General features: G+C 68.6%; 53 protein-coding genes and 1 pseudogene (2 of these 54 cut by a window edge). 37 read left to right on the top strand and 17 right to left on the bottom strand.

Annotated features, from left to right (window positions below; all coding sequences use genetic code 11):
- The 7 genes from IEY36_RS15125 to IEY36_RS15095 all read left to right on the top strand — a co-directional run.
- Positions 1-26, top strand: the end of a protein-coding gene (locus tag IEY36_RS15125) for an ABC transporter ATP-binding protein (RefSeq protein WP_188968055.1). The gene continues 742 nt to the left of window position 1, outside the view; only the last 26 of its 768 coding nucleotides appear in the window; its start codon lies off the left edge, out of view; the stop codon is at positions 24-26.
- The gene (locus IEY36_RS15120; RefSeq protein ID WP_188968053.1) at positions 19-720 is read left to right on the top strand and encodes an ABC transporter ATP-binding protein; all 702 of its coding nucleotides are present in this window, start codon (positions 19-21) and stop codon (positions 718-720) included. The genes IEY36_RS15125 and IEY36_RS15120 overlap by 8 nt, the downstream gene beginning before the upstream one ends.
- Before the next feature lie 9 nt (positions 721-729).
- Positions 730-2,430 (top strand): hydantoinase B/oxoprolinase family protein, encoded by a 1,701-nt coding sequence (locus IEY36_RS15115; protein ID WP_188968051.1) that lies wholly within the window; start codon positions 730-732, stop codon positions 2,428-2,430.
- Positions 2,427-4,478, top strand: coding sequence for a hydantoinase/oxoprolinase family protein (locus tag IEY36_RS15110; RefSeq protein ID WP_188968049.1), 2,052 nt, complete (start codon positions 2,427-2,429; stop codon positions 4,476-4,478). Before IEY36_RS15115 ends, IEY36_RS15110 begins: the two co-directional genes overlap by 4 nt.
- Position 4,479: 1 nt before the next feature.
- On the top strand, positions 4,480-5,088 hold the full coding sequence (locus tag IEY36_RS15105; protein WP_188968047.1) for a cysteine hydrolase: 609 nt from the start codon (positions 4,480-4,482) through the stop codon (positions 5,086-5,088).
- Positions 5,089-5,168: 80 nt separating this feature from the next.
- Entirely contained in the window at positions 5,169-5,876 is a 708-nt protein-coding gene (locus IEY36_RS15100; RefSeq protein WP_188968044.1) for an RraA family protein, read from the top strand.
- Between the two features lie 5 nt (positions 5,877-5,881).
- Complete coding sequence (locus IEY36_RS15095; RefSeq protein WP_188968042.1) at positions 5,882-6,316, top strand: acyl-CoA thioesterase; 435 nt, start codon at positions 5,882-5,884, stop codon at positions 6,314-6,316.
- A 95-nt stretch (positions 6,317-6,411) separates the two neighbouring features.
- On the opposite strand, the gene IEY36_RS15090 is transcribed toward IEY36_RS15095, so the two are convergent.
- The 3 genes from IEY36_RS15090 to IEY36_RS15080 all read right to left on the bottom strand — a co-directional run bounded on the left by IEY36_RS15090 (position 6,412) and on the right by IEY36_RS15080 (position 10,037).
- Positions 6,412-6,897: a GlcG/HbpS family heme-binding protein gene (locus IEY36_RS15090; protein ID WP_188968041.1), complete on the bottom strand. Its 486-nt coding sequence runs from the start codon at positions 6,895-6,897 to the stop codon at positions 6,412-6,414.
- Between the two features lie 195 nt (positions 6,898-7,092).
- A complete protein-coding gene (locus tag IEY36_RS15085) occupies positions 7,093-8,712 on the bottom strand; it encodes an amidohydrolase (protein WP_188968039.1) in 1,620 nt (539 codons plus the stop codon).
- Entirely contained in the window at positions 8,709-10,037 is a 1,329-nt protein-coding gene (locus IEY36_RS15080) for an NAD(P)/FAD-dependent oxidoreductase (protein WP_188968037.1), read from the bottom strand. Before IEY36_RS15080 ends, IEY36_RS15085 begins: the two co-directional genes overlap by 4 nt.
- Before the next feature lie 200 nt (positions 10,038-10,237).
- Here IEY36_RS15080 and IEY36_RS15075 point away from each other — a divergent pair, with 200 nt between their 5' ends.
- The 7 genes from IEY36_RS15075 (at position 10,238) to IEY36_RS15045 (ending at position 16,723) form a co-directional block, all read left to right on the top strand.
- The gene (locus tag IEY36_RS15075) at positions 10,238-11,347 is read left to right on the top strand and encodes an extracellular solute-binding protein (protein ID WP_188968035.1); all 1,110 of its coding nucleotides are present in this window, start codon (positions 10,238-10,240) and stop codon (positions 11,345-11,347) included.
- A gap of 9 nt (positions 11,348-11,356) precedes the next feature.
- A complete protein-coding gene (locus IEY36_RS15070) occupies positions 11,357-12,295 on the top strand; it encodes a 2-hydroxyacid dehydrogenase (RefSeq protein ID WP_188968033.1) in 939 nt (312 codons plus the stop codon).
- Positions 12,295-13,065, top strand: coding sequence for a class II aldolase/adducin family protein (locus tag IEY36_RS15065; RefSeq protein WP_188968031.1), 771 nt, complete (start codon positions 12,295-12,297; stop codon positions 13,063-13,065). The genes IEY36_RS15070 and IEY36_RS15065 overlap by 1 nt, the downstream gene beginning before the upstream one ends.
- On the top strand, positions 13,062-14,165 hold the full coding sequence (locus IEY36_RS15060) for an ABC transporter ATP-binding protein (protein WP_188968029.1): 1,104 nt from the start codon (positions 13,062-13,064) through the stop codon (positions 14,163-14,165). Before IEY36_RS15065 ends, IEY36_RS15060 begins: the two co-directional genes overlap by 4 nt.
- Complete coding sequence (locus tag IEY36_RS15055) at positions 14,162-15,007, top strand: ABC transporter permease (RefSeq protein ID WP_188968027.1); 846 nt, start codon at positions 14,162-14,164, stop codon at positions 15,005-15,007. Before IEY36_RS15060 ends, IEY36_RS15055 begins: the two co-directional genes overlap by 4 nt.
- 4 nt (positions 15,008-15,011) lie before the next feature.
- A complete protein-coding gene (locus tag IEY36_RS15050) occupies positions 15,012-15,800 on the top strand; it encodes an ABC transporter permease (RefSeq protein WP_188968025.1) in 789 nt (262 codons plus the stop codon).
- Positions 15,801-15,874: 74 nt separating this feature from the next.
- Positions 15,875-16,723 carry an alpha/beta hydrolase gene (locus IEY36_RS15045; RefSeq protein ID WP_188968023.1) on the top strand — a complete coding sequence of 283 codons (849 nt, stop codon included), beginning with the start codon at positions 15,875-15,877 and terminating at the stop codon, positions 16,721-16,723.
- On the opposite strand, the gene cnbZ is transcribed toward IEY36_RS15045, so the two are convergent.
- Together cnbZ and IEY36_RS15035 are read right to left on the bottom strand one after the other, a co-directional pair.
- Complete coding sequence (gene cnbZ, locus IEY36_RS15040; protein ID WP_188968021.1) at positions 16,695-17,447, bottom strand: 2-amino-5-chloromuconate deaminase CnbZ; 753 nt, start codon at positions 17,445-17,447, stop codon at positions 16,695-16,697. The genes IEY36_RS15045 and cnbZ overlap by 29 nt on opposite strands.
- 23 nt (positions 17,448-17,470) lie before the next feature.
- On the bottom strand, positions 17,471-19,066 hold the full coding sequence (locus IEY36_RS15035; RefSeq protein ID WP_188968019.1) for an ABC transporter substrate-binding protein: 1,596 nt from the start codon (positions 19,064-19,066) through the stop codon (positions 17,471-17,473).
- Between the two features lie 121 nt (positions 19,067-19,187).
- On the opposite strand from IEY36_RS15035, the gene IEY36_RS15030 reads away from it, so the two are divergent.
- From IEY36_RS15030 to IEY36_RS14955, 16 genes and pseudogenes are all read left to right on the top strand, one after another.
- Positions 19,188-19,844: a DUF1028 domain-containing protein gene (locus IEY36_RS15030; protein ID WP_188968017.1), complete on the top strand. Its 657-nt coding sequence runs from the start codon at positions 19,188-19,190 to the stop codon at positions 19,842-19,844.
- Positions 19,844-20,971, top strand: a complete 1,128-nt coding sequence (locus IEY36_RS15025) for an aminotransferase class V-fold PLP-dependent enzyme (protein WP_188968015.1) — start codon at positions 19,844-19,846, stop codon at positions 20,969-20,971. Before IEY36_RS15030 ends, IEY36_RS15025 begins: the two co-directional genes overlap by 1 nt.
- Position 20,972: 1 nt before the next feature.
- Complete coding sequence (locus IEY36_RS15020) at positions 20,973-22,106, top strand: zinc-dependent alcohol dehydrogenase family protein (protein ID WP_188968013.1); 1,134 nt, start codon at positions 20,973-20,975, stop codon at positions 22,104-22,106.
- A gap of 353 nt (positions 22,107-22,459) precedes the next feature.
- On the top strand, positions 22,460-23,293 hold the full coding sequence (locus IEY36_RS15015; RefSeq protein ID WP_188968011.1) for an urease accessory protein UreD: 834 nt from the start codon (positions 22,460-22,462) through the stop codon (positions 23,291-23,293).
- Positions 23,294-23,362: 69 nt separating this feature from the next.
- Positions 23,363-23,662: pseudogene (locus tag IEY36_RS15010) on the top strand (urease subunit gamma); the annotation flags it as partial.
- A gap of 215 nt (positions 23,663-23,877) precedes the next feature.
- Positions 23,878-24,183 (top strand): urease subunit beta, encoded by a 306-nt coding sequence (locus IEY36_RS15005; RefSeq protein ID WP_188968009.1) that lies wholly within the window; start codon positions 23,878-23,880, stop codon positions 24,181-24,183.
- Positions 24,183-25,898 carry an urease subunit alpha gene (gene ureC, locus IEY36_RS15000; RefSeq protein WP_188968007.1) on the top strand — a complete coding sequence of 572 codons (1,716 nt, stop codon included), beginning with the start codon at positions 24,183-24,185 and terminating at the stop codon, positions 25,896-25,898. The genes IEY36_RS15005 and ureC overlap by 1 nt, the downstream gene beginning before the upstream one ends.
- An 8-nt stretch (positions 25,899-25,906) precedes the next feature.
- Positions 25,907-26,455: an urease accessory protein UreE gene (locus tag IEY36_RS14995; protein WP_188968005.1), complete on the top strand. Its 549-nt coding sequence runs from the start codon at positions 25,907-25,909 to the stop codon at positions 26,453-26,455.
- Entirely contained in the window at positions 26,346-27,125 is a 780-nt protein-coding gene (locus IEY36_RS14990; RefSeq protein ID WP_456307050.1) for an urease accessory protein UreF, read from the top strand. Before IEY36_RS14995 ends, IEY36_RS14990 begins: the two co-directional genes overlap by 110 nt.
- Positions 27,122-27,733: an urease accessory protein UreG gene (ureG, locus tag IEY36_RS14985; protein ID WP_188968003.1), complete on the top strand. Its 612-nt coding sequence runs from the start codon at positions 27,122-27,124 to the stop codon at positions 27,731-27,733. Before IEY36_RS14990 ends, ureG begins: the two co-directional genes overlap by 4 nt.
- Positions 27,730-28,656 (top strand): 3-hydroxyacyl-CoA dehydrogenase NAD-binding domain-containing protein, encoded by a 927-nt coding sequence (locus IEY36_RS14980; RefSeq protein ID WP_188968001.1) that lies wholly within the window; start codon positions 27,730-27,732, stop codon positions 28,654-28,656. The genes ureG and IEY36_RS14980 overlap by 4 nt, the downstream gene beginning before the upstream one ends.
- Positions 28,657-29,013: 357 nt before the next feature.
- Positions 29,014-30,807: an FAD-dependent oxidoreductase gene (locus IEY36_RS14975; protein ID WP_188967999.1), complete on the top strand. Its 1,794-nt coding sequence runs from the start codon at positions 29,014-29,016 to the stop codon at positions 30,805-30,807.
- The gene (locus tag IEY36_RS14970; RefSeq protein WP_188967997.1) at positions 30,792-32,633 is read left to right on the top strand and encodes a 2-oxoacid:acceptor oxidoreductase subunit alpha; all 1,842 of its coding nucleotides are present in this window, start codon (positions 30,792-30,794) and stop codon (positions 32,631-32,633) included. Before IEY36_RS14975 ends, IEY36_RS14970 begins: the two co-directional genes overlap by 16 nt.
- Positions 32,630-33,685, top strand: a complete 1,056-nt coding sequence (locus IEY36_RS14965) for a 2-oxoacid:ferredoxin oxidoreductase subunit beta (protein ID WP_188967995.1) — start codon at positions 32,630-32,632, stop codon at positions 33,683-33,685. Before IEY36_RS14970 ends, IEY36_RS14965 begins: the two co-directional genes overlap by 4 nt.
- Before the next feature lie 13 nt (positions 33,686-33,698).
- Positions 33,699-34,364, top strand: a complete 666-nt coding sequence (locus tag IEY36_RS14960) for a phosphoribosyltransferase (protein ID WP_229681331.1) — start codon at positions 33,699-33,701, stop codon at positions 34,362-34,364.
- Positions 34,361-35,605 carry a pyridoxal phosphate-dependent decarboxylase family protein gene (locus IEY36_RS14955; RefSeq protein WP_188967993.1) on the top strand — a complete coding sequence of 415 codons (1,245 nt, stop codon included), beginning with the start codon at positions 34,361-34,363 and terminating at the stop codon, positions 35,603-35,605. The genes IEY36_RS14960 and IEY36_RS14955 overlap by 4 nt, the downstream gene beginning before the upstream one ends.
- 3 nt (positions 35,606-35,608) lie before the next feature.
- Here the strand turns inward: IEY36_RS14955 and IEY36_RS14950 are convergent, their stop codons facing one another.
- The 9 genes from IEY36_RS14950 to fabI form a co-directional block, all read right to left on the bottom strand.
- Positions 35,609-36,631 (bottom strand): patatin-like phospholipase family protein, encoded by a 1,023-nt coding sequence (locus IEY36_RS14950; protein WP_188967991.1) that lies wholly within the window; start codon positions 36,629-36,631, stop codon positions 35,609-35,611.
- A gap of 7 nt (positions 36,632-36,638) precedes the next feature.
- On the bottom strand, positions 36,639-38,735 hold the full coding sequence (locus IEY36_RS14945; protein WP_188967989.1) for an adenylate/guanylate cyclase domain-containing protein: 2,097 nt from the start codon (positions 38,733-38,735) through the stop codon (positions 36,639-36,641).
- Positions 38,732-39,649 (bottom strand): hypothetical protein, encoded by a 918-nt coding sequence (locus IEY36_RS14940; protein ID WP_188967987.1) that lies wholly within the window; start codon positions 39,647-39,649, stop codon positions 38,732-38,734. The genes IEY36_RS14945 and IEY36_RS14940 overlap by 4 nt, the downstream gene beginning before the upstream one ends.
- 223 nt (positions 39,650-39,872) lie before the next feature.
- Positions 39,873-42,179 carry a DUF3141 domain-containing protein gene (locus tag IEY36_RS14935; protein ID WP_188967985.1) on the bottom strand — a complete coding sequence of 769 codons (2,307 nt, stop codon included), beginning with the start codon at positions 42,177-42,179 and terminating at the stop codon, positions 39,873-39,875.
- A 48-nt stretch (positions 42,180-42,227) separates the two neighbouring features.
- A complete protein-coding gene (locus IEY36_RS14930) occupies positions 42,228-43,421 on the bottom strand; it encodes an acetate/propionate family kinase (RefSeq protein WP_188967983.1) in 1,194 nt (397 codons plus the stop codon).
- Complete coding sequence (locus IEY36_RS14925) at positions 43,421-44,839, bottom strand: bifunctional enoyl-CoA hydratase/phosphate acetyltransferase (RefSeq protein WP_229681330.1); 1,419 nt, start codon at positions 44,837-44,839, stop codon at positions 43,421-43,423. Before IEY36_RS14925 ends, IEY36_RS14930 begins: the two co-directional genes overlap by 1 nt.
- Positions 44,836-45,486, bottom strand: coding sequence for a 3-oxoacid CoA-transferase subunit B (locus tag IEY36_RS14920; RefSeq protein WP_188967981.1), 651 nt, complete (start codon positions 45,484-45,486; stop codon positions 44,836-44,838). The genes IEY36_RS14925 and IEY36_RS14920 overlap by 4 nt, the downstream gene beginning before the upstream one ends.
- A 1-nt stretch (position 45,487) precedes the next feature.
- Entirely contained in the window at positions 45,488-46,141 is a 654-nt protein-coding gene (locus IEY36_RS14915) for a 3-oxoacid CoA-transferase subunit A (protein WP_188967979.1), read from the bottom strand.
- Between the two features lie 13 nt (positions 46,142-46,154).
- On the bottom strand, positions 46,155-46,982 hold the full coding sequence (gene fabI, locus IEY36_RS14910; protein WP_188967977.1) for an enoyl-ACP reductase FabI: 828 nt from the start codon (positions 46,980-46,982) through the stop codon (positions 46,155-46,157).
- Positions 46,983-47,157: 175 nt separating this feature from the next.
- On the opposite strand from fabI, the gene IEY36_RS14905 reads away from it, so the two are divergent.
- From IEY36_RS14905 to IEY36_RS14875, 7 genes are all read left to right on the top strand, one after another.
- Complete coding sequence (locus tag IEY36_RS14905) at positions 47,158-48,222, top strand: zinc-dependent alcohol dehydrogenase family protein (protein WP_188967975.1); 1,065 nt, start codon at positions 47,158-47,160, stop codon at positions 48,220-48,222.
- 193 nt (positions 48,223-48,415) lie between these two features.
- Entirely contained in the window at positions 48,416-49,096 is a 681-nt protein-coding gene (locus IEY36_RS14900; protein ID WP_188967973.1) for an NIPSNAP family protein, read from the top strand.
- Positions 49,097-49,211: 115 nt separating this feature from the next.
- The gene (locus tag IEY36_RS14895; RefSeq protein WP_188967971.1) at positions 49,212-50,804 is read left to right on the top strand and encodes an EAL domain-containing protein; all 1,593 of its coding nucleotides are present in this window, start codon (positions 49,212-49,214) and stop codon (positions 50,802-50,804) included.
- A gap of 51 nt (positions 50,805-50,855) precedes the next feature.
- Positions 50,856-51,959, top strand: coding sequence for a glycosyltransferase (locus IEY36_RS14890; RefSeq protein WP_188967969.1), 1,104 nt, complete (start codon positions 50,856-50,858; stop codon positions 51,957-51,959).
- Positions 51,959-53,413 (top strand): glycosyltransferase family 39 protein, encoded by a 1,455-nt coding sequence (locus tag IEY36_RS14885; RefSeq protein ID WP_188967967.1) that lies wholly within the window; start codon positions 51,959-51,961, stop codon positions 53,411-53,413. The genes IEY36_RS14890 and IEY36_RS14885 overlap by 1 nt, the downstream gene beginning before the upstream one ends.
- Before the next feature lie 59 nt (positions 53,414-53,472).
- The gene (gene msrP, locus IEY36_RS14880) at positions 53,473-54,408 is read left to right on the top strand and encodes a protein-methionine-sulfoxide reductase catalytic subunit MsrP (protein ID WP_188967965.1); all 936 of its coding nucleotides are present in this window, start codon (positions 53,473-53,475) and stop codon (positions 54,406-54,408) included.
- 1 nt (position 54,409) lies between these two features.
- Positions 54,410-54,679: a hypothetical protein gene (locus IEY36_RS14875; protein WP_188967963.1), complete on the top strand. Its 270-nt coding sequence runs from the start codon at positions 54,410-54,412 to the stop codon at positions 54,677-54,679.
- A 232-nt stretch (positions 54,680-54,911) separates the two neighbouring features.
- Here the strand turns inward: IEY36_RS14875 and IEY36_RS14870 are convergent, their stop codons facing one another.
- From IEY36_RS14870 to IEY36_RS14860, 3 genes are all read right to left on the bottom strand, one after another.
- Entirely contained in the window at positions 54,912-55,925 is a 1,014-nt protein-coding gene (locus IEY36_RS14870; protein WP_188967961.1) for a Bug family tripartite tricarboxylate transporter substrate binding protein, read from the bottom strand.
- Between the two features lie 100 nt (positions 55,926-56,025).
- A complete protein-coding gene (locus tag IEY36_RS14865; RefSeq protein ID WP_188967959.1) occupies positions 56,026-56,286 on the bottom strand; it encodes a hypothetical protein in 261 nt (86 codons plus the stop codon).
- An 81-nt stretch (positions 56,287-56,367) separates the two neighbouring features.
- Positions 56,368-56,583, bottom strand: the 3' end of a protein-coding gene (locus IEY36_RS14860; protein WP_188968419.1) for an NUDIX hydrolase. It continues 222 nt past the right edge of the window; 216 of the gene's 438 nt are visible here — the last part of the coding sequence; the start codon falls outside the window, past its right edge; its stop codon occupies positions 56,368-56,370.

Raw genomic sequence — 56,583 nt, 5'->3', positions numbered from 1 at the left:
GATTGCAGGGTGCGGCCGATGCTTGAGATACGCGGGCTCGAAGCAGGGTATGGGCTGACCACTGTGTTGCGCGGCGTGGATCTGAGCGTGCCGGCGGGTCGCATCGTCGCGGTGCTCGGCGCCAATGGGGCGGGCAAGACGACGCTCAATATGACGATCAGCGGGCTGGTGAAGGCGCGGGCGGGGAGCATCACCTTCGAGGGGCGGCGGATCGATGGGCTGTCGCCACCGGCGATCGCGGAGGCCGGGCTGGTGCACGTGCCGGAAGGGCGCAAGGTGTTTCCGAATCTCTCGGTGCGGGAGAATCTCGACCTTGGTGCATATCGCCGCGCGCGGGGCAACAAGGCGCGGAACATGGAGCGCGTCTTCGCGACCTTTCCGCGTCTGAAGGAGCGGGTGCGGCAGCGCGCCGGCACGCTGTCGGGCGGCGAGCAGCAGATGCTCGCCATCGGGCGCGGCATGATGGCGGAGCCGCGCTTGTTGATTCTTGATGAGCCGTCGCTGGGGCTTTCGCCGTTATTGGTGGAGGAGATGTTTGCGTTGATTCGACGGCTGCATGCCTGTGGGCTCGCCATTATGCTTGTGGAGCAGAATGTCGCGCAGAGCCTCGATCTTGCCGATGAGGCGCATGTGCTGGAAAACGGCGCCTTCGCGATGAGCGGCACGGCGGCGGCGGTGCGGGCGGACCCGCATCTGCAGCGCGCCTATCTCGGTCTGTAGGATACGTCGATGAGCCTCGATCCGGTCACGCTGGCGGTGCTGAAGGGGCGGCTCGAACAGATCGCCGACGAGATGGATGCGACGCTGTATCGCAGTGCCTTCAACCCGATCATCGCCGAGGCGCGCGACGCCTGCCACGGGCTCTATCACGCGACCAGTGGCGACACGCTGGTGCAGGGGACGAAGGGGCTGCCGATCTTCGTCGGCGCCATGGCCTTCGCGGTGCGGGCGGTGATCGCGAAAGTCGCGGCCGATGGCGCGCTGATCGCCGGCGATACCTTCCTGTTCAACGACCCGTATGATGGCGGCACCCATCTCAACGACTTTCGCTTGGTGCGGCCGGTGTTTCGCGACGGGCGGCTGTTCTGCTGGCTGGCCAGTGTGGGGCATTGGCTCGATATCGGCGGCAATGTACCGGGCAACTACAATCCGCGCGCGACGGAGAGCCACCAAGAGGGCGTGCGGTTTCCGCCTGTGAAGCTGATCCGCGCGGGGGTGATGCAGCAGGATATCCTCGATATCCTGGCGGCGAATTCGCGCGTGCCGCAGTCGAACTGGGGCGATCTGAACGGGCAGTTGAATGCGCTCGATCTTGGCGAGCGGCGGTTGACCGAGGTGTTGGACGAGTATGGCGACGCCTCGGTCGCCGAGGCCTTCGATCTGCTGATGGACCGTGCCGAAGCGCTGATGGGGGCGGAGATCGAGGCACTGCCGGATGGTTGCTACGCCTTCGAGGATTTCCTCGACAATGACGGCGTCGTTGACGAACCGCTGCGGATCGCGTTGGAGATGCGCATCGCGGGCGGGCGGATGGTGCTGGACATGTCGGGTTCCTCGCCGCCTTGCGCGGGGCCGGTGAACATCTCGGTCGCGACGACGGTGGCGGCCTGTTATGTCGCGTTGAAGCATGCGTTTCCCGATGTGCCGGCCAATGCCGGGGTGCTGCGTCCGGTGGAGGTCATTGCGCCGGCGACGACGCTGCTCGGCGCGCGCGCGCCCCGTCCGGTGGCGGGCTATACCGAGACGATCCTGCGGTTGATCGGCGTCATTTTTGGCGCGCTGGCCAATGCGCGGCCGGCGACGGCGATGGCGGCGCCCTTCGGGACGATCAATGCGCTATCGCTGTCGGGCTTGCGTGCGGATGGTATGCGGTGGGTGATGTTCTCCTTCTTTGGTGGCGGGCTCGGCGGGAATCCGGAAAGTGATGGGCTGCACCATGCGAACAACCCGATTTCCACCGCGACGATCCCACCAGTCGAGATCCTGGAAGCCGCCAGTCCGGTGATGTTCACGCAATGGGCGCTGCGCCCGGACAGCGGCGGGCCCGGACTGCATCGCGGCGGTGTTGGGGCGGTCTATGAGATTGAGGCGCTGGCGCCTGGCGCGACGGAGATCGCGCTGCTGGGTGAACGCGGCCGCTTCGCGCCCTTCGGTGTGGCGGGTGGTGGGTCGGGCGCGATGAACACGTTTCATTGGGATGGGCAAGACGGTCCGCAGACGCCACCAATGGCGAGCAAGGTGGTGGGTGTCTCGCTTCGCCAAGGTGCTAGGCTGCGTCTGGAAAGTCCGGGCGGTGGGGGTTGGGGCGACCCGCTGGCCCGGCCGGTCGAACACGTCGCGCGCGATATCCGCCTGGGCCATGTCAGCGCGGCGGCGGCTGTTCGGGATTACGGCGTGACGATTGCCGCGGATGGGACGGTGTCGCGATGAGCCGACCTATTGTCGGTGTCGATGTCGGTGGCACCTTCACCGATCTGTTCCTGTATGACGCGGCGACCGGCGCGCTGCGCACGGCGAAGGTGCCGTCAAATCGCGGTGACGAGGCGTCGGGGTTCCTTGCCGGGCTGCGCGCCTTGGGTGGGGCGGCGAGCATGGATGCGGTGGTGCATGGCACCACCGTCGGCACCAATGCGCTGCTGGAACGCAAGGGTGCGCGGCTTGGCGTGATCACCACGGCGGGCTTTCGCGACGTGCTGGAGATGCGTCGGCGCGACCGGCGACACACCTGGGGGCTGTGGGGGGACTTCACGCCGATTGCCGAGCGCGATCTTCGACTGGAGGTGCCGGAACGGACGCTGGCGGATGGCACGATCCGCATGCCGGTGGACCTCGACGCCGTGCGCGCTGCTGCACGGGCCTTGCTCGAGGCCGGTGCTGAGGCTTGCGCCATCACCTTCATCAACGCCCATGCCAATGGCGCGAACGAAGCCGCGGCGGCCGAGGCGGTGCGGGCGATCTGGCCCAATCCACATGTTTCGGTCTCGTCCGAAATCCTGCCCGAGATCCGCGAATTCGAACGCAGTTCGACCACCGCGCTAAACGCCTATCTGCAACCTGGTGTGGCTGGCTATCTTTCACGGCTGGAGGGCGCGCTTGCGGAGGATGGTTTCAACGGTCGCTTCCACATCGTGCAGTCGAATGGCGGCATCATGTCCACCGCGACGGCGCGGCGGATGCCGGTGCGCACGGCGCTGTCCGGGCCGGCGTCGGGGGTGATCGCGGCGGCGGCCATCGCGCGCGCGGCGGGGTTCGAGAATGCGGTGACCTGCGATCTTGGCGGAACCTCCTTCGATGTCTCGCTGGTGGCGGGTGGGCGGATGGAACTCGCGGCGCAAGCGACGATCGATTTCGGCCTGGTGATCCGCTCGCCGATGATTGAGATCACTACCATTGGCGCCGGTGGTGGATCCATTGCGCAGGTCGATCGCGGCGGCTTGCTGCAAGTGGGGCCGGAGAGCGCGGGCAGCCGGCCCGGGCCGGTCTGCTACGGGCAGGGCAATGAGCGGCCGACGCTGACGGATGCGAATGTCGTGCTCGGCCGCATCAATGCCGAACGGCCGATCGGCGGGGCGCTGGCGCGGTTGGATGTGGCCGCCGCGCGCCAGGCGATCGAACGCCATGTCGGTGACCCGCTCGGCCTCGATGCGATGGCGGCGGCGGAGGCGATCCTGCGCGTCGCCAATGCGAAGATGGCGGGCGCGATCCGTCTCGTCTCCATTGAACGCGGGCATGATCCGGGGCGCTTCGTAGCGTTGCCTTTCGGCGGTGGCGGGGCGCTGCATGTCGGGGCGCTGATCCGCGATGTCGGCCTCAAGGCGGCCCTGGTGCCGCGCTATCCGGGCGTGACATCCGCGTTGGGCTGCATCATCGCCGATGTGCGGCACGACCAGGTGCGCACCTTGAACCTGGCGCTCGATGCGCTGGATGCGACCGCGCTTGATGCGCGCATGGTCGCGGAGGCCGAGGCCGCACGGGCCGTCGTCGCCGCGGCTGGCTTGCCGGTGGATTCCGTTGAGACCGTCTTCGAACTCGACATGCATTACGGCGGGCAGACCCACACCGTCTCGGTGCCGCTGCCGGTGGTTTTGCGCGAGGGAACGACGCGCATCACTGCGGCCATCGTGCGCAGCGCCTTCGAGGCTGCCTACAGCCGCGCCTTCTCGCGCCTGCTGCCTGGTCTGCCCGTGCGTATCGTCACGCTGCGCACGGCAGCGATCGGGCGGCGGCCGGCCTTCGACCTGGCGATGCTGGCGCCGCCGGCCGCGACGACGCTTGCCGGCGCGATGCGCGGCACGCGGCCGGTGTGGTTCGGGGGCGCCTGGCATGACGCGGCAATTGTCGCGCGGCTCGAACTTCCGGTCGGGTCGGTGGTGCCCGGCCCGGCGATTCTCGAACAGCCCGATGCGACTGTCGTGGTGGAGCCCGGTCTCGCCGCGCGCACTGACCGCTTCGGCAATCTGATCATTGAGAGGGCGTGACATGGCGCATGGGCCCATCCCCATCAGCGAAACCGCGCTGCTGCTGTGTGATCTGCAGAACGACTTCATTCATCCCCGGGGCGCCTATGGCCGCGCGGGGCAGGCGGCGGCGGCGATCGCGGCGCTGCCGGCGCGCTTGAAGCCGCTGGCCGATGCGATGCGCGTGGGGGGCGGCTGGGTCGCCTCGACGCATTTCACCCTGGTGCCGGGGAAGGGTGGCGAGCCCTTCATCGCCGAGCATCTGCGCCAGCTGCGCCCGTTCCTGAAAAAGGGCGATTTCGCGCCGGGCGCCTGGGGGCATGCGCTGGTCGACGAGCTCGCGCCGTCGGACCTCGCGGTCGAGAAGCTGGGCTACGACGCCTTCTGGAACACCAGGCTGGAATGGGTGCTGCGCAAGGCCGGCGTGCGCCGGTTGCTGGTGGCAGGCATCGTCACCAATGGTGGCGTTGCCTCGACGGTGCGCGGCGCACATGTGCGTGAATTCGAGGTCACGCTGCTGGAGGATGGTTGCGCGGCGTTCTCCGATGAGGTGCATCGCGCCGCGGTCGAGGGCATGCGGCCGGTCGCCGAGGTGACGAGCGTCGCGCAGGCCCTGGCGCGGCTGGGCTGAATCGCTCGATCCGCGCCATCGCGACGGTTTGACCGCAGCCGCGCCCTGGTCGATCCTGCACGCCCGGAGGAGACCGAACCATGCCCCAATACCCTTTTACCGCCGCCGATCTCGAAGCGCTGCGCCAGTGGGATACGCCCACCATCTGCAATGCGCTGGAGGTGGTTGCCCCGCATCGCCGCGGGCATGGCTTCACCGTGCGGCCGATGACGGCGGTGGACCCAAAGCTGCCGCCGATCTGCGGCCTGGCGCGCACCGGCACGCAGCGCGCGGCCTTCCCGTCCGGCCGAAGCAAGGATGCCGACAAGGCGATGCGCATCGCCTGGTACGAATACGTCGCCGATGCGGCGTTGCCGACCGTGGTGTGCCTGCAGGACCTCGATGACACGCCCGGCGTCGGCGCCTTCTGGGGCGAGGTGAATTCCGCCGTGCATCAGGGGCTCGGCGCGCAGGGCGTCGTCACCAACGGTTCGGTGCGTGACCTCGACATGTTCGCGCCTGGCTTCCAGGGCATTGCCGGCGTGGTGAACCCGTCGCATGCCCATGTGCACATCGTCGCGGTGAATGTCGATGCGACGATCCACGGCATGCAGGTGCAGCACGACGACGTGGTGCATGCCGACCAGCATGGCGCCGTCGTCATCCCGCATGACGTGGTGACCAAGATCCCCGCCGCGGTCGACCTGCTCACGCGCAAGGAGAAGGTGATCCTCGACATGGTGAAGACGCCCGGCTTCAACGTGACGAAGCTGAAGGAAGCGCTGTCGAAGTCCGAGGACATCCACTGAATCCGATGCGCGCGCCGCTCTGCTCCGTGCTGCCCGGGTGGGTCGACCACTACGGGCACATGAACCTTGCCTATTACCTGGTGGCCTTTGACCTGGCGACGGACGCGTTGTGGCCGTCGCTGGGGCTGGGGCCGGAGTTCCGCGCGCGCGGGCTCGGCACCTTCGCGGCCGAGTCCTGGCAGTCCTATACGCGGGAGGTGACCGAAGGCGCGCCTCTCGCCTTCGACAGCGAGGTGCTGGGCTATGATGCCAAGCGCCTGCTGTGCCGCCACACCATGTTCCATGCGGCGGAAGGGTGGCAGGCGGCGGAGAATGAGGTGCTTTATCTGTGTGTCGACCTTGGGGCGCGGCGCGTCGGTGCTTGGCCTGACGAGGTGATCGCGCGCCTCGCTAAGCGCGCGACGGGTGCGGCGGCGAAGCGGCTGGCGTTGAAACGATAGGGCGGCGCCGGCGGTCGCGGCCTCATCGTCGCGATGCCGTGCCTTTTGCCTGCCGTCCTACGCGCTTCGCGCGCCGGGCCTGAAGGCGGCGTGGTTCAGCCGAGCCGCTCGCGGATCCGCGCGATGCCGGCCTCGGCGCATTGGTCGTCGAGATGACCGCCGGGCGAACCGCCGACGCCGATCGCGCCGACCACCTCGTCACCGACGCGGATCGGCATGCCGCCGCCGACGATCAGGAAGCCCTGGATATCCACCAGACGCGCCGCGCCGGGATTGGTGCGCACAGTCTCAAGGATTTGGCTGGTATTGGCGCGCATGCTGACCGCCGTATAGGCCTTGGCCTGCGCCGAGTAGACAGTGTGCGGCCCGGCGCCATCGGCGCGCAGCAATGCCTTGAGCACGCCCGACCGGTCCACCACCGCCGCCGAGACGCGGAAGCCACGCCCGGCACAGGCCTCGACCGCGGCGGCCGCCGCCTCGGCGGCGAGGCCCGCGCTGATGTTGCGCTCGGTCACCACACCCTGGGCGAGGCCAGGAACCGGTGCCAGGGCAAGGCTGGCGGAAAGGAACAGGCGGCGCATGGAGCACCCTTTCGGCGTGAATCGAAGCGTTCATGCTCGCATGGCGCGCCGCTTGCCGGAAAGGGGTGTCACACCGTCGAGCCTGTCCGATAACGGCGTCATTGGGCAGGCGAATGGCATGGCGCGCTCGGTTGGCGACGCAGTTGCGCGCGAAACCAGGACTCTGATGCACGTCGGCCGGGTGGCTGGCCGGTATCAGCCGCCGTACCGGATGACGCCACCGACCACCGTCGCGACCACACGCGTCTCGCGGACCAACGTTGGATCGCAGGCCAGGATATCCGTGTCCAGCACGGCAAGGTCGGCGAGTTTGCCGGGTTCGAGGCTGCCCTTATGGGCCTCCTCGCGCTGGGCCCAGGCGCCGAGCGTCGTGTAGGCCGCCAATGCCTGCTCCGGTGTCACGGCTTCCGAGGCATCGAGGTCCGCGCCGGTCTGGCTCCGCCTCGTGACCATGGCGCCCAGCGCGGTGAAGGGATTGACGCGGCAGACGGCGAAGTCGGAGTGGCCGGGGGCGGGGATGCCAGCCTCGATCAGGCTGCGATGGGGCCACATATGGCGCAACGCCGCCTGGCCGCGATTGGCGACATAGGCCTCGCCGAGTTCATCCATGAAGCCGGTCGCTGAGGAATCGACGAAGCCGCCACGCTTGAGGCGCGCGAGGATGGGCGGCGTGACGTAGCAGCAATGTTCCACCCGCATCCGGTGGTCGGGGACGGGATGGGCGGTGAGGGCCGCTTCCATCACGTCGAGCGCGAAGTCGATGCCGCGGTCGCCGACGCCTTCGACCATCACCTGAAGGCCGGCCTTGTGCGCGGCGGTGGCGCGTTCAGTCAGGTCGTCGCGGTCATACAGTAGCATGCCGGTATTGGGCACCGGCTCGCCCGGCACGGCCGCGCCGACATAAGGATCCCAATAGGCGGCGGTGCGGCCGGAGGTCGAGCAATCCGGGCACCATTCCACGCCGATCAGCCGCAGCCAGTCATCGCCAAAGCCGGAGCGGATGCCGGCGCCGATCAGATGCGGGATGAGCGGCTCGTCGCGGCCGGAGGCGATGATGCCCATGCGCATCCGCCAGCGTCCGTCGCGGCGCATCTGCTGGTAGGCGCGGATCGCCTTGGAGGGCGTGAGCGAATTGGCGACGGAGGTGATGCCGTGGGCGAGGCATTCGTCCTGCACCATCTCCATGCCCGCGGCGATGTCGGCCTCGCTGTCGGCACCATGCACGGCATTGAGGAAGACATGGGCGGCCGTCTCGCGCACCAGGCCGGTGAAGGCACCGCTCACGGGGTCTCGATCGAAGGCACCGAAGGGCGGATCTGCCGCATTCGCGGGCACGCCGCAGGCGGCGAAGGCGGCGCGGTTAGCCAAGCCGAGATGGCCATCGGTGCGCAGGATGAAGACCGGATGCCCGGCGCTGGCGGCGTCCAACTCGTCGAGCGTCGGGTAGCCGCCGGAGGCGCGCTCGTTTAGCCGGTAGAAGGCGCCCCAGCGGCCCGGTGGCAGGGCGGCGCAGACACGATGGATGGTGGCGAGCACCTGCTCGCGCGTCGTCACCCGGTCGGGCGAGAGCAGCGTCCAGGCGCGCAGCCGTACCGCATAAGCATCCGGGTGCGCATGGCTGTCGACAATGCCGGGGATGACGCGGCGGTCTTCGGCATTCAGCACGCGCGTGGCGGGGCCGATATGGGCGCGCATCGCATCACTGCTGCCGAGGGCGACGATGCGCCCGCCATGGGCGGCGAGCGCCTCGGCCTGAGTGCCCGCTGCGTCCATGGTGGCGATGCGGGCGTTGAGCAAGACGAAATCGGCGTTCATGCGGCGGCCCTGTCGATGTGGTCGCGCAGCCGATACCAACCGCCGATGAGTGGCAGGAACCAATTCGGATTGCCGTTGTAGAGGGGCGCGGTGGGGAAATTCAGCCCGTCCAGCGCGAAGCCTTCGTTGTCGGCGCTGGCGATCTTCAATGCCGCGCGGTGGCCGAGCCAAGTCGCCATGGCGACGCCCGATCCCTGGCAGCCGGCGGCGTAATGGATGCCGTCCTGCACGCCGATATGGGGCAGGAAGTCGAAGGTGAAGGCAACATTGCCGGTCCAGGCATGGGTCAGCCGGACATCCTTCAATTCCGGGAAGACGGCGCGCATGAAGCCGTGCAGCACGGGGGCGGCGGCCGCCGGTTCGGTCGGGCCGAAGCTGGCGCGCCCGCCCCACAGGACGCGGTTGCCATAAGGCGAGGGGCGGAAGTAGTTCAGCACGCGCTTGGTGTCGCTGATCATGCGGCGGCCGGGAAACAGGCGGTCCATCGTCTCTGCCGGCAGTTCCTCGGTGGCGATGATGTAGGAGCCGACGGGGATCATGCGCCGCGCGAGCCAGGGCATGGCGGAACGGCCCTCGCTGTCGCGTGAATAGCCGTTGGTGGCGACAAGCACGGCATCGGCGCGCAGCGCGCCGCGATCGGTAGTCAGGCGGAAGCCGGTGCCGTCCTGGCGGATGGCGTTGACGCGCACGCCATCGACCAGCCGCGCGCCGGCGCGTTCGGCGGCCTCGGCGAGGCCGCGGGCGTATTTGCCGGGATGCAGGCTCCCCGAGGCCTCGGCGATCATGCCGCCGTGGTAGTGGTCACTGCCGAGTGCTTCGTGCTGGCGCGCCTTCGGCACCATGTGGGTCGGCAGGCCGGTGATCTCGGCGATGAAGCCGGAGCGGGCGGCGAGGGCGTCGTAGTGCTTCGGCGTCCAGGCCGGCACGAAGCGGCCGCAGCGCAGGTAGTGGCAGTCGATGCCCTCGCGCGCGATGGTCTCCTCGATGAAGGGGAATGAGGCGGCGGCGGCCTGCGCGATCGCCTGCGCGCGCTCGGCGCCATAGGTCTTGTCGAGCGCCTTCGAGGCGACCTTCAGCCCGCCGGAGACCATGCCGCCATTGCGCGATGATGCGCCCCAGCCGATGCGTTCGGCATCCAGTACGGTGACGTCATGGCCGAGCCGCGCGAGCGTCAACGCAGCCGACAGCCCGGCATAGCCGCCGCCGACGATGGCCACGCCTGCCTGGTCGGGCAGGGTGTTGTCGCGGCTTGGGGGTTCGGCGGCTTCCCACCACCAGGGGGTGGTCTTGAAGTCGGGCGCGAGGAGGGGATCGACGGAGGTCATTGCCCGAACTGCCTGCTCATGGTGTGCTTGCTTCGGGAGATTTCACGCCGGCACGACGCCAACCGCAAGGGGGCGCCCAGCGTCCTGGAACGGACGTGCCTGGCTTGGCACGGGCCGTGCTTGATGTGGCATGCGTCGTGCTGAGCACCGATGGCGCAACGGCGCGCGCAACGATGCGCGCCCAGTGAGGAGAGACGGTGATGCAGAGCTTCCAGCAGGATTGTGTCGAACTGGCCTTCCGCAGGTTTCGCCGCGGGGAGGTCGACCGGCGCACGCTGCTCGCCGGTCTCGCTGCTTTGGGTGTGGGCAGTTTCGTCGGTGGCGAGGCGCAGGCGCAGGCGGCGCGCAAGCTGGTGATGGTGAATTGGGGCGGCCTCGCCAATCAGGGCTTCGGCAATTTCTACGGGGCACCCTTTGTCGCCGCCAATCCGGGCTGGACCGTGGAGCAGGACAGCACCGGGCCGTCGGCCGGGCGCATCCGGTCGATGGTGGAAAGCGGGCGCGTCACCTGGGACATGTGCGATTCCTCGGCGTCGTCCTCCTTCCTGCTCGGGCGGCAGAACCTGCTGACGAAGATCGATTACAGCATCGTCAAGAAGGAGGACACGCTGCCGGTCGGCTTCGCGCTGGAATATGGCGCGGCGCCGTATTCCTTCAGCTCCGTGCTCTGCTACGACAGCGCGAAGTTCCCCAATGGCGGGCCGACAAGCTGGAAGGATTTCTACGACCTGCAGAAGTTCCCCGGCACCAGGCTGATGCGCCGCGACGCGCTCGCCACGCTCGATGCGGCGCAGATGGCGCTCGGCAAGGACCCGGCACATCTCTATCCGCTCGATATTGACGCCACGGTGCGCAAGGCCGCATCGCTGCGCCGCAACGCCGTGTTCTGGAACAGCGGCAGCGAGAGCGAGCAGTTCCTGCGCACCGGCGAAGCGGTGATGGGCATGGTCTGGCACACCCGCGCGACGGTGCTGGAGCGCGAGACCAATGGGCGCATCAAGTTCCTCTGGCCGCAGGGGTTGCTGCAGGCGGGCATCATGGTGATCCCGCGCGGCAATCCGGGTGGTGAGGGCGCGCAGCGGCTGCTGGCTTCCATGCTGCACAATCCGGAACCGCAGGTCGGGCTGCTGCAATTGCTGGGCAACGGGCCGACCAACCCGCGCGCCGCGGCGATGGTGCCGGAGGAGTTGCGCCGCAAGAACCCGACCGACCCGGAGAATGAGCGGGTACAGGTGGTGATGGACGGCGAATGGTGGGGTGCGAACTACCAGCAGGCGAATGCCGACTACATCGACGCGATCACGGGCTGACGCTGGACCGTGCTTCTTGTCGTCAAGTCCGGGGGGGAGCAGGCGTTGCCGGAATGGCGCGCCGGCTTCGCCGATGTCGCGCCTGAACTCGATGTGCGCTGGTGGGACGAGCCAGGGCTCGACCCGGCCCTGATCGATTATGCCTTAGTGTGGGACCCGGAGCCGGGGCGCCTTGCCACCATGCCGAAGCTGCGGGCGATCTTCGGCTCGGGGGCGGGGGTTGATGCCATCCTGCGCGACCCGCATCTGCCGACGCATCTGCCGCTGGTGCGCTGCGTACCGCCCGAGGGAACGCAGCGCATGGGCGAATTCGTCTGTTGGGCGGTGCTGTCGCTCAACAAGGATGCGCGGCGCATGGCGATCGCCCAGGCCAATGCCGTCTGGGATGCCTTCGACCCGCCCTTCGCGGCGGCGGCCAGGACGGTCGGCATCATGGGGTTGGGTGCGATGGGGCTGCGCGCGGCAGAGATGCTTCGCGGGCTCGGCATTCCGGTGGTCGGTTGGTCGCGTACTCGCAAGATCGTCGATGGCATCACCTGTTTCGCCGGGCCGGCCGAATTGCCGGCGTTCCTCGTGCGGAGCGAGGTGTTGGTGTGCCTGCTGCCGGCGACGCCCGAGACAGTGGGGCTGATCGCCGCGCCGCTGCTGGCGCAATTGCCGCAAGGCGCGGGGTTGGTGCAGGTCGGCCGCGGCGCGCACCAGGTGCTGCCGGACATCATTGCGGCGCTGGATGTGGGGCAGCTTTCCGGCGCGATGCTCGATGTATTCGAGATGGAGCCGCTGCCGGCCGACAGCCCCGCCTGGCGGCATCCCCGCATCACCGTCACGCCCCATGCGGCGAGCCTGCCGAGCCGGCATGAACGGGCGCGCTACATCGCCGAGTGCATCGCCCGCCATCAGCGCGGTGAGTCGCTGCCCAACCTCTACGTTCCTGAGCGAGGCTACTGATGCCCCTCCCGCCGCCACCGGTGAAGCCGGCCCCCGATCGCATCCAGACCGAGCAGGAGGTGCGCGAGGACCTCGCCGCCGCCTATCGCCTGATCGCCCTGTTCGGTCTGACCGACCTGGTCTTCACGCATCTGTCCGCGCGCATTCCGGGTTCGGGGCACCGCTTCCTGGTGAACCCCTATGGCCTGTTGTTCGAGGAGATCACGGCGAGCAGTCTGGTCGCTGTCGATGCCGAAGGCGAGCCGTTGCAGGAGACATCCTGGCCGGTGAACCCGGCCGGTTTCGTCATCCATTCGGCGGTGCATCGGGCACGCGAGAGCGCGATGTGCGTGATGCACACCCATAGCCTGGCGGGCATGGCGGTGGCGGCGCAGTCGGGTGGGCTGCTGCCGCTGAATCAGATCAGCATGGAATTCGACGGCCGCGTCGCGCTGCATGACTACGAAGGCGTCGCTGCTGACGACAATCTCTCGGAACGCGACCGGCTGGTACAGGACCTCGGCGAACGGCCCTGCATGATCCTGCGTCATCATGGGTTGCTGACGGTCGGGCATACCGTCGCGGAGGCCTTCTACTGGATGTATTATTTGGAACAGGCATGCCGCATTCAGCTCGCCGCGCAATCCTCGGGCGCGCCGCTGGCGGTGCCGCCGGCGCAGGTGGTGCAACGGACGCGCGCGCAGTTCAGCACCGGCCCGACCAAGGGGTGGCTGCCCTGGCAGGCGCTGCGGCGGAAGCTCGACCGCGAACAGCCGGACTACACGTCGTGAGCGCGGCCACGGGGCATGCGCTTGGGTTGCGTGGACTGACGCGCCGATACGGCAGCTTCGTCGCCGTCGATGACGTGTCGCTAGAGGTGGGGCAGGGCGAGTTCCTGACGCTGCTCGGGCCGTCGGGCTCGGGCAAGACGACCATCCTGATGGCGGTCGCCGGCTTCGTCGCGCCGAGCGAGGGCGCGGTGCTGCTCGATGGACAGGACATCACGCCGCTGCCGCCGGAGAAGCGCAATTTCGGCATGGTCTTCCAGGGTTATGCGTTGTTCCCCCACATGACGGTGGCCGAGAACGTCGCCTTCCCGCTGCGCGTGCGCGGCATGTCGCGCGCCGAACGTGACGAGAAGGTGCGTGGCGCGCTCGACCTGGTGCAACTCGCCGCCTTCGCCGGACGCCTGCCGAAGCAACTGTCCGGTGGGCAGCAGCAGCGCGTGGCCCTGGCGCGCGCGCTGGTGTTCGACCCGAACCTGCTGCTGTTGGACGAACCACTCTCGGCGCTCGACAAGAAGCTGCGCGCCGAGTTGCAGGAAGAGCTGAAGGCGCTGCATCGGCGGATCGGGCGCACCTTCATCAACGTCACGCATGACCAGGAGGAAGCGCTCTCGCTGTCCGACCGCATCGCCATCCTCAACCATGGCAAGCTGGTGCAGGCGGGTGCGCCGGGGGCGTTGTACGACCGGCCGCGCACGCGTTTCGTCGCCGACTTCCTCGGCAAGTCGAACTTCCTTGAAGGCGTGGTGCGCCAGCCGCATCCGGGCGGGTTCATGCTGGAGGCCGGCGCGGCGCAGTTGGTTGTCGCGCTACCCGATGGCGAGCCGCCGCCGGCCGCCGGCGCGCGCAGCCTGCTGTCCCTGCGGCCCGAGAAGATCACCGTGCTCGCCGAGGGTGAGGCGGCGGAGAACATCGTCGAGGGGCGCATCGTCTCCTGGGCCTATCTGGGTGCGGGGTTCTCGCTGCGGATCGAGACCGCCGGCCTGGGTGAAATTCGCGCCAATCTGCCGACCTGGCGCTCGGCCTTCGCCCCGGCGGAAGGGCTGCCCGTGCGTCTCGGCTGGCGCGCCGAGGCTGCCGTGCCGGTGGCGGAGGACGTTGCATGAGCAGCGTCGGGCGCCCGGGAATCGGCTGGTGGCTGCTCATCCTGCCGGCCTTCGCCTTGCTGCTGGTGTTCTACATCGCGCCGATCGTGCAGGTGCTGACGATCAGCGTCACGGAACCCTCGCTCGGCTTCGGCAACTACCAGCGCATCCTGACATCGAGCGCGGTGCAGCGGGTGATCATGACGACGCTGCGCATCTGCCTCATCACCACGGTACTGGCCCTGCTGCTCGGCTATGCGATTGCCTATGCCATCACGCTGGCGAGTCCGCGCGCGCGGGGGTGGTGGGTCCTCGCGGTGTTGGTACCGCTGTGGATCTCGGTGCTGGTGCGGGCCTTCGCCTGGGTCACGCTGCTGCGTCGGCAGGGGCTGATCAACAACACCCTGATCGAAGCCGGGGTGATCACTGATCCTCTGCCGCTGGTGTGGAACGAATTCGGCATCGTCGTCGGCATGGTGCACTACATGGTGCCCTTCGCGGTGCTGCCGATGCTGTCCTCGATGCGTGAGATCGACCCGCGCCTGCTCGCCGCCGCGCGCGGGCTTGGTGCGAGCCGGGGCGAGGTGTTCCGCCACGTGTTCTTGCCGCTGTCGCTGCCGGGGGTGATCGCGGCCGCGGTACTGGTCTTCATCTTCACGCTCGGCTTCTACATCACGCCGGCGATCCTCGGTGGCGGCAAGACCCTGATGGTTGCGGAATGGATCAGCCTGCAGATCCTCGACCTGATCCGCTGGGGCCTCGGGACCATGATGGCGACGGTGCTGGTGTTGGCGATCCTGGTCACGCTCGCGGTGTTCTCCCGCGTCGTCGATCTGCGACGCATCTTCGGCGCGGGGGCCTGAGGCGATGGACGGTACCTATCGTCCCGGCCCCTTCGGCCGCAGCCTCGCCTGGGTAACGGCGCTGTACCTGGTGCTGCCGATCCTGATCGTCATCCCGGTGGCGCTGACGGATCAGCGCTATCTTTCGCTGCCGCAGGACGGCATCTCCTTCCGGCATTTCGAGACGGTGCTGACCTCGCCGGAATGGCTCGGCTCGATCTGGCAGTCCTTCACCATCGCGGTGGCGGCGACGGTGCTCTCGGTGTCGGCGGGGACGCTGTGCGCCATCGGTTGCTGGCGCATCTCGCGGCGCGCGACGGAACTCGTGCGCGTGTTGATGCTGCTGCCGCTGATCATTCCGTCCATCGTCTATGCCATTGGGCTGTACCGGTATTTCGGGCCGCTCGGGCTGTTGGACCGCTTTGCGGGGGTGGTCATCGCGCATGGCGTCACCGGCATTCCCTATGTGGTGATCACCGTCTCCACCGCGCTTGCCAGCTTCGACCCGCGGCTGGAGCAGGCGGCGCGAGGCATGGGGGCCTCGCTGTCGCAGACGCTGCGTTGGGTGATCCTGCCGCGCATCGCGCCGGGCATCTTCTCCGGTGCGATCTTCGCCTTCATCCATTCCTGGGATGAGCTGGTGATGGTGCTGTTCATCGCCTCGCGCGACGTCTTCACCCTGCCGCGCCGGATCTGGGACGGGATCAACGAGAATCTCGACCCTGCCATGGCGGCGGTTGCGGTGCTGCTGATCCTGTTTACCCTGGCGCTGCTGATGGCCGACCGTGCGCTACGCCGGCGCAGCGAAGGCTGATCCCGACTGACCGAGGAGCAACGCGCCATGACGAGCGCGACGTCCACCACAGCCCGCGCCCGGGAGGCGCGGGGATGAACCGCATGCCGGGCTGGCGGCCGCCGATGGCGGGCCATACGCCTTTCTTCGTGGCCGCCGCCGAGCCGCGCTTTCCCTATTGCCTCTACATTCCGAAGGCGCGTCCGCCGGGGCCGGCGCCGCTGCTCATCGGCATCCATGGCAGCGACCGGCGGCCCGAGCTGCTGCGTGACATCCTCGCACCGCTCTGCGACCGTACCGGCGCGGTACTGCTCGCACCGCTCTTTGCCATCGGCAGCACCGGGCCTGATGATGAACCCGGCTACAAGTTCGGCCTGTTCAACGGCGTGCGCTACGACCGCGCACTACTGGCCATGGTTGACGATGCGGCACGACGGCTGCCGCTGGCGATCGATCGCTTCGCGATGGCCGGCTTCTCGGGCGGGGCGCAGCTCGTTTTGCGCTTCATGATGCTGCAGCCGCAGCGGTTGCACGCGGTGTCGATCGGAGCACCGGGCTATGTCACGCTGCTCGACCCGTCGCTGCCTTGGTGGGCGGGAACCGCGGATTTCGAAACCATCTTCGGCCATCCGCTCGACACCGAGGCGATCCGCCGGATCGCCATCCATCTCGCCATTGGCGGCAGCGATACCGAGACCGAGGAGATCCGCGTGCCGGAAGGTCATCCGCTCTGGGTGCGCGGGGTCGAGAAGGCCGGCCCGACACGCATCTCGCGGATCGAGGCGCTGGATGCCAGCCTGCGCGCGGCCGGATGTTCCACGCAGCTCGACTATGTCCCGAACGTCGCGCATGCGACCAAGCGCATCCTGCCGGTCACCGCGGTGTTTCTTGAAAAGCAGCTCCTGGCCCGCGACGTCAGGCCGGCAGCACCTGCTCCGTCATGATCCCCCGGCAATCCATCTCGTAGTCCAGGCCCTCCACCGGCGGTCGGCAGTTCTGCCAGGTCAGGCCATGGCGGGATGCGCCGCGACTGACGATCTCCGCCGTCAGCGCCGGCGGCATGGGATAGACGGTGTAGGCCTGCACGCCGGTCGTATCGGCCCAGCCGAAGCCGAGCAGTTCCATGCGGCGCTCCATCTCGCCCAGCACATATTGGCCCTTGCGGAGCATGCCGTCGGGCGAGGTGTCGCCATAAGCGATGGTGTGGTCGCGATAATTGCCCTTGCCTTCAACCGATTCGCCGCTGCCAGCGACGATGAAGGACGGCGCCGCATGGGCGTCGGGCACAGTATAGGCGAAGGCGTGGAAACCGGGTACGGCGGGCGGGGTGAAGGCCGGGCAGACATTGCTGCGGGCAACAGGGTTGTGCCCGTCGCGCAACACGCCCCAGGCGTCGAGCACCGTCGCATAGGCGGTGTTGAAGGTGGCGAATCCCGCCTCGGTGAAGGGGGCGGGGGAACGCAGTTCGCAGGCGGCGAAGGCCGTGCGCGGCCGGCCGATGTCGTCGAGGAAGGTGGCGATGCGGCGCCAGCCTTCCGCCATCGGCAGCGGTTCAGTGAAGCGGACGCGCTCGAGGCGGAAGCCGGGCAGGGCGGCGACGCCGCCGGAATACTGCATCACCGCGGGGATGAAGCGGTATCCGGCCTCGGTATTGTCGATCGTCGCCATGGTGTCGCCCTTTCCGCTGCGGTTCAGCGCTTCGTCACGCCCCAGAAGACCGGGATGATGGTCGGGCGCAGGCCCTCGACATTGGTGCGATGCGCGGCGAGCACGCGGAACTGCCCAGCATTGATGTAGGGCAGCACGGCATAGGCGCGCGCATGAACCTGGTCGAGCAGTTCACGACGCTTGGCGGGGTCGGATTCCTCCCACCAGGTGGCGCGCAGACGCTCGAGCTCGGCATCGCAGGGCCAGCCGGCAGGCCCGCCGTCGCAGGCCGCGCCAAAATAGACATTCACCAGCGGGTTCTGCGCATCGAGCACGTTGGCGACTGTGACGAACAGGCTCCAGCCGCCCTGCTCGACGCCCTCGCGCCGGTTGCGCCGCTGCGACAGCGTCGCCCAATCCATCGCGACGACGTCCATGTTGAGGCCGGCGCGGCGCATGTTCTCGGCCATGGTCAGCGTGACGGCGTTGTTGATCGGGCTGTCGGTCGCGTTGAGGAAGACCACGCGCTCGCCATTGTAGCCCGCTTCGCGTAGCAGAGCGCGGGCGCGGTCGAGGTTTACCTCGCGCAGCCCCTGCGCGCCGGCAGCAGTTTCCAGCGGCGTGCCGCAGAGGAAATAGGCCGGGCAATACGGCACCTGCTCCGAGGGCGGCACGCCGACGGCCTGCAGGTTCTCCTGCTGGTTCACCAGGTACAGCAGCGCCTGGCGCGCCGCGGGATTGTTGAAGGGCGGCTGGGTGTGGTTCGGCCGCAGCCAGACCATCGAGCCGATCGGGTTCAGCGCGAAGGTCGCGATGTTGCGGTTGCGCGCCAGCGTCGGCAGCACGTCGGGCGTCGGCTGTTCGAGGAAGTCGATCTCGCCCGATTGCAGCGCAGCGGCGGCGGTCGCGGGGTCGCTGATGCCCAGCCATTCGACGCGTTCGACCTGCACGACCTTGCCGCCGGCCAGCCCATCGGCGGGTTCGGGGCGCGGGCGATAAGCCGGGTTGCGGACATAGACGGCGCGCTCGCCGGGCAGGAATTCCTGCGGGCGGAAGATGAAGGGGCCCGACCCCGTTGCATCGGTGAAGGCGACATTGGCGGGGGTGGAGGCGATACGCTCGGGCATCATGAACAGCGCGCTCGCCGTGGGGCGGGCGAGGACCTCGGTCACCAGGCCGAAGGGGCGGGACAGGCGCAGGGTGAAGGTCTTATCGTCGACCACCTCGAGCGCGGCGGTGGCGGCGAGCAGGGCGCGGCCGGCGGTGTCGCGCTGGCCCCAGCGGCGGATCGAAGCGACGGCATCGGCAGCGCGGACCGGTTGGCCGTCATGGAAGGCGAGGCCGTCGCGCAGGGTGAAGGTGAAGGTCCTGCCATCGGCCGAAACGGTGTGGCGATCGACCATCTGCGGTTGCGGCTCGCCACGGCTGTCGAGGCCGAACAACTGGTCATAGACCATGAAGCCGTGGTTGCGCGCGAAGGCCGCGGTGGTCACCACCGGGTCGACGCTGGCCAGGGAATTGACCAGCACGACGCGCAGTGTGCCGGTAGGTGTAGTCTGCGCCGGCGCGGGCGTCGGCTTGCCGAGCAGCATCGCGGCCATCGCGGCGCCGGCGAGCATGGTGATCCTGCGTTTGGCCATTATTGCCTCCCTGAACGGCATTCGGCGGCATCATGCCATCGGGCGGCGGCTTGTCCATTGCGTGCCTGGACGCAGCGGCGGCTTCGGCCTTGAATGATGCGAATTGGGTGAGGGGACGGGCATGACCTTTTCGCTGCTGGGACGTTGCGCGTGGACGAGGCAGTTCGGCGCGGCGGTGACGACATCCTCGATCGCGGTCGGGACGCGGGTGCCGTTCCTCGCGGCCGGGATCGGCGGCGTGCTGACGCAGCATCGGACCGACCCGCGCCTCGGGCCGCGTGGGCTCGACCTGCTGCGCTCCGGCTGCACGGCGGCGGAGACCGTGGCGGCGCTGGTCGCCTCGACGCCCGACCATCGCTGGCGGCAGATCGCAGTGATGGATGCGCAGGGGCGCACCGCGCATTTCGATGGCGAGCGGGTGAAGCCCTCGCGCAGCGTGTCGCATGGCCAGGATGTCGTGGCGCTGGGCAATATCCTCGCGAATGAGCGCGTTGCGGTGGCGATGGCGGAAGCCTTCCTCGCTGCGGCCGACCAGCCTCTTGCCGAACGGCTCGTGCGCGCGCTCGAAGCCGGGGAGGCGGCCGGCGGCGAGCATGGTGAAGTCACCTCCGCGAGCCTGACTGTCGTCGATCGCGAATGCTTCCCCTATGTCGATCTGCGCATCGACAAGGCAGTGGGGCCGATCCCGGCGCTGCGAGCACTGTGGGAGGAATACGCGCCGCTTGCCGACGGCTTCGTGCAACGCGCCATCGCGCCAGAGGATGCGCCGATCATCTGATGAAACCGCTCTTCGATCCGGCCGATTTCCGCATCCCGCCCGGCGTCGTGCATGTCTGCGCGGCTGGCGAGACGCCGTTTCTGCGCCGCCACGATTCCGCCTTCGCGGCCTATGCCGAGGACAAGTCGCACGGGTCGCCGGGGCGCACGCAGCAGGAGGCGCGGGCGGCCTCGGCACGCGATCGCGCGGCGCGGCTGTTCGGCGTGGCGGCGGGCGACATCGGCTTCGTCTCCTCGGTCGCCGAGGGCGTCTCGATGGTGGTCGAGAGCATCGACTGGCAGCCAGGCGATGAGGTGCTGGTCGACCCCGACGAATACCCTTCGGTCGCCGCACCGCTCGCCCAGCGCGGCGTGGCGCTGCGCTTCGCGCCAATGCTGGAACCGTCAGCCGTTGAAGCGGCGCTGACACCGCGCACGCGCATGATCGCGGTGAGTGCCGTCTCCTTCCTGACGGCCGCGCGGTATGATCTGGCGGCGCTGCGCGCGGTGGCGGATCGTGCCGATGCGCTGCTGGTGGTGGATTTTACGCAAGGTGCCGGCTGGATGCCGATGAACGCCGGCGTGGCCGATTTCGGCTTTGCAGCCACCTACAAATGGCTGCTGGGGACGACAGGGACGGCGATCGGCTTCTGGAATCGAGCGCGGCAGCCGGATTGGGCGCCGGGCACCGCCGGATGGCATTCGATCGCCTCGATGGGTCGGCCGGACTGGTCCCGACCGCCGGCGCTGCTGCCGGACGCGGCGCGCTTTACGCGCGGCAATCCGTCGCATCTCGGGCTGTACGTGCTGGATGGAGCGCTGGATTATCTGGAGCAATTCGGCGCGACGCGGATCGAACGCCATGTGCAGGGGCTGACGGTCGCGATGCTGGCGCGGCTCGCGGAGATGGGCATCCCGTCCACTACGCCGGCCGACCCGCGGCGGCATGGGGCGAGCGTTTGCGTGGAGAGCCCGCGGGCGAACGAGATCGTCGCCGGCATGGAGCAGCGCGGCGTGCTGGCCTGGAATGGGCGCGGGCGCGTTCGCGTCTCCTTCCATGGCTACAACGGCACCGAGGACATGCTGCGCGCGAGCGATGCGCTGATCGCCGAATGGCGACGCGCCACGACTTCCCAGGAGGAACTATAAGATGCGTATCAAGGCCGCCATCCTGTTCGAGCAGGGGCTTCCGCGACCCTATGCCACGTCGCGCCCGCTGGTGATCGAGGAGGTGGAGCTGGATCCGCCGGGCCCCGGCGAAATGCTGATCGAGGTAGCCGCGGCGGGGCTGTGCCATTCCGACCTTTCCACCATCGAGAACCAGCGCCCGCGCCCGCTGCCGATCGTGATCGGGCATGAGGGCGCGGGGATCGTACGCGAAGTCGGGCCAGGCATTACCGACCTGAAGGAGGGCGACCATGTCGTCACCGTCTTCGCGCCATCCTGCGGGAATTGCCGGTACTGCGTGCGCGGGCGGCCGAACATCTGCCCGACCGGGAACGCGTTCCGCGCGGCGGGGCAGTTGCCGACCGGGGTGCGCCGACTGAAGCGGCTCGACGGCACGCCGATCAACCACAATTCGGGGCTGTCGCTTTATGCGCAATATGCCGTGGTGGCGCGGCGTTCGGCGGTGAAGATCGGCAAGGACATTCCGCTCGACGATGCGGCGATCTTCGGTTGCGCGGTGATGACCGGGGCCGGGGCCGTGCTGAATACGGCGGGGTTGCAGGCAGGCGAGCAGGTCGCCGTGGTCGGGCTCGGCGGCGTCGGCATGAATGCGCTGTTCGGCGCGGTTGCGGCGGGCGCGGAGCGCATCATCGCCATCGACACCAATCCGCAGAAGCTGGAACTGGCGAAGCAATGGGGCGCGACCGACGTCTTCCTCGCCGGCAATGAGGATTGCGCGGCGCAGGTGCGCGAGGCGACCGATGGTGGCGTCGATACCGTCATCGAGACGGCGGGGTCGATCCCGGCGATGCAATTGGCCATTGCCATCACGGCGCGCGGCGGGTCAACGATCAGTGCCGGGCTGCCGAACATCAATGCGCAGGTGTCGTATTTCCATGCCTCGATGGTCAGCGAGGAGCGGTCGATCCGTGGCTCCTACATGGGGTCCTGCGTGCCAGAACGCGACCTGCCGCGGCTGCTTGGCCTGTATCGGCGCGGCAAGCTGCCGGTCGACAAGCTGAAGACCAGTCACATCACCTTCGACCAGATCAACGAGGGCTTCGATCTGCTCTCGGATGGCGCGGTGTTGCGGCAGATGTTGCGGCCGAACGCCTGATTGGCTGGTCGCCTTTGGCGACCAGCGAGCCTTTGTTTGGGCCCTCAGACGGCGGGCGCCGGTCATCCGACCGGCTTGCCTTCGCGCCGAGCGCTGGCGTTCTGGCGACAGCGGGTGGTCTGGGCGCGGTCGCGCTGTGCGCTCCGGGATCGAGGCAAGCACCCCGGGCTGAGGTATTGTTGGGACCCTCAGGCGGTGGGCGCCGGTCATCCGACCGGCTTGCCTTCGCGCCGAGTACTGGCGTTCTGGCGATAGCGGGTGGTCTAAGCGCGGTCGCGCTGTGCGCTCCGGGATCGAGGCCTGCGTCCGGGAGGGCGGCTTGCAACAGCGCGGCAGCGTGGCAGGGTGGCTCGATGCCTCGTCCTGCCGATGCCAGTGTAGCCCATCAACGATCGCGGGGCGGTGCCGCGCTGCGCTATGCCGTGGCGCGCGGCGCGACGCGGCTTGTTGACCTGCACCAGTCGGCGCCGATGCGCATCCTGTTTCCCGACCCCGGGCCGGGCGAGCCGCCGCTTGCCGCTCTGGTGAACACGGCGGGCGGATTGGCGGGGGGGGACTCGGTGTCTGTCGAGGTCACGCTCGACCCCGGGGCGCATGCCGTGGTGAGCACGCCGGCGGCGGAGAAGATCTATCGCAGCCTGGGGCCGGAGACGGTGATCGAGGCGCGGCTGACCGTCAGTGCTGGCGCCACGCTGGAATGGCTGCCGCAGGAGACGATCCTGTTCGATGGCGCGCGCCTCGCGCGGCGACTGGAGGTCGATGTCGCGCCGGGAGCGACGTTGCTGCTGGCCGAGATGCTGGTCTTTGGCCGACATGCACGCGGCGAGGCGCTGCACACCGGCAGCTTGGTCGATTCCTGGCGGGTGTGGCGCGGTGGGAAGATGCTGTGGGCCGACGGATTGGCGCTGGGGGACGGGATGCGGGCGCAGCTCGACGACCCCTTCGGCTTTGCCGGAGCGGAGGCGTGTGCAACGTTGCTCGTGGTCGACGACGCACCGTTGACCGAGGCGCGGGACGCCATGCGCGCGGCCGGTGCGGCGGCGACGCTGCCGCGGCCTGGTCTGCTGCTGCTGCGCTGGCTTGGCGATGCTGGGGCGGTGCGCGATGGCCTTGGGCACGCCATTCGCGCCTTGCGGGCGCAGCTGCTGGGTGCGGCGCCGGTCCTGCCGCGGGTGTGGACGTGTTGAACCCGACGCGGTCATGATGGCACGCGGCGTGCTACGCTTTGGATATGGCCGGCGGAGGAGCGGAATCGAATGAACCTGACGCCTCGGGAAAAGGACAAGCTGCTGGTGGCGATGGCGGCGATCGTCGCGCGCCGACGGCTGGAGCGCGGCTTGCGGTTGAACTTCCCCGAGGCGGTGGCGCTGGTCACCGATTTCGTCGTGGAGGGGGCGCGCGACGGGCGTTCCGTGGCCGAGCTGATGCGCGACGGCGCCAAGGTGCTGACGCGCGACCAGGTGATGGACGGCATCGCCGAGATGATCCACGAAATCCAGGTCGAGGCCACCTTCCCTGACGGCACCAAGCTGGTGACGGTGCATGAGCCGATCCGCGATGCGGCGCCGGTGACGCCTAAGGCGAAGGCCGCCGCGAAGGAGCCAACGACGCGTGCCGCGGCGAAGCCGGCCGCGAAGGCCAAGGCAAATCCGGCGGCGAAGCCCACTACCAAATCCAAGGCGAAGCCCGCCGCAAAGCGTGCTGCCAAGGCGCCGGCCAAGCCGGCCGCGAAGGCGAAGAAGCCAGGCACTAGGACGAAGGGAGCCCGCCGATGATCCCGGGCGAGATTCTCCCCGCCGCAGGGGATATCGAACTGAACGCCGGCCGCGAGGCGGTGGAGCTGGAGGTTGCCAACACCGGCGACCGCCCGGTGCAGGTCGGCAGCCATTACCATTTCGCCGAAACCAACCCGCAGTTGCGCTTCGACCGCGTGCTCGCGCGGGGCAAGCGGCTCGACATCGCCGCCGGCACGGCGGTGCGCTTCGAACCTGGCCAGACGCGCATGGTGCGGCTGGTCGACTACGCCGGCAAGCGTGTCGTGCACGGGTTCCGCGGCGAGACGGAAGGAGCGCTCTGATGGCGACACGCATCTCCCGCAGCGCCTATGCCGGCATGTATGGACCGACCACTGGCGACCGCGTGCGGCTGGCCGATACTGAGATCATCATTGAGGTGGAGAAGGACTTCACCACCTATGGCGAGGAAGTGAAGTTCGGCGGCGGCAAGGTGATCCGCGACGGCATGGGTCAGTCGCAGGTGACGCGCGCGAATGGCGCGATGGACACCGTCATCACCAATGCGCTGATCCTCGATGCCGTCACCGGCATCATCAAGGCCGATGTCGGGCTGAAAGACGGACGCATCGCGGCGATCGGGAAGGCCGGCAATCCGGATACGCAGCCGGGGGTGACCATCGTCATCGCGCCGGGCACGGAGATCATCGCCGGCGAGGGGCGCATCCTGACGGCCGGCGGAATCGACCCGCATATCCACTTCATCTGCCCGCAGCAGATCGAGGAGGCGCTGGCCTCGGGCGTAACCTCAATGTTCGGCGGTGGCACCGGGCCGGCGCATGGCACGCTGGCGACCACCTGCACGCCGGGGCCCTGGCATCTCGCGCGCATGTTGCAGGCTGCCGAATCCTTCCCGATGAATCTTGGTTTCCTGGGCAAGGGCAATGCGGCGTTGCCGGCAGCGCTGGAGGAACAGATCCGGGCCGGCGCCTGCGGGCTGAAGTTGCACGAAGATTGGGGCACTACGCCCAAGGCGATCGACACCTGCCTGTCCGTCGCGGATGCCATGGACATCCAGGTCGCCATCCATACCGACACGCTGAATGAATCCGGCTTCGTCGAGGAGACGATCAAGGCCATCAAGGGCCGCGTCTTGCAGGCCTTCCACACCGAGGGGGCGGGTGGCGGCCACGCGCCCGACATCCTGCGGCTGATCGGCGAGGCCGGCATCCTGCCGAGCAGCACCAACCCGACGATGCCCTACACGGTGAACACGGTGGATGAGCATCTCGACATGCTCATGGTCTGCCATCACCTCGACAAGCGCATCGCCGAGGATGTCGCCTTCGCCGAGAGCCGCATCCGCAAGGAGACCATTGCGGCCGAGGACATCCTGCACGATCTCGGCGCCATCAGCATGATGTCCTCGGACAGCCAGGCGATGGGGCGCGTCGGCGAGGTCATCATCCGCACCTGGCAGACCGCGCATAAGATGAAGGTGCAGCGCGGGCGTTTGCCGGAGGAGAAGGGCGACAACGACAATCGTCGGGCGCTGCGCTACATCGCGAAATACACCATCAACCCGGCGATCAGCCAGGGTGTCGCCGACCATGTCGGCAGCATCGAGGTTGGCAAGCTGGCCGACCTGGTGATGTGGTCGCCTGCCTTCTTCGGCGTGAAGCCGGAGATGATCCTCAAGGGTGGGGCCATCGCCATGTCGTTGATGGGCGACCCGAACGCCTCCATCCCGACGCCGCAGCCGGTGCATTACCGGCCGATGTTCGGTGCCTATGGGTCGGCGATGCGGGCGACCTCGATGACCTTTGTCTCGCAGGCGGCGATCGAGCATGACATCGCCGGCCGCGTCGGGCTGACGCGGCCGCTCGCCGCGGTGCGCAACTGCCGTGGTGGCATTGGCAAGCGATCCATGCTGCACAACGACGCGCTGCCGCATATCGAGGTCGATGCCGAGACCTATGAAGTGCGTGCCGATGGCGTGTTGCTGGTGGGCGAACCGGCCCGCGTGCTGCCGATGGCGCAGCGCTACTTCCTGTTCTGAGGATGAGCATGGACCCGGAGAATACGCCGCGCGCGACCGAAGTGCTGCGCGCCGGCACCTGGCCGGAAGCGGAGGCGCGTGACGCCGTGCTGGTGGATTTCGACGACCGCTTTCGTCGCCGCAAGCTCTATACGGGGCAGGGGGGGCTTGCCTTCCTGCTCGACCTGCCGGAGGCGACGGTGCTGCGCGAGGGCGACGGGCTGGCGCTCGCGACGGGTGGCTTCGTGCGCGTGAAGGCGGCGCCGGAGCCGCTGGTCGAGATCACCGCCAAGGACCATGAGCATTTCGCCCGCATCGCCTGGCATCTTGGCAACCGGCATCTGCCGACACAGATCGATGGCGAGCGGCTGCTGATCCGCGACGACCATGTCATCGTGCACATGCTGGAAGGGCTTGGTGCCGTCGTGCGCAAGGTGGAGGTGCCCTTCGACCCAGAAGGCGGCGCCTATGGGCAGCACAACCACGATCCGGGCCAGCGGCACGGCCACCATCACCACCATGATCACGGCGACCACGACCATCACCACGATCACGACCACGCCGACCACCACCACTGACGCGCTGTACCGGCTACTTGCCTGGCTGAGCCCGGCCTATCCGGTCGGTGCCTATACCTACAGCCATGGGCTGGAGACGGCGGTCGAGGATGGCGCAGTGCGCAGCCGCGACGAGTTGATCGCCTATGTCGGCGCGGCGCTGCGCGATGGGGCGGGGCGCGTTGACGGCGCGCTGCTGGTCGCCGCGCATCGCGCCATGAGGGCAGGGCGGCCGCGCGTGCTCGACAGGCTGGTGGAACTCGGCGCCGCCTGGCGCGGCACGGCGGAGACGGCGCTGGAGGCCGAGGCGCAGGGCACCGCCTTCATGTCCGTGACCCTGGCGGCCTGGCCCGAACCGCGGCTGGCGGCCTTGGCCGCGCGGCATCCGCGGCGCATTGTGCATGCGGTGGCGTTTGGCGCGGCGGCGGCGGCGCATGGGGTGGCATCGCGCGCGGCGGCATTCGGGTATCTCTCGGCATTCGCGGCCAACCTGGTGTCGGCGGGCGTGAGATTGGTGCCGCTCGGGCAGACGGATGGGCAGAAGGCGACCGCCGCGCTGCTGCCGGTGGTTGCTGCGGCAACCGATGCCGCGCTGACCGCCGACCTTGACCGGCTGGGCACGGCAAGTCCCGCGCTCGACCTTTATTCCATGCGTCACGAAACCCAGTACACGAGGCTTTTCCGCTCATGAAGAACGGCCCCTTCCGCGTCGGCATCGGCGGCCCCGTCGGTTCCGGCAAGACCGCGCTGACCGAGCGTCTTTGCAGGCATCTGCGCGACCGCCACGACATCGCGGTCATCACCAACGACATCTACACCAAGGAGGATGCGGAGTTCCTGACGCGCGCCGGCGCGCTCGACCCCGCGCGCATCACCGGGGTGGAGACCGGCGGCTGCCCGCATACCGCCATCCGTGAGGACGCCTCGATCAACCTCGCCGCCGTGCACGACATGACCGAGAAATTCCCTGGCCTCGAAGTGCTGTTCATCGAAAGCGGCGGCGACAACCTCGCTGCCACCTTCAGCCCGGAATTGGCCGACCTGACGATCTACGTCATCGATGTCAGCGCCGGCGACAAGATCCCGCGAAAGGGCGGGCCGGGCATCACGCGCTCGGACCTGCTGGTGATCAACAAGATCGACCTCGCGCCACTGGTCGGTGCCGATCTGTCGGTGATGGACCGCGATTCGCGGAAGATGCGCGGCGCGCGGCCTTTCGTCTTCACCAACCTCAAGGAGAACAAGGGCGTCGCCGAGATCGCCGACTTCGTCCTGCGCCAGGGGGGGATCGCGGCATGAGCGCGCCACGTCGCCAGGCGGTCGTCCTCGGCATGGGGCTGATGGGCTGCGACATCGCCGCGATCTTCCTCGCCGGCGGTTGGCGCGTCACCGCGGTGGAGACGGCCAGCGCCCGCTGGCCGGACGCCGAGGCGCGCGTACGTTCCTCGATTACGCAGCTTGATGGCGACCCGGCTGAGGCCGCGCATCTGACCCTGGTCGCCTCGATGGAAGCGCCGGACTACGCCTCGGCCGAGATCGTGGTGGAGGCGGTGCCGGAACGCCTGGCGCTGAAGCAGGAGGTGTTCGGCCGGCTCGATACGCTGGTGCCGCCGTCCGTGCCGGTCGTTTCCAATGCGTCAGGCTATCGCATCACCGATATCGCCGGGCATATCGCGACCCGCGCGCGCTGCGCCAATCTGCACTTCTTCCTGCCGGCGCATCTCGTGCCCGGTGTCGAGGTCGTGCAGGGCGAGCATACCGACCCGGCCATCTGCGATGCGGTCGCCGCCATCATGGACGGGCTCGGCCGTAAGGTGATCCGCGTGGCGCGCGACGTGCCGGGCTTCCTCGCCAACCGCATCCAGCATGCGCTGATGCGCGAGGCGTTCTCGGTGATAGACCAGGGCCTCGCCACGGCCGAGGATGTGGACAACGCCGTGCGCTACTGCTTCGGCTTCCGTTACCTCGCCGCCGGGCCGATCATGCAGAAGGAATTGGCCGGGCTGGAGACGCAGCTCGAGGCCGGGCGGACCATTTATCCATCATTGTGCAACAGCCCGGATCCCAGCCCGACGCTGGCGCGGCTGGTGGCCGAGAACCGGCTCGGTCCCAAGACCGGGCGCGGCTTTCGCGACTGGCCGGCCGATGTCACGGCAAAGGAGCGGGCGCGGTACGAACGGGCTTTGCTCGCAGCCGTGCGGATTCTGCGCGAAGAAGATTGAGGCGCCGCTGCAGGCGCTACCGGCGCTCGCCGGGTCTGGGCTGACCTGCCGCCGCGGCGGGATGATTGCGCCGCGGGACGCGCGCAAGGCCAGCCGGCGTGGCATCAGGCGACAGTAGCGAGGTAGGCCTGTTGTTTCGGGCCCGATCCCGCTGCAACGCAGCAAAAATCAGCGCATTGCCGACACATGCGCCTTGGGGCAGAATCCAGCCAAGCCGTAAAACGGCGGGGAGTGACGAACAGGTATGTCTATCGCGCTTGAGCGGCGACCCGGTACCGGTCGCAGGCTTGTTGAGTTTCGTGGGGACGCCGGTTCCTTCCGCGCCATACGGCGTCCAGCCCAAGGGAGGCCGCGCGCGTGAAGCCGACGGACATCACGTCCCCCGACTATTTCCACAAGGTTGTCGATTGCCAATGGGCCTGCCCGGCGCATACGCCGGTGCCGGAATACATCCGGATGATCGCGGCTGGCCGCTATGCCGATGCCTATATGGTCAATTGGCAGTCCAACGTCTTCCCCGGGATCCTGGGCCGCACCTGCGACCGCCCCTGCGAGCCGGCCTGCCGGCGCGGTCGCGTCGAGGAAGAACCTGTCGCGATCTGCCGCCTCAAGCGCGTCGCGGCCGACAACAAGGGCGATGTCAGTCATCGCATGCCGGCGATCCCCGAGCAGCGGAACGGCAAGCGCATCGCCTGCATCGGCGCCGGTCCGGCCAGCCTGACCGTCGCGCGCGACCTCGCCCCGCTAGGCTATGAGGTCCATGTGTTCGACGGCGCGGCCAAGGCCGGCGGTTTCATCCGCCAGCAGATCCCGCGCTTCCGCCTGCCCGAGGAAGTGATCGACGAGGAATGCGGTTACATCCTCGATCGCGGCGGTGTGGTCAGCCACATGAACCGGCGCGTGGACAGCCTGAAGGGGCTGCTCGCGGAAGGCTATGACGCGGTGTTCGTCGGCTCAGGCGCGCCGCGCGGGCGTGAGCTGGACGTGCCCGGCCGGCAGGAAGCGGCGGCCAATATCCATCTCGGCATCGACTGGCTTGCCTCGGTCTCCTTTGGCCATGTCACGTCGATCGGCAAGCGCGTGATCGTGCTTGGCGGCGGCAACACCGCGATGGATTGCTGCCGTTCCGCCCGCCGGCTCGGCGGCGAGGAGGTCAAGGTCGTCGTCCGCTCCGGCTTCGAGGAAATGAAAGCCTCGCCATGGGAGAAGGAAGACGCGATGGGGGAGGGCATCCCCATCCTCAACTTCCTGGTGCCCAAGGAAGTGCTTCACGACAATGGCCACCTGACCGGCATGGTGTTTGAGAAAGTCGCCGCGCAATATGACGAGAAGGGCCGCCGCAGCCTGAAGCCGACCGGCGAACCCGACGTCACCATCGAATGCGACGACGTGCTGGTGGCGATCGGCCAGGAGAACGCATTCCCCTGGATCGAGCGCGATGCCGGCATCGAATTCGACCGCTGGGGACTGCCGAAGCTGAACGAGGCCTCGCTGCAATCGACGCTGCCGCAGGTCTTCTTCGGCGGCGATGCGGCGTTCGGGCCGAAGAACATCATCTGGGCCGTGGCCCACGGCCATGACGCGGCGCTGTCGATCGACATGTTCTGCAACGGAGAGGACGTGACGAAGCGCCCCTCGCCGGAAACGCAGATCGCCAGCCAGAAGATGGGCATCCATGAATGGGCCTATGACAACGAGATCTCGCTCGACCTGCGCTTCAAGGTGCCGCATCTGCCGACCGACAAGTCGCTGCGCGACATCACCGCGGAGGTCGAGCTCGGCTTCGACCGCGAGATGGCCTTCCACGAGACGCAGCGCTGCCTGAACTGCGACGTGCAGACGGTGTTCAATGCCAAGACCTGCATCGAATGCGATGCCTGCGTCGACATCTGCCCGACCGACTGCATCACCTTCACCGAGAATGGCGAGGAAGCGGAGCTTCGTACGCGCCTCAAGGCGCCGGCGGTGAACCTGTACCAGGACCTGTATGTGCAGGATGGCCTCAAGACCGGCCGCGTGATGGTCAAGGATGAGGATGTCTGCCTGCATTGCGGCATGTGTGCCGAGCGCTGCCCGACTGGCGCCTGGGACATGCAGAAGTTCCTGCTCGAGACCGCGAAGCCGAAGGCGCACGCATGCCACAGCCGATAACCGCGACGAACGACTTCGTCGTCAAATTCGCCAACGTCAATGGGTCGGGCTCTGCCTCCGCCAACGGACTGTTCGCGAAATCCATCCTGCGCATGGGCGTACCCATCGCGTCGCGCAACATCTTCCCTTCGAACATCCAGGGCCTGCCGACCTGGTTCGAGGTGCGCGTCTCTGAGGCCGGCCACATGGGCCGGCGCGGTGGCGTGGACATGATGGTCGCGATGAACCCGCAGACCTGGGACCGCGATGTCGCCGAGATCGAGCCCGGCGGCTACCTGTTCTATGATTCGACGCGGCCGATGCCGAAGTCGAAATTCCGCGACGACATCACGGTGATCGGCTGCCCGCTAACCGAGATCACCAACGCGGCCTATTCCGATCCGCGCCAGCGTCAGCTGTTCAAGAACATCGTCTATCTCGGCGCGCTTTCAGCGCTGCTCGACCTGGAGGTGGAGGCGGTCCAGCAATCCATTGCCGCACAGTTCAAGGGCAAGGAAAAGCTGGTGCCGGCGAACTACGCCGCGCTGGAGATGGGCCGCAACTGGGCACAGGCGAACCTCGCCTGCCCGATCGGGCTGACGCTCCGGCGCGCGGACAAGGTGGGCGACCGCATCTTCGTCGAGGGCAATGCCGCCGCCGGGCTCGGTGCCGTCTATGGCGGCGCGACGGTGTGCGCCTGGTATCCGATCACGCCCTCCACCTCTCTCGCCGAGGCGTTCGAGAAATACTGCACGCGTCTGCGCAAGGACCCCGAGACCGGCGCCAATCGCTACGCGATCGTGCAGGCGGAAGACGAGCTGGCGTCGATCGGCATGGTGATCGGCGCGGCATGGAACGGGGCGCGGGCCTTCACCGCGACCTCCGGCCCTGGTGTGTCGCTGATGCAGGAATTCCTCGGCCTCGCCTATTTCGCCGAAATTCCTGCCGTGCTGTTCGACGTGCAGCGCGCCGGGCCGTCCACCGGAATGCCGACGCGCACGCAGCAATCGGACCTGCTCTCGGCCGCCTATGCCAGCCATGGCGACACCAAGCATGTGCTGCTGCTGCCGCAGGATCCGGGGGAGTGCTTCACATTCGGCGCCGATGCCTTCGACCTGGCGGACCGATTGCAGACGCCGATCTTCGTCATGCTCGACCTCGATATCGGCATGAATGACTGGCTGTGCGAACCCTTCGCCTGGGACCCGAACCGCCGGATGGACCGCGGCAAGGTGCTAGACGCCGCAGCGCTCGATGAGGCCAAGGACTTCGGCCGCTACCTCGATGTGGATGGGGATGGCATTCCCTACCGCACGTGGCCGGGAACGCATCCGGAAAAGGGCGCCTTCTTTACCCGCGGTACCTCGCGCGACCGCCAGGCGCGCTACACCGAGGAAGGCGCGCCGTATGTCGACAACATGCAGCGCCTGCTGAGGAAGTTCGACACCGCGAAGTCGCTGGTGCCGCGCCCGGTCACGACGCCGGCGAGGGAGAAGGCGCGGGACGGGGTCATCTATTACGGCTCCTCCTCGGCCGCGATGCGCGAGGCGTTGGTGGCGCTGGAGGAGCAGGGCGTGCATCTGGACGCGATGCGCATCCGTGCCTTCCCCTTCCACCAGGATGTGGCGGATTTCATCGCCGCCCATGAGCGCGTCTTCGTGGTGGAACAGAACCGCGACGCGCAGCTGCGCACCCTCCTGGTTAATGAGGAGGAGATCGACCCCGCGAAGCTGGTGCCGGTGCTGCATTACGATGGCACGCCGATCACCGCGCGCTTCATCCAGGCCGCCATCGCCGACCGCGCGTCGTCGGCCAATGTCCTGCCGTTCCGCAAGGCCACGCCATGACCTTCCTGCCGAAGCCCAAGCTGCACCACCCGAAGCTGCCGACGAATACCGTAGGGCTGACACGGCGCGACTACGAAGGCGCCATCAGCACGCTGTGTGCCGGCTGCGGGCATGACTCGATCAGCGCCGCGATCATCCAGGCCTGCTTCAACCTGTCGCTGCCGCCGCACCGCATCGCAAAGCTGTCGGGGATCGGCTGTTCGTCCAAGACGCCGACGTATTTCCTCGGCGCCGCACATGGCTTCAATTCCGTGCATGGGCGCATGCCCTCGGTGCTGACCGGGGCGTATCTGGCGAACCGCGACCTCGTCTATCTCGGCGTCTCGGGGGATGGCGACAGCGCGTCGATCGGCTTCGGCCAATTCGCGCATTCCATCCGTCGTGGCGTTAACATGACCTACATCGTCGAGAACAACGGCGTGTACGGGCTGACCAAGGGGCAGTTCTCCGCCACCTCCGACAAGGGCTCGGTGGCGAAGAAGGGCGCGGTCAACACCGACCAGCCGATCGACCTCGCCGCCATCGCCGTGCAGCTCGGCGCGACCTTCGTGGCGCGATCCTTCTCGGGCGACAAGGAACAGCTGGTGCCGCTGATCGAAGCTGCGCTGCTGCATGAAGGTGCTGCCTTCATCGACGTGCTCAGCCCCTGCGTCGCCTTCAACAACCATCCGGGCAGCACGAAATCCTACGACTACGTGCGCGAGCACAATGAGGCGCTGAACAAGCTCGACATCATGTTCAACCGGCAGGAGATCACCGTCTCCTACGCACCGGGCGAGGTGACCGATGTCGTGCAGCATGACGGTTCCGTGCTGCGCCTACGCAAGCTGCATGAAGGCCACGACCCCACCAACCGCGCCTCGGCCATGCACCACATTATGGACCGCAAGGCGGCGGGGGAGATCGTGACCGGGCTGATCTATGTCGATCCCGAACCTTCCGCGCTGCATGAACACCTTGGCACCGTCACCGGCCCGCTGAATGCGCTGGGCGATGCGGAACTCTGCCCGGGCGTGGATGCGCTTGCGAAGGTAAACGCTTCGCTGCGTTGAGGACGCGGGCACGATGCGCCGGTCCGGGATCCTGTTCCGCGACCGGCGGGACGCCGGCGAGAAGCTGGTGCCTTTGCTTGCCGTCCTCGGCCTGACGGATCCGATCGTCTATGCGCTGCTGCGCGGCGGGGCCGCGGTGGCCGCGCCGATCGCCGAAGCCCTGCATGCATCACTCATACCCTTCCTGGTGCGCAAGCTCGGTGTGCCCTGGCAGCCGGAACTGGCGCTCGGCGCATTGGCCGAAGGGGCGGCGGAACCGACCCTGAACCCCGACGTCATTGCCGCATGCGGCCTGTCGGAGGCTGACATCGCCTTGGCCCAATCACGGGCCGAGCAGGAGATGCGGCATCGAGAGGCGATCTATCTGGCGGGCCTGCACCGGCCGGACCCACGGGGACGCGCCGCGATATTGGTCGATGACGGCCTCGCCACGGGGGCCAGCGCCCGTGCTGCCCTGCGGGCTCTCCGCGAACGAGGCGCGACACCGTTGATCCTCGCCGTGCCGGTCGCGCCGGCCGACGCGATCGCGGGGATGACGGTCGAGTGCGACCGCCTCGTCTGTGCCGAGATCCACCCGCTACGGTTCGGGATCGGTGGCTGTTACGCCGACTTTCATCAGCTTGACGACACGGAGGTGCTCGCCCTTTTGCGGGCTGCCGCAGGCAAGGACAGTCCATGACCGCCATCCCCACTACCGGCCGGGCCCGGACCGATCTCATGGCCGAGCTTTCGGCCCGCAAGGAAGGCGACCGCGACTGGCGGCGCGGCCGGCTCGCCGTCTATTTCTATTGGCTGGATGAGGAACTCGAACGCGTCCAGCAGGAGGCCTATCTTGCCTTTTGGACAGAGAACAATCTCGGCCAGCGCGCCTATCCCTCGCTGAAGTCAATCGAGGATGAGGTGATCGGCATGGCGCTCTCGCTGCTCGGCGGCGGCGATGCGTCAGGCGGCACTTTCACCTCCGGTGGGTCGGAGAGCATCTTCCTCGCCATGATGGCGGCGCGGAACAAGGCCCGGGCGCAGCGCGGCGTGACGCAACCGAACATCGTCCTGCCGAACAGCGCGCATCTGACCTTCGATCGCGCGGCGGAAGCCTTGGGGATCGAGGCGCGCCGCGTGCCGATCGGCGCCGATCTGCGTGCGGATGTCGCGGCCATGGCGGCACGCATGGATGCGGAGACCGTCGCGATCGTCGGTTCCGCGCCGAACTATCCCTTTGGGACCTTCGATCCGATCGAGAGCCTTGCGGCGCTCGCCGCCGAACGCGGCGTGTGGATGCATGTCGATGCCTGCGTCGGCGGCTTCCTTGCGCCCTATGTGCGGCGATTGGGCCATGACGTGCCGGCCTTCGAATTGTCGGTCCCCGGCGTGACCTCGCTCTCGGCCGATATCCACAAGCATGGCATGGCGCCCAAGGGTGCCTCGCTGCTGCTGGTCACCGATGCGGCTGACCGTGAATGGCACAAATTCGAAAGCCGCGCCTGGCAGCGCGGGCCCTACGCCGCTTACACCACGCAGGGTACGCGCCCCGGAGGGTCCGTCGCCGCGGCTTGGGCGTCCATGAACCACCTGGGTGACGAGGGCTATCTTCGTTGCGCGCGGCTGATCATGGAGGCGAAGGCCATCATGACCGCGGGCATCGGTGCCATCCCGGGTCTCGACATCCTGACGCCGAGCGACCTGTGCATCTTCGTCTGGCGCGCAACCGACCCGACGCTCGATATCGGCAAGGTCGCCGCAGCCCTGGATGCCGAGGGCTGGCTGGTTGGTCGCCAGCAGGAACCGGATGGAATCCATCTGCATCTGAACCCGATCCATCGGGAAGTCGCCGAGGACTACGTCGCGGCCGTCGCCCGCGCCGTGGCTGCCGCGCGAGGCGGGCGTGGGCCGCGCATTGGCGCCAACGAACGGACCTACTGACGGCTACAGGAACTTCGCGACGATATCCGTCGATGAGTTCTCGCCGATCGCATCGAAATGCGCATCGAGGAAGGCTTCCGCGCGCGCCACGCCGAGCGCGCGCAGATGCCGCAGGAAGTCCAGGCTCGCATTCATCTTGGAACTGGCGTTGAAGGCGGCGAGTTCCTCCTCCGCATCGACCGTGTGGATGTAGCAGCGCAGGTGCTTTTCCTTCGGCAACTGGCCCTGGTCGATCAGGTCGGTCACGAAGCGGATCATCCGCATCTCGCGCATCAGCGATGAATTGAAGGCGAGCGTGTTCATCCGGTCGACGATGGCGCGGATGTCGCGCGGCACCTCGGGAATGTTGATCGGGTTCAACTGTACGATGATGATGTCCGGCGCGCCGCCCATGTAGATCAGTGGAAAGATCGGCGGATTGCCGCAATAGCCGCCATCCCAGTAATGCTGCCCCTCGACCTCCACCGTGTGATGCAGCAGTGGCACGCAGGCGGAAGCCATCACGGCGGCGGCACTCATCTCCGCCCGTTCGAAGACGCGCAGCCGGCCGGTCAGCACATTGGTCGCGCAGACGAACAGCGCCGGGCCAGACGCGCTGCGCAGTCGCGCGAAATCGACCGTCGCCTCCAGATGCTCGCGCAGCGGGTTCGCATTGAGCGGGTTCAGCTCATAGGGCGAGAACTGCCGCATCAGTACATCGGCGAAGCGCCACAGCGGAGAGAGATCCATGTTTCCGGCGCTGAACATCCGGTCCATCGGCGTCGGCTGGATCGGCGACGTTTGCGCCAGTTCGCCGATGCCTTCCCAGAAACGGTCGAGCCGCCGGCGCGCCTCGGTGGGCCCGCCGGCGATCAGCCCATCGGCCAGCACCGCCGCATTCATCGCCCCGGCGCTGGTGCCGACCAGCGCTTCCACCTCGATCCGCTCATCGGCCAGCAGACGGTCGAGCACGCCCCAGGTGAAGGCGCCATGCGAGCCGCCCCCTTGCAGGGCCAGCTTGATGCGCTTGGGTGTGGTGGTGTTCATGCCCGCCCTATTTGCTGTCGAGCCGCGTCACCGGGGACCAGTCGGCCGGCGCACCGTCGGGGAAGCGCGCGATGCGCGCCGCATAGGCCGCGACCAGCGGGTCCTGCGCGGGGTCGCCGGCTTCGCGAAGCGCCTCCGTCGCGCGGGAGAATTGCCCGGCGCGGAAGGCGCGGATCGCCTCGCCCCAGGCGGGCAGACGCATCACCAGGGCGCGGTCGGCCAGCAGCGGTGCATCCCGCGGGTCCGTCGCGGTGGACAGGCCGACCAGCTCATGCACCTCGACCGGATCCTGCGTGCCCTTGGCCAGCACCAGGTCGACCGGGCGGAACACGAAGCCGCTGCCTGCACCCAGCCGCGTCGCCTCCGACACCAGGATCTGCGTGCCGTACATCTTGTTCATGCCCTCGAGGCGCGAGGCGAGGTTCACCATCGAGCCGATCGCCGTATAGGCCATGCGATCGGTCGAGCCGACATTGCCCACCACCGCCTCGCCACTATGGACGCCGAAACGGGTATGCAGCCGCGGCCAGCCGCGCGCGACGAATTCCGTCTCCAGCCGCTCGGTCAGGGCGCGGGCATGCAGCGCGGCGCGGCAGCCGTGCAGCGCATGCGCCAGGTCGCGCTTCGGCGCGTTCCAGATCGCCATCACCGCATCGCCGATGTATTTGTCGATGGTCGCGTGGTGTTCCAGCAACTCATCCGTCAGCGCCTGGAAATAGGTGGAGGTGATGCGCATCAGCTCCTCCGGATCCATGCGCTCGGCGATGGTGGTGAAGTTCTGCACATCGCTGAACATCACCGTCAGCCGGCGCCGTTCGCCGCCGAGTTCGGCCTCGGCCCCCTCGGCCATCAGCTTGCGCACCAGATCGCGCGGCACATAGACGCTGAACAGCCGCAGCGCGGCCTTCATGCCGCCCATCGCCTGGGCGAGGCGTTCCACCTCGGTGATGTGCGTCGTCAGTTGCAGCGGCGTGGCGAGGTCGAGGCGACGGATCGCCTCCGCCTCGCGTGTCAGCACGCCGAGCGGCCGCGACACGCGCCAGGCCACGATGCCAAGGCCACCCAGCCCGAACGCCAGGGCGCCGAAGCCGAGCAGCGTGCCGATGCGGATGCCGTGCTCGATCCCGCTGGTGAAATCGTCCAGCGGCGCCAACACGCCCACCAGCACGCGTGGTTCCACGAAATCGGCCACGCCGGTGAGATGCGCGAGATGCTCGCGGCCGTCGATCGTCAGGATGCCGCGCTCGCCTTCGCGCAGGCGACCCTCGGCGAAGGCAGTCCACAAGGTGGCGAGTGCGGCGTCGCCACTGGACGCGAGGGTCGTCCATTGCGTCCTCGCGCTGCGTGGCGCCAAGTAATCCGGGGCCTGGACGGCGAGCAGGATGCCATTCTCGGTGAACAGCACGGTGGCGCCGCCCGGACTGACCGCACCACCGGCAAGCTGCCGCCCAAGGGTGTCCAGCGACACATCGAGCCCAACCGCGCCGCCCCCCGGCAGGCCATGCGAGACCGTCAGGCCGGGTCGCGCCAGCAGCGGCAGGTCATGAAGCGTCGAGACATGCGCGCCCGCCTCGCGCGCCTGCAGCGCCCAGCTCAATTGACGCGGGTCGCCAGTGAGGCGGCGGGCGGCCGCCGTGCCGCGCGCCTCCCCCTGCGCATCGAGGTAGGTCCAGCGTTCCGGCTGGTCCGGCGGCGCCGGCACTCGGCGGGCGGCGAAGGTCGCACCCGCCGGCACTGGTGCCGGCGCCACGCCTTCGGGCAGGGCGGCGAGGCGCAGGACCTGCAGCCACCTGCCATCGGGCAGCACAATGTTGACGGCGTTGACCGCGCTTTCGGCGATCAGCGCGGCGAGGGCAGGTTCGAGGCCGGCGCCGGCGCGCGCCAGCACTGTCGCATGGCCGAGCAGCGGATGGACCAGCCCACCCGCATTGGCCGCGGATGCCGCCGCCGCTGCGCCGAGCTGCTGTTCGGCAAGGTGCCGTGCCGCCTCGCTACCGGCCTGGCGGAAGCCGGCCACCACCAGTGCGATGGCAGTGACGAACACCAGGCTGAACGCCGTCAGGATGGTGATGGTGAAGCTGAGATTGGGCCGTAGCCGCATCATGCCGCGGCCGCGGCGGCGAGCAGCGCCTCCGCATCGGCCGGGTCGAGGACATCGAGCACGGCGGCAGCCGCGTCCGCCGAGGGTTGTTCCAGATTGAGGCTGCGCGCCACGGCGCAGTACGCGGCGAGCTGATCCGCCCGCGCCGCGGCCAGCCCCAGCATGGCGGCGGGCGGTGAGGGTTCGGGCAGGGTCCGCAGCAGGGCCAGACGCGCGGCGTGGGTCGCCACCGATCCGGCATCTTCCTGCCCCGCGGCGGCCAGTTCCTGGACCAGCTGGCGGGCGAGGCGGGGGCCCAGCTCGGGCATGGCGCTGCCAAATAGGTCGGCCTCGCGCGCGAGGCGGCAGGGCAGGTCGGGCGCCTCTGCCTCCTCCCAGGGCCAGGTCGTCGCCATAATGATTCGCCGGATCGTGGCGATGCCACGCTGATCAAGCCCTTCAGCCTCGGCGATCGCCGCCGCGACATCGGCCGAGCGCTGCTCGAGCGCCCCGCGCGGCCCACCGACCGACCCGTCATGCAGCAGGTCATGCCCGGCCATGGCGGCCACCGACAACATGGCCTCGCGCGCATCGAGCAGGCCAAGCCGGCGCGCCAGCCCGGCGAGCCAACCCATGGCGAGGATGGTCTCGGCCTGGTGGTGCCGGTCGTGATAGGCGGGCTCGTGGCCGGGCGGGTAGCTGGCGCCGTGGCGTTCGACGGCCGCGGCGATCGCCCTCGCCGCGCGGGCTTCCGGCATGTCGCCCGCCGCTGCCCCGGTGGCATCCCGAAGCGCCTGCTCGCAGGTCGCGGCGAGGTCGGCCGGCGCCTCGCGCCGCCTGCTCAGCACGCATTGCGCGGCCGCCAGAATGTCGCGGCCGGGCCGCCGCGCGGCCGCGAGATCCACTATCGCAAGGCTTGGCACGGCGGATGTCGCCATGGCCCCCGTCGCTGACGTTCCCGGGGCCATCCTAGCCCTTTGGCATCGGTAGATGGGAAGCCCCGCCAGCGTCGCAATTGGTGATGCGCCTCGCAAGGAACGCTTGAGACGTACGGCACAGACCCGCAGCCCCGCCCGGCGAACCCACGACAGAATCGTCGCTGGGTTTCCGGGTCGGTGCTGGACAGCGGAATGCGCCAATGGGCGCGATCCTGGAGGAGCCTCAGGCCGCCGAGGCCGTGGGGCCCAGATTGAGAACGAGGCGCAGCCGGCCCAGCATCTCCCGTGCCTTGTCGCCGAGCTCGTCATCCGGACCGGCGACCTGCTCGACCGCTGCCAGCGCCTTGCGTCGTTCCGCCGCCGTGGTCAGCAGTTGCGGCACGGCGGCCAGCGCCTCCTCACGCAGCAGGGTCACGATCACCGTCTGCTCGCGGATCATCGCCTGCCGGGCGGCCGGGCTCATGCCGACGAAGGGGGGCTCGGTGGTCAGCAGCGTGTTCGAACGCGCCAGCCGGGTGCGCCGCACCCCGCCACGCGCATCGGCGAGCAGGATCATCATGCGGATCACCGCCTCGGCATAGCCGCCGACTGCCACGCGGCTGCGCGCCTCGTTCAGTTGCGCGGGTTCGAGGGAGATGGAACGCCGCGCCGCATCGGCCTCCTCGGCGCTGTCATCGCCGGTCACGCCGGCGGCGGCGAGGCCGCCATAGATGGCGTGGAAGGCGATCTCGCTCCAGGCGTCGCGCCGGTCGCGCCAGGCGTCCAGGCTTTGCTCGACCTGGTCGGCCCAGGCCTTCTCCAGTGCCAGGAAGGGGTTGTCATGGGCCGCCGGGGCGCGGTGCTGGCGCGCCATGCCCGCCATGGCGCGGATCGGCATCATCCAGGGGTTCATGTCGCTGAACAGGTAGCGGCGCATGCGCATCGGGCTGGCCTGGCGGCGGGCTTCGGCCGAGGCGTCGGTGGCGAACTGGCGCACCAGCGGGGAGACCAGCACGTCGTACAGGTGCTGATTCATCTCCGAGATCTTGGCGACCGCGGGGAAGGCCTCGTTCACCGCCTCGCCCGACAGCGTGCGGATGTCGGCGATCTTCCGCTCGACCAACTCGACCTGCCATTCCTCATTGCCGCCGGTCCCGTCATGGCCGGTGATCTTCATCTCATACAGGCCCGGGGCCACGGCCCCGATCATCTCGAGCGTGGTGGCGATCTCAGTGTGCTCCTTCTTGGCGATGGCGCCGGAGACGAAGATGCCGAGATGGCCGATCTGGTCGTGCAGCAGATAGACGATGGTCTGGCCGAGCGACTTGATCTCTTGCTCGTCCCGATAGATGTCGGCGATCCAGCGCAGCGCCTGGCCGACCGGGGTGATGTTGTCGCCGGAGGAGGCGAAGACGATGACCGGCGCCTTCACCTCGCGCATGTTGAAGGTCTCGCCGCCGCCCGAGCTGATTTGCCCGGTCGAGAAGCGGTTGCCGATGAACAGGTTGTCGACGATCCAGCGGATCTCGTCGCGCGTCATCAGGAAGTAGCCACCCCACCAGCGCTCGAATTCCAGGAAGCGCTCGGACTCCGTATCAATCTTCGCATAGAGGTCGAAATACTTGCGGAACCAAGTGGCGCCTGGGGACAGGCTCTCGAAGTTCGAGACCAGGGAGGCGCCGTCGAACTTGCCGTTGCCGAGGTCGGCCATCAGCGAGGCCGGCCAGCCGCCGCCGGCCAGCCCGCCGAGGTAGCGCATCGGGTTGCGCCCCTTTTCGCCGGCCCAATAGGACAGCGGCGCGCCGTTCAGCACCAGCGCGCCGACGGCATCCGGCGCCGAGGCGCCCAGCATCATCGAGGCCCAGCCGCCCTGGCAATTGCCGATCACGACCGGCTTCGGCGCCGCCGGATGATCCTCGGCGATGCGGGTGAGGAAGGTGGCCTCGGCCGCCGTCACGTCGAGGATGGTCTGCCCCTTCTCCGGGTCGCGGAAGAAGATGACAAAATAGACAGGGTGGCCGCGACGCAGGGCGACGCCGACCTGGCTGTCGGATTTGAAGCCACCGATGCCCGCGCCATGGCCGGCGCGCGGGTCGATGATGACGAACGGCCGCAGCTTGGGATCAACTGCCGGGGAACCCTCGGGCGGCTTGATGCGCACTAGCGCGTAATTGACCGGCCGGGTCAGGCTGCGACCGTCGATGATCGTCTCGTAGTCGAAGAACAGCACCGGCGGGCAGCCGGCCTTCTCATGCTCGACGAAATTATTGCCGGCCTCCCGCATCACGTCCCAGAACATCACCAGGCGCTGGGCGGCATCGGCCAAGTAGGCCTGGGTGTCCTGCGCCAGGGCGGCGGGCGTGCGGGTGAAGGCGGCGGCCGCGTCGCGCAGGCCGGCCAGTGCCTTTTCCGGGTCCGGGGTGGGCATCAGCGCGGCCGCATGGCGGCTGACCACATCGGTCATGTCGCGGACCTGGTCCAGCACACGCGTCGCAGTCTCGCTGGCCCTATCCATGACTTCCCGGGTCGGGTTGTTGGTCGTGCTTGGCATGGCTTGCGTTCCCTTGATGCGCCCTTGTGGTCCCAGGGTGGCGGGGGTTCAAGTTAATTTGGTGCAGTGCAGCACGGTCAGGGCGTGACGGGCGATCATCGCCTCCTCGTCGGTGGCGCGGACCAGGACGCGGGTGGCGGCGCCGGGGGGCGAGATTTCAGCCTCATTGGCAGCGTTCAGCACGGGGTCGATCGCGATGCCGAGGAAGCCGAGGCCGACGCAGATGCGCGCGCGGAGGTCGCGGGCGTTCTCGCCGATGCCGGCGGTGAAGACGAGCGCGTCGATGCCGCCCATCGCCGCGGCCAGCGCACCGATCTCCCGCCGCACCCGCCAGACGTAGTGGGACAGCGCCCGGGCGGCGCGCGGCTCCTCGCTGCTCTCGAGGTCACGCACATCCTGACTGATGCCCGACATGCCCTTGAGCCCAGCATTGCCGTAGAGCAGCCCGGTCAGGTCGGCGGCATCCATGCCCTCGGCCAGCATCAAGTGCAGCAGCACGCCGGGATCGATCTGGCCGCATCGCGTGCCCATCGGCACGCCGTCCAGCGCGGTGAAGCCCATGGTGCTGTCGATGCTGCGGCCATTGTGGATGGCGCAGAGCGAGGACCCGTTGCCCAGATGCGCGACGACGACGCGCCCGGCGGCAAGGGCAGGGTCCTGCTCAGCGAGCAGGTCGGCGATGTATTCATAGGACAGGCCATGGAAGCCGTAGCGCCGGATCCCGCGGTCGTAGAATTCCGGCGGCAGGGCGAAGGTGTCGGCCTCCCAGGCATGCGCGCGGTGGAAAGCGGTGTCGAAGCAGGCGATCTGCGGCACGCCGGGGAAGCGGCGCGCGGCGGCCTCGATGCCCGCGATGTTGTGCGGCTGGTGCAGCGGCGCGAGCGGCATAAGCGCGCGCAACTTCTCCATCGCCGGGCCATCGACCAGCATCGGCGCGGCGAGGTCCGGCCCCCCATGCACCACGCGATGCCCGACCGCGATGATATTGCGCCCCTCGATGGATGGCCCGATGCCCTCCATGATGCGCGCGAGTGCGGCGACATGGTCGGCGACATCGGGGCCGGGCCAGCGCTTGTCGGCCAGCACCTGGCGGCGCGCATCGCGCGCGATCAGATGCGGCGAGGCGCCGATGCCTTCCATCTGCCCATCGAGGCGCGTCTCGGCATGGTCGCCGACCACCTTGAACAGCTCGAACTTGATTGAGGAGGAGCCGGCATTGAGGACGAGGATCGCGTCGCTCATCACGCGCCGAGCTCCGGCACCAGGGAATGCCCGGTGCGCCGCCAATGGCCGTACAGCACGGCGAGGGCGGCCGACATCAGCCGGGCGTGTTCGTCATCGGCGCGCGAGGTCAGCATCACCGGTACGCGCGCGCCGGTCACCAGCCCGCCGGTATCGGCCTGGGAGAGGAACACCAGCTGCTTGGCCAGCATGTTGCCCGCTTCGAGGTTCGGCGCCACCAGCACGTCGGCGCGGCCTGCGACCGTCGAATGGATGCCCTTGGTGCGCGCCGCTTCGAGGTCCACGGCGTTGTCCATTGCCAGCGGGCCATCGACCAGCCCGCCCTTGATCTGGCCGCGCTCGGCCATCTTGGCCAGCGCCGCGGCGTCGATAGTGGACGGAATCGCGGGGTTGATCGTCTCGACTGCCGAGAGGATGCCCACGCGCGGCTGCTTCAAGCCGATCGCATTGGCGAGGTCGATGGCGTTCTGCACGATATCGGCCTTGGTCATCAGGTCGGGCAGGATGTTGATCGCCGCATCGGTGATCAGCATCAGCCCTTCATGGCCGGGGATGTCGAGCACGAAGACATGGCTGATGCGCCGCCCGGTACGCAACCCACCATCCGATTTGGTGACCTGGCGCAGCACCTCGTCGGAATGGATGTTGCCCTTCATGATCGCCTCGGCGCGGCCTTCATGCACCAGGGCGACGCAGCGGGCCGGCGCGTCGTGGTCGTTGGTCACCGCCTCGATCCGTACGCCGGCGAGGTCCCAGCCGATCTTCGCCGCCTCGGCGCGAATCGCGGCCTCGGGGCCGACCAGGATGGGTTGGATCAGCCCCTCCTTCGTCGCTTCCCAGGCGCCGCCGAGCGAATTCTCGTCGGTCGGCGCGGCGATCGCGGTCGGCATTGGCGGGATGCCGCGGCAGGCTTCGAGCAGGCGGGAGAACTTGCCCCGCCGCATCAGCGTGAGTTCGGGGATGATGACGCCATCGGTCTCCAGCCGGATCGGCGGCGGGCTCACCTCCGCACTGCCATCGACGATGAGGGTGCCGTCCTCCTTCTCCAGCCGGCAATCCATCACCAGCGCGTTGCCGGGCAGCTTCTCGCGCACCGTCACACGCGCGATCACTGCGTCGCCGACCTCGACCCGCGCATGGAAGCGCAGCACCTGGGAGCGATAGACGGTGCCCGGCCCCGGCAGCTTGTTGCCCAGCACGGCCGAGAACAGCGAGCCGCACCACATGGCCGGCGCGATCGGCGCGTGGCCGGTCTCCTCCTCCGCCTCGCCGGGCAGGTGCACCGGATTGAAGTTGCCCGAGGCATGGGCGAAGACGATGAGGTCGTTCGGCGTGCAGACGCGCGTCTGGGTCGCGGTCTCGCCGACCGCGATGTCATCCCAGGCGCGCCCGACCAGGGCAGGGGCGGTGATCGTCACAGGGTCATCTCCGGGACAGTATCGGGCAGGATCAGCGGGGCGGTGGTCAGCGCGAGGATTTGCTCCACGCTCACACCAGGGGCGCGTTCGCGCAGCACCAGGCCTTCGGGCGTCGGCTCGATCACCGCGAGGTCGGTCACGACCAGGCTGACGGGCCGCGCCGCGGTGGGTGGCAGCGTCAATTCCGGCACGATCTTGGCGGTGCCCTTGGCGGCATGCTGCATGGCGATGACGACGCGCCGCGCGCCGGCGACGAGGTCCATCGCGCCGCCCATGCCGGCGACCATCTTGCCCGGCACCAGCCAGTTCGCCAGATGCCCGCGCGCATCCACCTGCAGCCCGCCCAGCACCGTCATGTCGAGATGCCCGCCGCGGATCAGCGCGAAGGAGGTGGCGCTATCGAAGGCATAAGCACCGGGCAGGGCGGAGATGAAGCCGCCGCCGGCATCGGTGAGGTTCGGGTCCTCCATCCCGTCCGGCGGGCGGGAGCCGAAGCCAATGATGCCGTTCTCGCTTTGGAAGGCGACCAGCATGCCCTCGGGTACGTAGTGCGCGACCAGGGTCGGCAGGCCGATGCCGAGATTGACCAGCGTGCTGTCACGCAGTTCCCGCGCCACGCGGCGGGCGATCAGTTCCTTCGCGTCCATCTCAGTGCGGCCTCTTGACCAAATGCGTGACGAGGACGCCTGGGGTGCGGACATGGTCGGGCGGGATCACGCCGATCGGCACCACCTCATCCGGTTCGGCGATCACCAGATCGGCGGCCATCGCCATCAGCGGATTGAAGTTCTGCGCGGTCAGCCGGTAGGTGAGGTTGGCGTAGTAGTCGGCTTCGTAGCAGTGCAGCAAAGCGACATCGGCGCGCAGTGGCTTCTCCAGCAGGAAGTCGCGGCCATCGATGGTGACGACCTGCTTGCCGTCCTGCACCACGGTGCCGATGCCGGTGGGCGTCAAGACGCCGCCGAGGCCGGCGCCGCCGGCGCGGATGCGCTCGGCCAGCGTGCCTTGCGGCACCAGCTCGACCTCCATCTCGCCGGCGATGAGTTTCTGCTGCGTCACTGGGTTCAGCCCGATATGGCTGACGATGCATCGCGCGACGCAGCCGGCATCGATCAGCACGCCGATGCCATGGCCCGCCCGCGACGTGTCATTGCCGATGACGGTCAATCCGCGTGCCCCACGCGCGACGAGGGCGGCGAGCACCCGGTGGGGCGAGCCCACACCCATGAAGCCGCCGACCATCACCGAGGCGCCGTCGGGCACCATCGCGGCGGCCTGCTCGGCGGAGATTGCCTTGCGCATGCGCTATCCCTTCTCAGGCGACATTGTGCAGGCCGGCATCGACATAGATCGTGTCGCCGGTCATGCCGCTCGATGCCCCGCCGACCAGGAAGGCGACGACGCGCCCGACCTCGGCGATGTCCACCAGCCTCCGGGCGGGCGCGCGTTCGGTCGCCATCGCCACCAGCTCGTCGAAATGCGCGATGCCGCTCGCCGCGCGGGTCTTGAGCGGGCCGGGGGAGACGGCGAAGGCGCGGATGCCCTTCTCGCCGAGTTCCGCCGCGACGTAGCGAACCGAGGCTTCGAGCGCCGCTTTGACCGGTCCCATCATGTTGTAGTTCCCGACCACCTTGTCGGCGCCGTAATAAGACATGGTCGCCAGCACGCCGCCCCCGGTCATCAGTGGTTCGGCGAGTTTGGCCATGCGCAGGAAGGACCAGCAGGAGACATGCATGGCCTGGGCGAAGCCCTCGGCCGAGCAGTCCACCACCCGCCCATGCAGGTCGGCGCGCGGGGCGAAGGCGATGGAGTGGATGACGAAGTCGAGCCGGCCCCAGCGATTCGTGATGTGTTCGAACAGCGCTTCGAGCTGGCCGGGTTCCTGCACGTCGAGCGGGGCGATGATCGAGGCCTGCAGCGCCTCGGCTAGCGGGCGGACGTGCTTCTCGGCCTTCTCGTTCAGATAGGTGACGGCGAGCTCGGCGCCGAAGGCGCGCAACTTGACCGCGCAGCCATAGGCGATGGAGTCGGCATTGGCGACGCCGACGACAAGGCCGCGCTTGCCCTTCAACATGTCGCCTACGCGGCTGTCCGGATCCCAGACGCGTGGCAGCGGGTCGGTCGGTCGGGTGTCCTGCGCCATGCAAGCCTCCTGGCATCTTGGTTGGCCGGCGTGCCATGGCCGTTGGGCCAGTGCTTTGACCTAGAACATATTTCGCGGCCGCCGGATGGCAGTTTTGCTGCGATGCAACGAAGGCCGCGACTGGACCCTGCCGCGACACGGTGGTTGGCTGCAACCAAGAACAGGAGGAACGGGTATGAAGGGCGTCGTCTTCACTGGAGATCGGCAACTCGAACTGATGGATTTCCCGGACCCCACGCCGGGGCCTGGCGAGGTGGTGCTGGAGATGCGTGCTTCCGGCATGTGCGGCAGCGACCTCAAATTCTACCGCGCGCCGGGTGGGCCGGGACGCACCGCCGCGCTGGGCCTCGGGTCGAGTTCGGGCCCCACCATCGCCGGCCATGAGCCCTGCGGCGTGGTGGTCGCGGTCGGGCAGGGCGTGCCGGCGAACCAGGCCTGGGTCGGCATGCGGGCGATGCAGCATCACTACCGCGGCTGCGGCGTCTGCCCGCAATGCAACACCGGCTGGATGCAGCTTTGCGACGAGGGCGTGAAGGAGGTTTATGGCGCGACCGGGCATGGCGGCCATGCGCGCTATCTGAAATGCCCCGCGCGCACGCTGGTCGAATTGCCGGAGGAACTCTCCTTCGAGACGGGGGCCGCCATCTCGTGCGGGACCGGCACCGCCTGGGGCGCCTTGCAGCGGCTGGGCCTGTCCGGGGACCAGACCATCGCGGTGTTCGGGCAGGGGCCGGTCGGGCTGTCGGCGACGTTGCTCGCTGCGAAGATGGGGGCGCGGGTGATCGCGCTCGACACCTCGCCCGAACGGCTCGCGCGGGCGAAGGATTTCGGTGCCGACCTGCTGATCAACCCGGCTGAGACCAATAGCGTGCTCGGCGCGATCAAGGAGGCGACCCACGGTCTGGGCGCGCATGCCTCGCTCGACGCCTCCTCCAACCCGCTGGCGCGGCGCCAGGCGGTGCAATGCGTGCGCACCTGGGGCAAGGCCTGCTTTGTGGGCGAGGGTGGCGAGGTGACGCTCGATGTCAGCCCCGACATGCTCCGCCGGCAGGTGACGCTGATCGGGTCCTGGACCTTCTCGACCGTGGGGCAGGCGGAATGCGCGCGCTACATCGCCGATCGTGGCGTGAACGTGGATGCGTTGTTCACGCATCGCTGGCGGCTCGATCAGGCGGAGGAAGCCTATCGTCTGTTCGACAGCCAGACGACCGGCAAGGGCGTAATCCTGCCCGCCGCCTGAGGGACCGTTGGCGAGTGCGTCATGCGGCGCATTCCGACTTCCGGCAGCGGCCCGCATCACCCATTCCAGGCCACCGACGTGGTGGCCGGGTGGGGTGCGAGGCGATGCCGGGCTGTTCAAAAGGTCTTTGCGCCCCCCGTTGCACCCTGTCGCCGCCCGGTTGAAGCTGCGCCGCGCTTTTTGAGGACACGCCATGTACATCGAACACCGCCAATACACCTTCCATCCGGGCAAGCAGCCGCAATGGCTCGACGCCTTCGGCAATTATGGTTTCCCGGCTTCGACCCGCACCCTGGGCGCGCCGTCGCTCGGCACCTTCACTGCCGAGGTCGGCCCGATCAACCGCTTCGTGTTCATGCGCGGCTGGGACGACATCGACACCCGCGACGCCGGCATCGCGGCGCGCGAGGTCGACCCGCAATGGGGCGAGTTCAAGAAGGCCTCGGCGGGCTGCCTGATGGCGCAGGAAGTGAAGTTCCTGAAGCCGACTTCCTTCTCGCCGATCACCTCGGCCAAGGATTTCGCCTTCAAGCGCGCGATCGGCGGCACCGGTATGGTGGTCGACCATCGCACCTACGACTTCCATCCGGGCAAGATGCCGGCCTGGATCAAGGCGTATGAGGAGGTCGGGCTGCCGGTACAGAGGCGCATCCTCGGCCAGCTGCTGATGTTCGCGGTGACCGAGATCGGTCCGATCAATCAGGCGGTGTTCTGCTGGCTGTATGAGGGCTTCGGCGACCGCGACCGCCGCCGCACCGCCATGGCCAACGACCCGGAATGGCAGGAATTTGGCAAGATGGTCGGCGGCCTCGGCGCGCTGAAGCAGCAGACCGTGATGGGCCTGAAGCCGACCTCCTTCTCCGTCGTCAGATGATCGCGCGGTCCGGGGTGGCGCCGCCATCCCGACCGGACCACGGCGCCCCGCGCGCGCGAGGTCGTTGAAACGTCGCGCCGGTTAACCGGCGCTTCAGCGCTGGCGGTGAGGATGCGTGTTCTTCCTCACCGGCAGGACCATGCAGGAAACCGTTCGCCACCCAGCCCCCAGCGCCGCGGACCGTTTCCTCACCTTCGCCTTCGCCGCGGCGGAACTCCTGGTCGAGGCCGACGCGGCGGGCCGCATCACATTCGCCGAGGGTGCCTTTCCCGCGCGATTCGGCCGGTCCGGCCGCAGCTTCCTTGGCGAACCCGTGCAGTCGCTGGTGGCGCGCGACCAGCGCTCGGGCGTCGGCACCGCCCTAGAATTGCTCTCCGCGACAGGACGCATCCGCCCGACCGCGATCCGCCTGTCGGATGCCGCCCGGTCCCCCTTCAGCATGGCCGGGCTCGCGGCGCCGGGCCGCGCCGGCCGGTTCTGCCTGACCTTCGCGCCGCTGCCGGCCGAACTGCCCGGCGGGCCATTGCCGGGCGGCCCCGGCCTTGCCCGCGCGGTGGAGGAATTGCTGCGCGGCGCCGATGCCGCGCATGGCGCCCTTGGCCTGATCGAATTGACCGGCGACGGCGGCGCGCTGACGCCACGCGCGGACCTCGCGGCGCGCATCCAGGCGGTCCTTGCCAGCCACGGCGGCAGTGGGGCCGTGGCGGCCGATTTCGGCTCCGGCCGCTTCGGGGTGCTGCCGGCCGAAGGCGGCCCGGATGTGCAGGCACTGGCCGGCCAGGTCGCGCTGCTGCTGGCCCAGCATGGGCTGCCGGGGCAGATCGCCACGCGCAGCCTGCCGCTCGATGCGGTCGGCCTCAGCCCGCTGCAGACGACGCGGGCGTTGCGCTTCGCCCTGTCGGCCTTCTCGCGCGGCGGCGATGCTGCGCTGGCCAAGGCGGGCTTCGCCGGCGGGTTGGCGGGCTTCGTCTCCTCCGCGGCGGACCGCGCGATGACGCTGCGCCGGACCATCGCCGAACGCCGCTTTCGGCTGGCCTTCCAACCCATCGTGCTGCTGGCCGACCGCAAGCCGCATCACTACGAAGCGCTGCTGCGCCCAATCCCGACGCCGGGCAGCCCCTATGACCAGCCGTCCGAATTCATTGCCCTCGCCGAGACGGTGGGGCTCTCGGAAACCCTCGACTGGGCGGTGGTGGAGACCGCCTGCGAGGCGGCACAGGCGGCCAGCGGCGCGCGCATCGCCTGCAACCTCTCCGGCCTGTCGCTGCAAAGCCCGGCCTTTCGCGATCAGCTCTGCGCCATGCTCGCGGCGAGTCCCGACCTGGCCCGCCGCCTGCTGGTCGAGATCACCGAAACCGCCGAGATCGAGGACGAGACCGAGGCCACCCGCACCGTCGATGCGCTCCGCGCGCTCGGCATGCCAGTCTGGATCGATGATTTCGGCGCGGGGGCGGCGGCGTTCCGCTACCTGCGCATCTTCCGCGTCGATTTCGTGAAGGTGGACGGCATCTACGTCACCAATGCCGTCGAGAGTGCCCGCGACCGTGGCTTCATCGCAGCCATGGTCGACCTCGCCACCACCGTCGGCGCGCAGGCGGTGGCCGAGCGGATCGAGAACGAGACCCAGGCGAAGCTGATGCAGGAACTCGGCGTCACCTTCGGCCAGGGCTACCTGTTCGGCCGGCCGGGCGCGCTGCCGGGGCGGTGATCGGGCCACGCCCTTGCCCTCTGGCCTTCGCCGGCGCAGGAAGCACGGGCCATGACGGAGCCAGCCCCGCCACGACTCGCCGTGGTCATCCCCTGCTTCAACGAGGCCGCCAACGTCGCCCCCATGGTGGAGCGGCTGGACGCGGCGCTCGCCGGAATCGCGTGGGAAGCCATCTTCGTCGATGACGACAGCCCCGATGGCACCGCCGCGCGCGCCAAGGCGATCGCCGCGCGCGACCCGCGAGTCCGCTGCATCCGGCGCATCGGCCGGCGCGGCCTCGCCTCGGCCTGCGTCGAGGGCATCCTGTCCACCGCGGCCCCCTACGTTGCCGTCATCGATGGCGACCTGCAGCATGACGAGACCATCCTCCCGCAGATGCTTGCGCTGCTGGAGGCCGATCAGGCGGAAGTCGTGATCGGCAGCCGCAATGTCGAAGGCGGCGCGATGGGGGAGGGCCTGTCACCGATCCGCCGGTTGGTATCGGATGGCGGCGCCGCGCTGGCGAACGCCGCCCTGCCGGTGAAGGTCGCCGACCCGATGAGCGGCTTCTTCGCCCTGCCGCGCGCCCTCTTCGACGAATTGGCGCCAAGGCTGACCGCGACCGGATTCAAGATCCTGCTCGATGTCCTGCTCTCGGCCGGCCGGCCCCTGCGGGTCGCCGAAATCCCGTACACCTTCCGCGCGCGGGAGGCGGGCGAGAGCAAGCTCGACGCCGCGGTGCTGCTCGAATTCGGCGGGCTGCTGGCGGACAAGGCGATGGGCGGCATCGTGCCGTTGCGCTTCATGGCCTTCGCGCTGGTGGGCGGGATCGGCGTGCTGGTCCATCTGATGGTGCTCGGCCTGCTCTACGGCCTCGGCCCGCTGAGTTTCCCAGCGGCGCAATGGAGCGCCACCTTCGTCGCCATGACGGCGAATTTCCTGCTGAACAACCGCATCACCTATCGCGACCGGCGGCTGCGCGGGGCGGCGCTGCCACGCGGGCTGGTGCTGTTCTACCTGGTCTGCGGCATCGGGGCGGCAGCCAATGTGGGCATCGCCGGGCTGCTGGTGCGCGACGGGCTGGTGAATTGGGGCCTCGCCGGCGGCGCCGGCGCCCTGCTGACCGTGGTGTGGAATTACGCCGTCTCCTCCACCCTGGTCTGGCGGCCACGCTGATGGGCTGGCTCGCCGCGCTGGCGGCGCTGACCGTCCTGCGCCTGGCGATCTGCGCCATCCTGCCCTTGGCGCCGGACGAGGCCTATTACTGGGTGTGGTCGCGCGATTTGCAGGGCGGCTATCTGGACCACCCGCCGATGGTTGCGCTGTTCATCCGCGCCGGCACCTTCATTGCCGGGGAGACCGCGCTCGGGGTGCGGCTGATGGGGCCAGTCTGCCTGGCCATCGGCTCCGTCCAACTGGCGCGCGCCACCGAGGACCTGTTCCCCGGCCGCGGTGCCGGCCCATGGGCGGCGGCGCTGTTCAACGCGACACTGCTGGCCGGCGTCGGCGCGGTAGCGATGACGCCGGATACGCCGCTGATTGCCTTCTGGGCGGCGACGATCTGGGCGCTGGCGCGGCTGCATCGGACGGGCGACGGGCGTTGGTGGCTGGCGGTTGGCGCCCTGGCCGGGGCGGCGTTGCTGAGCAAATACACCGCCGCGCTGCTCGGCTTCGGCATCGTGGTGTGGCTGCTGCTCGACCCCATGGCGCGGCGCTGGCTGCTGCGGTGGCAGCTCTGGGCGGGCGGGCTATTGGCGGTGGCCGTCTTCGCCCCCGTGGTGCTCTGGAATGCCGGGCATGACTGGGCCTCCTTCGCCAAGCAGGGTGGTCGTGCCGGTGCGGCGGAGGCCGGCCGCGCCCTGCGCTATCTTGGCGAGTTGATCGGCGGGCAGGTCGGTTTGGCGACGCCCTTGGTCTTCGTCATGGCCGTCGTGGGGGTCGCGGCGGCGGCGCATCGCTGGTGGCGGCTGCGCGATGGCGCCACGTTGCTATTGGCCGCGCTGACCATCCCGCCCGCCGCGATCTTTCTCTGGCAGGCGACGGGCAGCCGGGTGCAGGGCAATTGGCCGGCCATCCTGTATCCGGCCGCCGCCATTGCCGCCGCGGCGTTGCTGACCGCGCCCGGTTGGCTGCGGCTGCGCCTGCCGGCGGTGGCGGTCGGGCTGGTGATGACCGGGGCGGTGTATCTGCAGGCCGTGGCCGCGCCGCTGCCGCTGCCGCGCCGGTCCGACCCAACCCTGGCCCGGCTTGGTGGTTGGGAGGGGTTCCTCACGGCGGTCGATGCCCGGATGACGCAGCAGGGCGCGGCTTTCGTGGCGGCCGAGGAATATGGCCTGGCCGCCAAGCTAGCCTTTGGCCTGCCGCGAGGGCGCGTCGTCATCGCCATGGATCCGCGCTGGCGATATTTTTCACTCGCGACCCCCGTACCGGGCGTAACCGGCCTGCTAGTGCGCAGCGAAAGACGCGGGGAGGGACCCCCTCTCTGGCCGGGCGCGGAAGCGTTGCCGGAGGACGAGGGGCGCCTGGTTCGCAGCCGTGATGGCATCGAGGCGGAGGCCTATCGCCTCCATCGGGTCACCACGGCGCCGGGGCAGCCGCCGGCCGTGGTCTTGCCAAGGCCGGGTTCCTGACGCGACGCTTGACCTCGGGCCGGTCAGACCGATCTCTGAGGCATAACGGAGGGATAAGCATGCCGATCCGCATTCCGCGTGGCTGGGAGATCCCCGAGCGCGAGGCCACCGCCGAGCATCTGGTGTTCGGCCGGCGCAAGGCGTTTGGCCTGGGGGCGGGGCTGCTTGCCACATCGCCCGCCCTGGGCCAGGACGCCGCCGGCCTGCCGCCAGCCATGCGCAACACGCGCTACGAGGCGGGGCGCGAGATCACCGCCGAGCGCGATGCCACCACCTACAACAACTACTACGAGTTCGGCACCGACAAGGGCATCAGCCGCGCCGCCCAGCGCCTGCCGCAGCGCCCCTGGACCGTGAAGGTCGAGGGCATGGTCGAGACGCCGCGCGAATTCGGCATCGAGGACCTGCTGCGCAGCATGCCGATCGAGGAGCGCGTCTATCGGCTGCGCTGCGTCGAGGCGTGGTCGATGGTGGTGCCCTGGACCGGCTTTCCGCTCTCGGCGCTGCTGTCGCAGGTCAAGCCGCTCGGCTCGGCGAAGTATGTGGTGTTCGAGACGGCGGCGCTGCCGCGGGTGATGCCGGGGCTGCGCCAATCCTGGTACCCCTGGCCCTACACCGAGGGCTGCACCATCGAGGAGGCCGGCAACGAGTTGTCGTTCCTCGTGGTGGGTGCCTATGGCAAGCTGCTGCCGCCGCAGAATGGCGGGCCGATCCGCTTCCACCAGCCGTGGAAATACGGCTTCAAGGCCGGCAAGAGCATCACCACCATCAAGCTGACCGACCAGCGGCCGGTCTCCTTCTGGGAGCGCATCCAGGCGCAGGAATACGGCTTCTGGGCCAATGTGAATCCCGAGGTCAGCCATCCGCGCTGGAGCCAGGCGAGCGAGCGGGTGATCGGCACCAGCGAGCGCATCCCGACGCGGCTCTTCAATGGCTATGCGGATTTTGTCGCGCCGCTCTACACTGGTCTGCAGAACGAACGACTCTGGGCATGAGATGGTCCTGCGGCTGATCGGATTGCTGATGGGCGCCGCGGCGCTCGTGATGGGGCTGTCCTTTGGTTGGGGATTGCCACTCGGCACCGTGCTCTCGCAGATCAATCCGCGCGCGATGCTGACCCTGCAGGAGGGCGTGTCAGTCATGCTGTGGTCGGGGGCGTGGGATTCGCTGTTTTACCCGGTGCTCACGCTGCCGGCCTGGGTGGCGCCACTTGCCGTGGCGCTGGTGTTGTTCCTGATCAGTGCGACGCGGCCCGAGCGCGGGTAAGGCCGCTACGCGCGCCGGATCGGAGAGGGACTTAGCCCCGCCGGACCTCTTCGACGATGGCGTAGCGACCTTTCGGGAATCCCATTTGGCGATTGCAGAACGACGTGCCTCCGCAGGCGAAATCCTGCGTGGAGCACCGGGGCCGGGTCCTGCCCCCGGCCGATATGCGGTCCGCCAAGCATTGGCTTCCGCAGGACCGCTGTGGTCTGGCGTGGCGGCGCCCTCACGCCGCCTATTCGATGCGCGCGCCGGAGATTTCCACCAGGCGTTGCCAGCGCGGCGTCTCGGCGCGGATCATCTGGGCCGCCGCGGCGGGGCTGTCGCTCAGGACAATGCCGTAGCCGAGCGGGCGCAGGCGTTCGACGAAGTCAGGCTGGCGCGCGACCGTCTGCGCGGCCTCGAACAGGCGCTGGGCGACCGGGGCTGGTGTGCCGCCGGCAGCGGTGACGACATTCCAGTTGACCAGCGAATGCTCGCCCAGGCCGAGATCGGCAAAGGCCTTCATGCCCGGGATCTCGGGCAGCAGCGGGATGGGGTCGCCGGAGGAGACGGCCAGTGCCTTGAAGGCCCCGCTCGTCACATGCGGCATCAGCGCCGGCATGACGTCGAACATCATGTCGATCGTGCCGGCCAGCAGGTCGTTGATGGCCGGACCGCCACCGCGATAGGGCACGTGCAGGATCTTCGCATCGGCGAAGCGGTTCACCGCCGCGATGTTGAGATGCGAGGAGGTGCCCGAGCCTGAGGATCCCATCCGCACCTGCTCCGGATGGGCGCGTGACCAGGTCACGAGAGCGCGGAAATCGGTCCAGCCGTTGCGCCGGGCGGTTTCTGCATTCACCACGCAGAGCAGCGCCCCGTCCGTCAGCTGGGTGATCGGGGTCAGGTCCTGCTGCGGATTGAAGGGCATGCGTGCATGCATGAACGGCGCGGCGCAATAGGTGGTCGCGCTGATCAGGCCAATCGCGCTGCCATCCTTGTCCGATTTCGCCAGCGCATCGGCGCCGATCATCCCGCCCGCGCCGGCACGGTTCTCCACTACGACCGTCTGGGCCAGCACGGCGCCGAGGCGCTCGGCAAACAGCCGGCTGGTGATGTCCACCGCGCCGCCTGGCGGGAAGGGGACGATCACGCGCACCGGGCGGCCGCCGGCCAGCGGCTGTGCGTGGACGATGCCAGGTGCCACCGCGAGGCCGGCGATGCCGCCGAGAAGGCGGCGGCGGTTCAGGGCGGGGGTGAGCGGCATGGCAGAATCTCCGGCATCTTGTTTGTGCCAGAGCCTGCCGTGCCGGCGCCGCCTGGGGAAGGGCCATGGACGCGCGGCGCGCGCCAGGCGATGCCATGGCCTATCGGCAGCGACAGGCCCCGCCGACATCCGATCGCAGATTCTGGCGCACCCAGGTGACGCCATCCGGTTGGAAGTCGAAGGACGGACCGATGATGCAGATCTCGGAATGACCGCGGCCGCTTTGCATCTGAGACAATGTGGAGCGCTCGACCATGATGCGGTTGTTGACGCAATAGACGACGGCAGGCGTGCTCTGCGCTATGCCCGCCGGCGCGATGGCGGCAAAGGCCAAGCAGCAGAGGGCAAGAGGCTTGTTCATGATCGCATGACCCAGGGTTGTGCTCGCCGCTCACAATGCGGTGCACGGTACGGCTGCGCAAGGACATGGCGCCAGGCGGCATCAGGCGCGGAGCAGCGCGTCCCTCGCGGCGGCGATGGCGAGCTGCGCCGCCGGCGTCAGCGTGAAGTTGGCCAGCTCCTCCGGCCGCGCCCAGGCGACCTCGCTGACATCGTCCCCGGCGCGGGCCTCGCCGGAAACCCAGACCGCGGCAAAGTCGATGATCGTGTAGTGATAGAGCGCGCGCCCCTCATCATCATGGCTGATCGCATCGACAAC

The sequence above is a fragment of the Neoroseomonas lacus genome, from assembly GCF_014644535.1.
GTDB classification, from domain to species: domain Bacteria; phylum Pseudomonadota; class Alphaproteobacteria; order Acetobacterales; family Acetobacteraceae; genus Neoroseomonas; species Neoroseomonas lacus.
The sequence above is the reverse complement of the archived record's forward strand: the minus strand, read 5'-3'. Positions and strand labels throughout refer to the sequence as shown.

Coding starts and splice junctions, on each gene's coding strand:
- IEY36_RS15120 (WP_188968053.1), top strand. CDS start 19: ATGCTTGAGATACGCGGGCTCGAAGCAGGGTATGGGCTGACCACTGTG.
- IEY36_RS15115 (WP_188968051.1), top strand. CDS start 730: ATGAGCCTCGATCCGGTCACGCTGGCGGTGCTGAAGGGGCGGCTCGAA.
- IEY36_RS15110 (WP_188968049.1), top strand. CDS start 2,427: ATGAGCCGACCTATTGTCGGTGTCGATGTCGGTGGCACCTTCACCGAT.
- IEY36_RS15105 (WP_188968047.1), top strand. CDS start 4,480: ATGGCGCATGGGCCCATCCCCATCAGCGAAACCGCGCTGCTGCTGTGT.
- IEY36_RS15100 (WP_188968044.1), top strand. CDS start 5,169: ATGCCCCAATACCCTTTTACCGCCGCCGATCTCGAAGCGCTGCGCCAG.
- IEY36_RS15095 (WP_188968042.1), top strand. CDS start 5,882: ATGCGCGCGCCGCTCTGCTCCGTGCTGCCCGGGTGGGTCGACCACTAC.
- IEY36_RS15090 (WP_188968041.1), bottom strand. CDS start 6,897: ATGCGCCGCCTGTTCCTTTCCGCCAGCCTTGCCCTGGCACCGGTTCCT.
- IEY36_RS15085 (WP_188968039.1), bottom strand. CDS start 8,712: ATGAACGCCGATTTCGTCTTGCTCAACGCCCGCATCGCCACCATGGAC.
- IEY36_RS15080 (WP_188968037.1), bottom strand. CDS start 10,037: ATGACCTCCGTCGATCCCCTCCTCGCGCCCGACTTCAAGACCACCCCC.
- IEY36_RS15075 (WP_188968035.1), top strand. CDS start 10,238: ATGCAGAGCTTCCAGCAGGATTGTGTCGAACTGGCCTTCCGCAGGTTT.
- IEY36_RS15065 (WP_188968031.1), top strand. CDS start 12,295: ATGCCCCTCCCGCCGCCACCGGTGAAGCCGGCCCCCGATCGCATCCAG.
- IEY36_RS15055 (WP_188968027.1), top strand. CDS start 14,162: ATGAGCAGCGTCGGGCGCCCGGGAATCGGCTGGTGGCTGCTCATCCTG.
- IEY36_RS15050 (WP_188968025.1), top strand. CDS start 15,012: ATGGACGGTACCTATCGTCCCGGCCCCTTCGGCCGCAGCCTCGCCTGG.
- IEY36_RS15045 (WP_188968023.1), top strand. CDS start 15,875: ATGAACCGCATGCCGGGCTGGCGGCCGCCGATGGCGGGCCATACGCCT.
- cnbZ (WP_188968021.1), bottom strand. CDS start 17,447: ATGGCGACGATCGACAATACCGAGGCCGGATACCGCTTCATCCCCGCG.
- IEY36_RS15035 (WP_188968019.1), bottom strand. CDS start 19,066: ATGGCCAAACGCAGGATCACCATGCTCGCCGGCGCCGCGATGGCCGCG.
- IEY36_RS15030 (WP_188968017.1), top strand. CDS start 19,188: ATGACCTTTTCGCTGCTGGGACGTTGCGCGTGGACGAGGCAGTTCGGC.
- IEY36_RS15025 (WP_188968015.1), top strand. CDS start 19,844: ATGAAACCGCTCTTCGATCCGGCCGATTTCCGCATCCCGCCCGGCGTC.
- IEY36_RS15020 (WP_188968013.1), top strand. CDS start 20,973: ATGCGTATCAAGGCCGCCATCCTGTTCGAGCAGGGGCTTCCGCGACCC.
- IEY36_RS15015 (WP_188968011.1), top strand. CDS start 22,460: ATGCCTCGTCCTGCCGATGCCAGTGTAGCCCATCAACGATCGCGGGGC.
- IEY36_RS15005 (WP_188968009.1), top strand. CDS start 23,878: ATGATCCCGGGCGAGATTCTCCCCGCCGCAGGGGATATCGAACTGAAC.
- ureC (WP_188968007.1), top strand. CDS start 24,183: ATGGCGACACGCATCTCCCGCAGCGCCTATGCCGGCATGTATGGACCG.
- IEY36_RS14995 (WP_188968005.1), top strand. CDS start 25,907: ATGGACCCGGAGAATACGCCGCGCGCGACCGAAGTGCTGCGCGCCGGC.
- IEY36_RS14990 (WP_456307050.1), top strand. CDS start 26,346: ATGGGCAGCACAACCACGATCCGGGCCAGCGGCACGGCCACCATCACC.
- ureG (WP_188968003.1), top strand. CDS start 27,122: ATGAAGAACGGCCCCTTCCGCGTCGGCATCGGCGGCCCCGTCGGTTCC.
- IEY36_RS14980 (WP_188968001.1), top strand. CDS start 27,730: ATGAGCGCGCCACGTCGCCAGGCGGTCGTCCTCGGCATGGGGCTGATG.
- IEY36_RS14970 (WP_188967997.1), top strand. CDS start 30,792: ATGCCACAGCCGATAACCGCGACGAACGACTTCGTCGTCAAATTCGCC.
- IEY36_RS14965 (WP_188967995.1), top strand. CDS start 32,630: ATGACCTTCCTGCCGAAGCCCAAGCTGCACCACCCGAAGCTGCCGACG.
- IEY36_RS14960 (WP_229681331.1), top strand. CDS start 33,699: ATGCGCCGGTCCGGGATCCTGTTCCGCGACCGGCGGGACGCCGGCGAG.
- IEY36_RS14955 (WP_188967993.1), top strand. CDS start 34,361: ATGACCGCCATCCCCACTACCGGCCGGGCCCGGACCGATCTCATGGCC.
- IEY36_RS14950 (WP_188967991.1), bottom strand. CDS start 36,631: ATGAACACCACCACACCCAAGCGCATCAAGCTGGCCCTGCAAGGGGGC.
- IEY36_RS14945 (WP_188967989.1), bottom strand. CDS start 38,735: ATGATGCGGCTACGGCCCAATCTCAGCTTCACCATCACCATCCTGACG.
- IEY36_RS14940 (WP_188967987.1), bottom strand. CDS start 39,649: ATGGCGACATCCGCCGTGCCAAGCCTTGCGATAGTGGATCTCGCGGCC.
- IEY36_RS14935 (WP_188967985.1), bottom strand. CDS start 42,179: ATGCCAAGCACGACCAACAACCCGACCCGGGAAGTCATGGATAGGGCC.
- IEY36_RS14930 (WP_188967983.1), bottom strand. CDS start 43,421: ATGAGCGACGCGATCCTCGTCCTCAATGCCGGCTCCTCCTCAATCAAG.
- IEY36_RS14920 (WP_188967981.1), bottom strand. CDS start 45,486: ATGGACGCGAAGGAACTGATCGCCCGCCGCGTGGCGCGGGAACTGCGT.
- IEY36_RS14915 (WP_188967979.1), bottom strand. CDS start 46,141: ATGCGCAAGGCAATCTCCGCCGAGCAGGCCGCCGCGATGGTGCCCGAC.
- fabI (WP_188967977.1), bottom strand. CDS start 46,982: ATGGCGCAGGACACCCGACCGACCGACCCGCTGCCACGCGTCTGGGAT.
- IEY36_RS14905 (WP_188967975.1), top strand. CDS start 47,158: ATGAAGGGCGTCGTCTTCACTGGAGATCGGCAACTCGAACTGATGGAT.
- IEY36_RS14900 (WP_188967973.1), top strand. CDS start 48,416: ATGTACATCGAACACCGCCAATACACCTTCCATCCGGGCAAGCAGCCG.
- IEY36_RS14890 (WP_188967969.1), top strand. CDS start 50,856: ATGACGGAGCCAGCCCCGCCACGACTCGCCGTGGTCATCCCCTGCTTC.
- IEY36_RS14885 (WP_188967967.1), top strand. CDS start 51,959: ATGGGCTGGCTCGCCGCGCTGGCGGCGCTGACCGTCCTGCGCCTGGCG.
- msrP (WP_188967965.1), top strand. CDS start 53,473: ATGCCGATCCGCATTCCGCGTGGCTGGGAGATCCCCGAGCGCGAGGCC.
- IEY36_RS14875 (WP_188967963.1), top strand. CDS start 54,410: ATGGTCCTGCGGCTGATCGGATTGCTGATGGGCGCCGCGGCGCTCGTG.
- IEY36_RS14870 (WP_188967961.1), bottom strand. CDS start 55,925: ATGCCGCTCACCCCCGCCCTGAACCGCCGCCGCCTTCTCGGCGGCATC.
- IEY36_RS14865 (WP_188967959.1), bottom strand. CDS start 56,286: ATGAACAAGCCTCTTGCCCTCTGCTGCTTGGCCTTTGCCGCCATCGCG.